Genomic DNA, 56140 nt, shown 5'->3' on the forward strand with positions numbered 1-56140 from the left:
GCGGCGGAGCGGCTCCGCGCGGTAGACGGCGACGAGCGGCTGGTCGCGGCCGTCGGGGTCGGTGCAGAGCGCGCCGTCCCGGCCGTCCTCATCTGCGGCGGCGAGGAGCGCGCCGACCGTGGCCGGGCCCAGGAACGGAAGGTCGGCGGAGAGGACGAGAACGCGCTCCGCCGCCGTCAGCCGCACCCCCGCTCCGAGGGCCGCCAACGGGCCGCCGCCCTCCGGTACTTCGCGCGTCCAGACGACCGGCCGGGAGGTGGGCCTGCGACCGCCCACCACGACGGTGGTGCCCGCGCCGGGGCAGGCCGCGAGGACCCGGTCGAGCAGCGTACGGCCGCCGACGCGCACGGCCGGCTTGTCGGCGCCGCCGAGCCGCTTGGCGGCTCCGCCGGCCAGAACGATCACGTCATGGGCGGTCATGCGTCGAGTATGGGCGGCGCCCCGGACCGACGCCCCCTCCGGGGTCGGCTCAAGAGGCTGGTCCGAAGGGGAGCGCCCGCTCCGGAGTGGGCCCGAGGGGCTGGTCCGGAGCGAGCGCCCCTCCGGATGGGCTCAAGGGCCGGGTCCGGATGGGAGCGTCCGCGCGGTGACGGGTCACCGGGCGGCGCGACGGCGGGCTCCCGGGTGAGCGGCGGGAGCCCGGGCCGCTTACAGGGTGCGCAGCAGCACCGCGGGCTGCTCGACGCAGTCGGCCACGTACCGGAGGAATCCCCCGGCCGTTCCGCCGTCGCACACCCGGTGGTCGAAGGTGAGCGAGAGCTGGACGACCTGACGTACGGCCAGCTCACCGTTGTGCACCCAGGGCTTGGGCATGATCCGGCCGACGCCGAGCATGGCCGCTTCGGGGTGGTTGATGATCGGCGTCGAGCCGTCGACCCCGAACACCCCGTAGTTGTTCAGCGTGAACGTGCCGCCGGTCAGCTGGGCCGGGCTGAGCTTCCCGGTCCGCGCCAGCTCGGTCAGCCGGGCGATCTCGGCCCCGATCGACTCGGCGTTGCGGGTGTGCGCGTCCCGGACGACCGGGACGACGAGGCCCCGCTCCGTCTGCGCCGCGAACCCGAGGTGCACGCCGGGCAGGCGCACGATCTCCCGCGCGGCCGTATCCACGGTGGAGTTGAGCTCCGGATACCGGGCCAGCGCCGCCGTGCAGATCCTCGCCAGCAGGGCCAGGACCGACACCTTGGGCCCGCCGGAGGGGCCCGAAGCGGCGTTCATCGCGGCCCTGGCGGCCATCAGCTCGGTGGCGTCCGCGTCGACCCAGCAGGTGGCGTCCGGGATCTCGGTCCGGCTGCGCGACAGCTTGTCGGCGACCGCCCCGCGCACCCCGCGCAACGGAATCCGCTCGGCGTCCTGAGCCGCCGCGCCCGCCCGGACCGCCGTCGCCTCCGCCGCGACGGACGCGGCAGCCGTACGGGGCTCCGCCTCAACGGCCTCGCCCGCCCGCCGGATCGCGGAATCGACGTCGGAGCGCAGGATCAGCCCGTCGGGCCCGGACCCCGTCAGCCGCCGCAGATCGATCTCGTGCTGCCGGGCCAGTCGGCGTACGAGCGGGGAGATCACGGCCACGGGCCCCGGCCGGCCGTTCGCCTCACCGTTCACCTCACCGGCTGCTTCACCGGCCCCGACCGGCGCGGAACCGGACACGAAGACCGAGGCCGCGGCGGGCGCGGGGGCCTGGGCAGCCGCAGGAACGGCGGGTGCGGGAGCGGCGGTGGCACCGACCCGCTCGGGCCGGATGCGCCGACGCCGGGCGGCCGGCGCGCCGGTCCCGTACCCCACGAGCACGTTCCCGGAACCGGCGGAAGGCTCGTCCACGGCGGACGACGCCCCGTCCTCCCCGGAGGAGGCGGGAGAGGAAGAGGCAGGGGCCTCCGTCGCGCCCACCGCGACCGTCAGCAGCGGTGCCCCGACCGGGAGTTCCGTCCCCTCCTCGCCGAAGCGCGCGGTCACCACGCCCCCGTAGGGGCAGGGGACCTCCACCATCGCCTTGGCCGTCTCGACCTCCACGACGGGCTGGTCGATGGCGACGACATCGCCGACCTCCACCAGCCAGCGCACGATCTCGGCCTCGGTCAGCCCCTCACCGAGGTCCGGCAGCTTGAATTCGAGCACCTGGGCCATCAGCTGTCCGCCTCCCACTGCAACCGCGCCACCGCGTCGAGCACCCGGTCCACTCCCGGCAGATGGTGCCGCTCCAGCATGGGCGGCGGATACGGGATGTCGAAGCCCGCCACCCGCAGCACCGGGGCCTCCAGGTGGTGGAAGCACCGCTCGGTGATCCGGGCCGCGATCTCGCCGCCGGGGCCCCCGAAGCCGGGGGACTCGTGGACGACGACCGCGCGTCCGGTGCGCCGCACCGAGGCGGCCACCGTCTCGTCGTCGAACGGCACCAGCGAGCGCAGGTCCACGACCTCGAGGTCCCAGCCCTCCGCGACGGCCGCCTCGGCGGCCTCCATACAGACCGGCAGGGAGGGCCCGTACGTGATCAGCGTGGCGCTGCGCCCGGTGCGGCGGACCACGGCCCGGCCGATCGGCTCAACCGCCGCCGGGGCCTCGGGGGACCAGTCGGCCTTGGACCAGTAGAGCCGCTTGGGCTCCAGGAAGACCACCGGGTCGTCCGAGGCGATGGAGGCCCGCAGCAGGCCGTACGCGTCGTCCACCGTGGCCGGGGTGACGACGTGCAGGCCCGGGGTGGCCATGTAGTACGCCTCGGAGGAGTCGCTGTGGTGCTCGACACCGCCGATCCCGCCGCCGTACGGAACGCGCACGGTGATGGGGAGCGGCATGGCTCCCCCGGTGCGGTTGCGCATCTTGGCGACATGGCTCATCAGCTGCTCGAACGCCGGGTAGGCGAACGCGTCGAACTGCATCTCCACCACGGGCCGCAGCCCGTACATCGCCATGCCGACCGCAGCCCCGAGGATGCCCGCCTCGGCCAGCGGGGTGTCGGTGCACCGGTCGTCACCGAACTCCTTGGCCAGCCCGTCGGTGATCCGGAAGACCCCGCCCAGGGTGCCGACGTCCTCGCCGAGCACATGCACGGTGGGGTCCTCGGCCATCGAGTCGCGCAGGGCGCGCCCGAGGGCCTGCGCCATGGTGGCCGGTTTCGCCTTCGCCGTACGGCTGCCGGCCTTCGTCGCCGCCGTGGTCATCGGCCCGCCTCCGCGCTGTGCTCGTGGTCCTGCTCGGCGTCCAGCTCGGCACGCAGGGCGGCGGCCTGCTCACGGAGCTGGCTGGTCTGCTCCGCGTACACATGGGTGAAGAGGTCCATCGGGGTCAGCTCCGGATCGGCGTTCATCCGGTCGCGGAGGGCGGCGGCCATGCGCTCGGCGGCCTCCTTCGCCTGCTCGATGCCCTCGTCGTCGAGGAGCCCGCGCCCGGTCAGCTCGCGCTCCAGGAGCTGGACCGGGTCGTGCGCCCGCCAGGTCTCGACCTCGCTGTCGACCCGGTAGCGGGTGGCGTCGTCGGCGTTGGTGTGGGCGTCCATGCGGTAGGTGACGGCCTCGATCAGCGTCGGGCCCCCGCCGCGCCGGGCCCGGGCCACGGCCTCGCTCAGCACCTGGTGCACGGCGGCGGCGTCGTTGCCGTCGACCAGGCGGCCGGGCATCCCGTACCCCACGGCCTTGTGGGCGAGGGAGGGCGCGGCGGTCTGCTTGGCCAGCGGTACGGAGATGGCGAAGCCGTTGTTCTGGACGAGGAAGACCACGGGGGCCTTCCAGACGGCCGCGAAGTTCAGCGCCTCGTGGAAGTCGCCCTCACTGGTGCCGCCGTCGCCGACCATGGCGAGCGCCACCACGTCGTCGCCCTTGAGCCGGGCCGCGTGCGCCAGGCCCACCGCATGCGGCAGCTGGGTGGCGAGCGGGGTGCAGAGCGGGGCGATGCGGTGCTCACGCGGGTCATAGCCGGTGTGCCGGTCGCCGCGCAGCAGGGTGAGCGCCTCGACCGGGTCGAGCCCGCGCGCCACGGCCGCCAGGGTGTCCCGGTAGCTGGGGAAGAGCCAGTCCCGCTCCTCCAGCACCAGCGCCGCGGCGATCTCGCACGCCTCCTGCCCGGTGCTCGACGGGTAGACCGCCAGGCGGCCCTGCTTGGTCAGGGCCGTGGCCTGCGTGTTGTACCGGCGGCCGCGCACCAGCTCCGCGTGGAGCCGGAGCAGCAGCTCGGGGTCCATGTCGGCGACCGCGTCCGTACCGAGCACCCGGTAGGGCTCCGGGTCCGGGAGCAGCGGGGCGGGGTCGGTGATCGGCTTCCAGGCCGGGGGCGGCGTGGGCCGGTAGGCGGCCGCGCCGGGCAGCTCTTGGACCGTCATGGAAAGCACCTCCAGGCATCGGTGGAGATCGAGAGATCGAGGGTGTCGATATGGGTGGTGATGGCAAGAGATGTCGCGAGGGTGTCGCGGGGCGTGCGAGGCACCGGTGTGGTGTGCCTCACCTACCGATTGTTCGGTCGCGGGCGCAATTTGGCTACAGGCACCTTCAGCCTGTGGACAAACGGTTCTCCACAGCCTGGGATAGAGGCAGGTCGTCCACAACAGGGAGGCGCGGGCAGATGGCAGCTGAACAAATGGCCGACCGGGGCGAGGCTCCCGGCCAGACCGCACCCCAGACCGCTCCCCAGGCCTCGCCCCCGGCACCGGCATCGCCGCCCGCGTCAGCGGGCCCGGAGTCCGCCGCGCTCCCGCCCGCGCGCCCCCTGGACTCCATCGACCGCGACATCCTGCGCATCCTCCAGACGGACGGCCGCGCCTCGATACGGTCGGTGGCCGAGCGGGTCCATGTCTCGCGCGCCAACGCGTACGCCCGGATCAACCGGCTCGTGGAGGACGGTGTGATCCGCGGCTTCGGCGCGCGGGTGGACCACGAGCGGGCCGGGCAGGGGGCGTCGGCGTACATCACGCTCAAGATCGTGCAGAACTCCTGGCGCACCGTGCGCGAGCAGCTCCAGGCGCTGCCCGGTGCCACGCACATCGCGCTGGTCAGCGGTGACTTCGACGTCCTGCTGCTGGTGCACACGCCGGACAACCGGGCGCTGCGCGAGCTGGTCCTCACCCGTATCCAGTCGATCCCCGAGGTGCTGTCGACGCGCACCCTGCTGGTGTTCGAGGAGACGGACCTCGGCCCCCGCCCGGACCGCCCGGCGGAGCTGGCCTGACCTGACCGGGGCGAACGGGACGGCGGGGCTCAGCGGCCCCCGGTCGCCCGCATCCCCTCGAAGGCGAGCTGGACGACCGTGTCGGCGAGCTGCTCCTCGCCCGGGAAGCCGCCCGGCTGCGGCCGGTACCACTCGACCAGCGAGTTCACCATGCCGAAGAGCAGCCGGGTGGCCAGGCGTATGTCCACATCGGCCCGCAGGTCCCCGTCGGCGACCGCGGCCTTCAGCAGCTCCGACACCCGCTGGTCGAACTCGCGCCGCCGCTCCAGCGCCCATCGCTCGGTCTTCGTGTTGCCGCGTACGCGCAGCAGCAGCGTGACGTAGGGAACCTCCGCCATCAGCACCTCGACGGTCCGGCGCGTGACGTACTCGACCCGCTCGATCGCGCGCCCGCGCACCGCCCCCGGCTCGTCGAGGATCGCGAAGAGGCCGTCGAGCGCCCGGCTCACGGCCCGGCGCAGCAGCTCCTCCTTGCCCGCCACATGGTGGTAGATGGAGGACTTCGAGATGCCTGCCGCCCTGGAGAGATGCTCCATGGAGGTGCCGTCGTAGCCGCGCTCGTTGAAGACACGAACAGCGACGGTGAGCAGAGTCTCCGGGGTGTACGTGTCCCGCTTGGCCGTGGTCATGTCCGCGATCCTCCCCCATGAGGCACGGTCCCCGCACAGGCGGGGACCACCGAAGTTGTCCACAGGTTCCCCGGGGCCCCTTGTCCCGACCGATCGTTCGGTTACGCTGACTCCGTCCGTACGTCCCCGCCCGGCTCGATGAGGAGTTGGTCCGCCATGGCCGCCGCGCTCACCCCCCAGCAGCTGTCCGAGACCCACCGGCCCACGCTCGACCAGGCCCTCGACGCGATCAGTACGCGCGCGTACTGGTCGCCGCACCCCGAGCACCCGAAGGCGTACGGCGAGGGCGGCGCCCCGGGCAGCCTGGGGGCGGCCGAGGGCAGGGCAGCGTTCGACGCGGTGCTGAACGCCCGGTTCGACCTGGACCAGCCGGGCACCGACGGCTGGACGGGCGGGGAGGTCTCGCCGTACGGGCCGGAGCTCGGCGTCGAGTATCCGCACGCCGACATCGACGTCCTGCTCCCGGCGATGCGGGCCGGTACGGGCGCCTGGCGGGCGGCGGGCCCCGAGACCCGGGCCCTGGTCTGTCTGGAGATCCTGTCGCGGATCAGCGCCCGCACCCACGAGCTGGCGCACGCCGTCATGCACACCAGCGGCCAAGCCTTCATGATGGCGTTCCAGGCGGGCGGCCCGCACGCGCAGGACCGTGGTCTGGAAGCCGTCGCGTACGCCTACCAGGAGCAGACCCGTACGCCGGGGACGGCCGACTGGTCCAAGCCGCAGGGCAAGCGCGATCCGCTGAAGCTGACCAAGTCGTTCACCACGTCCGGGCGCGGGATCGCGCTGGTCATCGGCTGCAACACCTTCCCCACGTGGAACGGCTACCCGGGCCTGTTCGCCTCGCTCGCCACCGGCAACCCGGTGCTGGTGAAGCCGCACCCCAGGGCCGTGCTGCCGCTCGCGCTCACCGTGCGCATCGCCCGTGAGGTGCTCGCCGAGGCGGGCTTCGACCCCAACCTGGTCGCGCTCGCCGCCGAGCGGCCCGGCGAGGGCATCGCCAAGACCCTCGCGGTCCGCCCCGAGATCCGGATCATCGACTACACGGGCTCCACCGCCTTCGGCGACTGGCTGGAGGCCAACGCACGCCAGGCGCAGGTCTACACGGAGAAGGCCGGGGTCAACACAATCGTCGTCGACTCCACCGACGACTACCGGGGCATGCTCGCCAACGTGGCGTTCTCCCTCTCGCTCTACAGCGGCCAGATGTGCACCACCCCGCAGAACCTGCTGATCCCCCGGGACGGCATCACCACGGAGGACGGCGCCAAGTCGTACGACGAGGTGGTCACCGACATCGCGGCGGCCGTCACCGGCCTCCTCGGCGACGACGCCCGCGCGGCGGCCCTGCTCGGCGCCCTGGTCAACCCGGACGTCAGGGCCCGTGTCGAGGCGGCCGGTGAGCTGGGCGAGGTGGCCCTCCCCTCCCGTACGGTCGCCAACGCCGAGTTCCCCGACGCGGTCGTCCGTACGCCGGTCGTCGTCAAGCTCGACGGGACGAAGACCGACGAGGACGCGGCGTACCTCTCGGAGTGCTTCGGCCCGGTCTCCTTCGCCGTGGCGGTCGAGTCGACGGACGCGGCTCTGGAGCTGCTGCGCCGCACGATCCGCGAGAAGGGCGCGATGACGGTCGGCGCCTACACCACCTCCCCCGAGGTGGAGAGGGCGATCGAGGACGTCTGCCTGGATGAGTCGGCCCAGCTCTCGCTGAACCTGACCGGCGGGGTCTACGTCAACCAGACGGCCGCCTTCTCCGACTTCCACGGCTCCGGCGGCAACCCGGCGGCCAACGCGGCCCTGTGCGACGCGGCCTTCGTCGCCAACCGCTTCCGGGTGGTGGAGGTGCGCCGCCAGGCGTAGCTAGTGGGCGTCCCGGGGGTCGGGGACATCGGCGTAGCGCTGCACCCACGCGTGCATCGCGATCGCCGCGGCGGCCCCCGCGTTGATGGACCGGGTCGAGCCGAACTGGGCGATCGAGCACACCATCGAGGCATACTCGCGCGCCTCCTCGGTGAGGCCCGGCCCCTCCTGGCCGAACAGCAGCACACAGCGGCGCGGCAGCTCGGTCCGCTCCAGGGGTACGGCGCCGGGGAGGTTGTCGATCCCGATGATCGGCAGCCCCTCGGCCGCCGCCCAGGCGGTCAGGTCCGCCGTGTCGGGGTGGTGGCGCACATGCTGGTAGCGGTCGGTGACCATGGCGCCGCGCCGGTTCCAGCGCCGTCGGCCCACGATGTGGATCTCCTTCGCCAGGAAGGCGTTGGCGGTCCGCACGACCGAGCCGATGTTGAAGTCGTGGCCCCAGTTCTCCACGGCCACATGGAAGTCGTGCCGCCGCAGGTCGAGGTCGGCGACGATCGCCTCCCGCGTCCAGTAGCGGTAGGCGTCCCCGACGTTGCGCCGGTCGCCATGGGCCAGCAGCTCGGGGTCGTAGCGCTCGTCCTCGGGCCACGGCAGCGGGTGCGGCCCGACGCCGATCCCCTGGCCGTAGCCGTCGTCGTACTGGAGGGGCTCTGGGGTGCCGCCGGTGCTGCCGGTCTCGCTGCTCACCCGACGAGCGTATGGCCCCCGCCACCGCCGTGCGGCGGGGCCTCCCCCGTACCGCCGCGTCCCTCCGGCACCGGGCGCGCGGTGGGCACCTCCGGCGGGCCGCCGCCCCCGGTGGGGCGCCACCGCCGCGGCAGCCGCCCCAGCAGCCGCTGCCGACCCAGCGCGGCCCGGCCGCCCAGCCAGACCAGGAAGGCCGTCGGCAGGAACACCGCGTCCGCCGCGATCATCGCCATCGAGAAGAACGGCAGCCCGAGCAGCAGGGCGATCCCGGCGTGCTCACCGATCATGATGACCAGCAGGACGTTCTTGATCCGCCGGTTGAACAGGGTGAACGGGAACGCGACCTGGACGATGACGGTCGCGTACGTCAGCACCATCACCATCAGCCCGCTGGAGGCGAGCACGTCCGACAGGGCGGGCCACGGGGTGAAGTAGTCGAGCTTGAGCGGGTAGTAGAGCGCGGTGCCGTCCTGCCAGCGCGAGCCCTGGATCTTGTACCAGCCGGCGGTCGCGTAGATCAGGCAGACCTCGACCATGATCACGACGAGCGTGGCGTTGTGCAGGAGGTTGGCCAGCACATCGAGCAGGGCGCGCGGCTGCCCGTACGGCGCGTGGCGGTTCACGGCCCACCAGGCGGCGGCGGAGAGCCAGAGCAGCCAGAGCAGCACCGGGAGCCACCAGGTCCCGCCGAGGCCGTCCATCAGGGTGGCCCCCAGCAGGACCGGGCCGAGGACAGCCCAGAGCACCGGGCCCGCGATGTCCCGCCGGGGCGGCAGGCCGAGCGCGCCGCGCTCCGCGTCCCGGGCCGCGCGCCGGGCGTCCAGCGACCAGACCTGGGCGCAGCGCGTCAGCACGAGGTAGATCGCCATCAGGTGGATGACGTTGTCGCCGCCGTCGCCCATGAAGACGCTGCGGTTCTGTACGGAGAGCACGCCGACCATGAAGAGGACCGACATGGTCCGGGTGCGCCACCCCAGGAGCAGGGCGGCGGCGGAGAGCAGGGTGAGCGCGTACACCGTCTCGAACCAGAGCGCGCTGTCCGACCAGAGGAGCACGGAGAACGCGTCGTTGCCCGCCGTGAGCTGCCGGGCCAGGTCCCAGTGCCACGGGCTGTCGGGGCCGTACAGCTCATGGCGGTGCGGCAGCTCGCGCAGCAGGAAGAAGAGGTAGGTGGCGGAGAAGCCGATCCGGATGACGGCGCTCTGGTACGGGCCGAGGGCGGACGCGGTGATGCGCTGGAGGCCGCGGGCCAGGGCCGTCCCGGCGTCGGCGATCCGGTCGGGGCGCGGGGCGGCGGTCACTGGGTCCCCTCCTCGCCGCGCGCCGTGTCACGCGGGGCGGGCAGATCGTCGGGGGTCACGTCCCACCAGGGGAGTACCCGGTAGTCGGTCCGGGGCTTGGCCTTCTCGGTGGACCACGAGGGCGGGGGGATGAGGCTGGTGGCCGACCTCATCTGGATGCGCTCGACCGTGCCGCCGAGGTCGCGCTCGCTCAGCCGGAGCATCGCGATGCGCCGGACGTAGCGTTCGGAGAGGTCGCCGCGCAGGCCGTTGGGGCGGTTGTCGCTGTCGTGCGAGTTCACGTAGAAGTCCCAGCCCCGGCGGAGCTCGTTCTGGTTCACATGGCTGGGCAGGAGGCTGCCGCGTATCGCGTCGCCGTCCTGGCGGGAGAGGCTCATCCAGCCGGTGGTGCGGCGCCCGTCGGGCCCGGCCACCTCGGCACGGACATGGACGGCGATGTTCTGCTGGAGCGGGTTGGGGGCGAAGAGCTTCCAGTTCTGCTCGAACTCCGGGTAGATCCAGTCGTCGACCGTCTTGCCGTGCTGCTTGGTCAGCGTGTTGGAGGGGGCCACGTGCAGGAAGACCATCGCCACCTGCGCGCAGGCCAGCAGCCCGATGAGGGAGAGGGCGAGGGCGGCGACGACCTGGTAGCCGAACGAGAGCCCGGCTATGCCCGGACCGGCGGGGCGCCCGCTGCCGGGGAGGGGCCCGCCGCCGGGGAGTACGTCGCCGGGGTGCCCGGCTCCCGGGGCCCTGCCGGTGTCCGTGCCGCCGGAATGCCCGGTGCCGGAAGCCCCGCCGGCCAAGCTCCCGTCGTGGTCCGAATCCATCCCGCCCCGTTCACCGTCGAGCACCACTCAGTTATCCACAGGGTTGACACCCTACGGGCCGTCGACCGACCATTGAAGTCAGTGAACCGAACGATCGGTCGGTAGGGAGCCCGGGATGGCGGCAGTGACTGCGGAGCAGAAGACGCAGAGCACCTCAGGCACGGCGAAGGGGACGGGAACGGCGGCGGGCGCGGCCGCGGACCCGGCGGACGCGGCACGCCTCGCCGCCTTCGACGCGGCCGTGGCGGCCGACGACCGCATCGAGCCGCGCGACTGGATGCCCGAGGCGTATCGGGCCACGCTGGTCCGCCAGATGGCCCAGCACGCCCACTCGGAAATCATCGGCATGCAGCCCGAGGCCAACTGGATCACCCGCGCGCCCTCGCTGCGCCGCAAGGCGATCCTGATGGCCAAGGTGCAGGACGAGGCCGGACACGGTCTGTATCTGTACAGCGCGGCCGAGACGCTCGGCACCAGCCGCGAGGAGCTGCTCGACAAGCTCCACGCCGGCCGCCAGCGCTATTCGTCGATCTTCAACTACCCCACCCTGACCTGGGCCGACGTCGGCGCGATCGGCTGGCTGGTGGACGGCGCGGCGATCACCAACCAGGTGCCGCTCTGCCGCTGCTCCTACGGCCCCTACGCCCGTGCGATGGTCCGTATCTGCAAGGAGGAGTCCTTCCACCAGCGCCAGGGGTACGAGCTGCTGCTCGCCCTGAGCCGGGGCACCGAGGCCCAGCACGCGATGGCCCAGGACGCGGTGGACCGCTGGTGGTGGCCGTCGCTGATGATGTTCGGCCCGCCCGACGACGCGTCGTCGCACTCCGAGCAGTCGATGGCCTGGAAGATCAAGCGGCACTCCAACGACGAGCTGCGGCAGCGCTTCGTGGACATCTGCGTGCCCCAGGCCGAGGCACTGGGCCTCACCCTGCCGGACCCCGACATCCGGTGGAACGAGGAGCGCGGACAGCACGACTTCGGCGCGATCGACTGGACGGAGTTCCAGCAGGTCCTCAAGGGCAACGGCCCGTGCAACGAGCAGCGGATCACGCAGCGGCGCAGGGCCCACGAAGAAGGCGCCTGGGTCCGGGACGCGGCCGCCGCGTACGCCGCCAAGCACACCGCCCCGTCCGCCCGGCAAACACCGGGCGCACCTCAGGCACCGCAGGCACCGCAGGCACCGCAGATGGAGGAGACGGTATGACCAGCTCGACCGACTGGCCGCTGTGGGAGGTGTTCGTGCGCTCGCGGCGCGGGCTGTCCCACACCCACGCGGGCAGCCTCCACGCCCCCGACGCCGAGATGGCCCTGCGCAACGCGCGCGACCTCTACACCCGCCGCTCGGAGGGCGTCTCGATCTGGGTGGTGCCCTCCACCGAGATCACCGCCTCCTCCCCCGACGAGAAGGACTCGTTCTTCGAGCCGGCCGCGGACAAGCCCTACCGCCACCCGACCTTCTACGAGATCCCGGACGGGGTGAAGCACCTGTGAGCGCCGCACTCGCCCTCGGCGACGACGCGCTGGTGCTCTCGCACCGGCTGGGGGAGTGGGCGGGCCACGCCCCCGTCCTGGAGGAGGAGGTGGCGCTCGCCAACATCGCCCTGGACCTGCTGGGCCAGGCGCGGGTGCTGCTCTCGCTCGTCGGTGACGAGGACGAGCTGGCCTACCTCCGCGAGGAGCGGGCCTTCCGCAACCTCCAGCTGGTCGAGCAGCCCAACGGGGACTTCGCCCACACCATCGCCCGCCAGCTCTACTTCTCCGTCCACCAGCACCTGCTGTACGAGCGGCTGGCGGCCGGGGGCGGCGAGTTCGCGGACCTGGCGGCGAAGGCCGTGAAGGAGGTCGCCTACCACCGGGACCACGCCGAGCAGTGGGTTCTGCGGCTCGGCGACGGCACCGCCGAGAGCCATGAGCGGATGCAGGCGGGGCTGGAGGCGCTCTGGCGCTTCACCGGCGAGATGTTCCAGCCGGTCGAAGGGCTGGACGCCGGGTCCGGTGTCGACTGGGAGGAGCTGGGGGCCGCCTGGCTCTCCGCCGTCACCGCCACCGTGGAGCGGGCCACGCTGACGCTCCCCACCGGCCCCCGCACCGGGGCCTGGGCGGCGGGCGCGGGCAGGCAGGGGCTGCACACCGAGCCGTTCGGGCGGATGCTCGCCGAGATGCAGCATCTGCACCGGAGCCACCCGGGGGCGTCATGGTGACCGACACCCCGCTGGAGGCGGAGCTGCGCACCCTCGCCGGGTCCGTCCCGGACCCCGAGCTCCCGGTGCTGACCCTGGCCGAGCTGGGCGTGCTGCGGGGCGTGGACGTGGAGGGCCCGGGCCGGGTGACGGTCCGGCTCACCCCGACGTACACCGGCTGCCCGGCGATCGAGGCCATGTCCGCCGACATCGAGCGCGTGCTCCACGAGAACGGGGTGCCCGAGGTCTCCGTGGTCACGGTGCTCGCACCGGCCTGGTCGACCGACGACATCAGCGCGGAGGGACGCCGGAAGCTGGCCGAGTTCGGCATAGCGCCCCCGCGCGCCCACAGCGCCGACGGCGGCCCCGTGCCGCTGACGCTCTCGGTGCGCTGCCCGCACTGCGGCTCCACGGAGACGGAGCTGCTCAGCCGGTTCTCCTCCACGGCGTGCAAGGCCCTGCGCCGCTGCGTCGCCTGCCGCGAACCGTTCGACCACTTCAAGGAGTTGTAGATGTTCCATCCGCTCCGGGTCAGCGCGATCGAACGGATCACGGACGACGCGGTGGCCGTCACCTTCGCCGTGCCCGCCGAACTGCGCGAGACCTTCCGCCACAAGCCGGGCCAGCATCTGAACGTGCGCTTCACCGTGGACGGCAAGGAGATCCGCCGTTCGTACTCGATCTGCGCACCGGCCACCGAGCAGCCCGCCGAGCCGGTGGTGCGGGTCGGCATCCGGGGGGTGGAGGGCGGGGCGTTCTCCACCTACGCCCTGAAGGAGCTGGCCGTCGGGGACCGGGTGGAGGCCATGCCTCCGATGGGCCGCTTCGTGCTGGAGCCGCGTCCGGGGCTGTTCGCGGCGGTGGTCGGCGGCAGCGGGATCACGCCCGTGCTGTCGATGGCGGCCACGCTCCTGGCGCGGGAGGAGAAGGCGCGGTTCTGCCTGATCCGCAGCGACCGCACGGCGGCCTCCACGATGTTCCTGGACGAGGTGGCCGACCTCAAGGACCGCCATCCGGACCGCTTCCAGCTGATCACCGCGCTCTCCCGGGAGGAGCAGTCGGCCGGGCTCCCCTCCGGCCGCCTGGACACCGAGCGGCTCACCGCCCTGCTGCCGGCGGTGCTTCCGGTGGCGGAGGTGGACGGCTGGTTCCTGTGCGGGCCGCTCGGTCTCGTACGGGGCACGGAGAAGGCCCTGCGCACGCTCGGCGTCGACCGGTCCCGGGTCCACCAGGAGATCTTCCACGTCGACGACGGCCCGTCCGACGTCACGGTGGTCAAGGTCGCCGCGCCCTCCGACGCCACGCTGACGGCCACCCTGCACGGCCGCTCGGGCAGCTGGCCCGTGAAGGACGCGGAATCGCTGCTGGAGACGGTGCTGCGGAGCCGCTCGGACGCCCCGTACGCCTGCAAGGGCGGGGTGTGCGGGACCTGCCGGGCATTCCTCGTCTCGGGAGAGGTCCGGATGGAGCGGAACTTCGCGCTGGAGCCGGAGGAGACGGACGCCGGTTTCGTGCTGGCCTGCCAGGCACATCCGCTCACCCCGGAGGTGGAGCTGGACTTCGACCGCTGACGCGGTTCCCGCCTCTTCCCTTCTCCTGGAACCTGTTCTACCTTGACGGCCCGTCAGGGGCGGGGCAGGACAGGTTTCGGGGCGCCAACGGGAGGCCGGGACAGTGGACTTCACCTTCACCGAGGAACAGCGGGCAGCCGTGGAGGCGGCCCGGGCCGTCTTCTCCGGCACCGCGCCCGACGGTGTGCCCAGCCCCGCCCTGACCCCGGGGGCCGTGGCCGAGGACATCGACCGGAGGCTCTGGGGCGAGCTGGCCGCCTCGGACCTGCTCGGCCTCACGCTCTCCGAGGAGTACGGGGGCGCGGGACTCGACCCGGTCGCGCTCTGCCTGGTCCTGCGCGAGTCGGCCAAGGTCCTGGCCAGGGTCCCGCTGCTGGAGAGCTGCGCGGTCGCGATGGCGGTCGAGCGGTACGGGGAGAGCGGCCTCGCGGCGGAGCTGCTGCCCCGGGCCGCCAGGGGCGAGCTGGTCCTGACCGCCGGGGCCAACGGGCGCACCGGCCACGATCCGGCCGAACTCGCCGTCACCGTACGGCCGGAGGGGGAGGGTGACGGACCCGCCGCACGGCCGGGGAAAGAGACGGACAGCCCCGGCGACAGCCCCGCCGCGCCTTCGGGCTGGGTGCTCGACGGTGTGCAGTCCGCCGTGCCCTGGGCCCAGGCGGCCGATCTGATCGCCGTGCCCGCCCGTACCGGTGACGGCCGGTCCGTCCTGGCCCTCGTGGACCGCACCCGCGAGGGCGTCACCCTCGCCGACCAGGTCTCCACCAGCGGCGAACGCCTGGCGGAGGTCCGGCTCGACGCCGTACGCATCGACGCCCGCGAGCTGATCGACGCGGCCGGGGCCTGGGAGTGGCTGCGGTCCCTGCTCACCACGGGGACCTGCGCGCTGGCCCTCGGCGTGGGTGAGCGGGTGCTCGCGATGACCGCCGAATACACCGGAAAGCGCGAGCAGTTCGGGTTCCCCGTCGCCACGTTCCAGGCAGTGGCGGTGCAGGCGGCCGACCGGTACATCGACCTGCGGGCGATGGAGGTGACGCTCTGGCAGGCCGCCTGGCGGATCTCCAGCGGCGCGGACGGCCCGCTGCCCCCGGCGGGCGATATCGCCGTGGCAAAGATCTGGGCCTCCGAGGGGGTCCGCCGCATCGTGCAGACCGCCCAGCACCTGCACGGCGGCTTCGGCGCGGACACCGACTACCCGCTGCACCGCTTCCACGCCTGGGCGAAGCAGATCGAACTCTCCCTGGGCCCGGCGGCGGCCCATGAGGAGGCGCTGGGCGACCTGCTGGCCGCCCACCCGCTGTCCTGACGCCCCCGAAGACCGGGGCCGACGTCAGAGGACGAAGGCCGAGGCCCCGTTGTCCGTGACCATCGGGCGCCCGGCACCGTCCCAGGCGAGCATGCCGCCGTCGATGTTCACGGCGTCGATCCCCTGCTGCACCAGGTACTGCGTGACCTGGGCGGACCGGCCGCCGACCCGGCACATCACATGGACGCGACGGCCGTCCTCGGCGGCCTCGGTCAGCTCACCGAACCGGGCCACGAAGTCGCTCATCGGAATGTGCAGCGCGCCCTCGACATGACCGGCCGCCCACTCGTCGTTCTCGCGCACGTCCAGGACGAAGCCGTCCGACGGCACCTCCGCGACGTCCACCGAGGGCAGCGGGGCGAAATTCATGGGTCATGCCTTCTCTCGTACGTACGCGGCCACGTCACCGGGAACGCTACTGCACCAGCTCCGCGAGCTCGGCCTCCCGCCGGGACACCTCGCCCAGCAGCTGGTCCCCGATGTCCTCCAGGAGCTGGTCCGGGTCGTCCGGAGCCATCCGGAGCATCGAGCCGATCGCGCTGTCCTCCAGCTCCTTGGCGAGCACCGTGAGCAGCTCCTTGCGCCTGCTGAGCCACTCCAGACGGGCGTAGAGCTCCTCGCTCTCGCTCAGCGCGGCCCGCTGCTGGACCGGGCCCGCCGCCCACTCCGCCGCCAGCTCCTTGAGCAGCTCGACATCACCGCGTCCGTAGGCGCCGTTCACCCGGGTGATGAACTCGTCCCGGCGCTCCCGCTCCGGCTCGTCCTGGGCCAGGTCCGGGTGGGCCTTGCGGGCCAGCTCTCGGTAGAGCTTGCGGGCCTCCTCGCTGGGCCTGACCCGCTTCGGCGGGCGCACCGGCTGCTCGGTGAGCATGGCGGACGCCTCGGGGGAGAGCCCGTCGGAGTCCATCCAGTCGTGGAAGAGCTCGTCGACGCCGGGCATCGGCATGACGATGTCCCGCGCCTCCTTGGCCTTGCGCACGTCCTCGGGGTCACCGGTCCTGGCGGCCCGCGCCTCGGCGATCTGCGCGTCCAGCTCGTCGAGGCGCGCGTACATCGGGCCGAGCTTCTGGTGGTGCAGCCGGGAGAAGTTCTCGACCTCCACCCGGAAGGTCTCCACCGCGATCTCGAACTCGATCAGCGCCTGCTCGGCCACCTGCACGGCCCTGGCCAGCCGCGCCTCGGGGCGCTGCGGGGCGTCCTGCGGGTCACCGGCTTGCCCTGTCTCCCCGGCCGGGGCGTCCTGTGCCGGTGGCACGGCGTCCTGCTGCTCGGCGGGCCGGTCGTCATCGTTCCGGGTGGGAGGCACCCCGGCGGCTTCGTGGGTCACCCGTCCAGCGTATGGCCACGACCGCCCGCCCCGTACCGCACGGCCCCCGGCCCCGGAGGAGCGGCTGCCTGCCCCGGACCCGGCCCGGAGGAAGCAGCCCCGGCCCGGGCCCGGCGGAGGCCATCGCCCGCCCCGGGCCGGGCAGAGACGGACGACCGGGCCCGCGCCCCCTCGTGTGCCGCGCTATATACCGCGCTCCGCCGCCACCCGCCCCGCCTTGATCGCCCGCTCCAGCTCCGCGTGGTCGGCCTCCGTACGGTCGGCGTAGGCCACCGCGAAGTCGGCCACCGCCGCGTCGAGCTCGTCGTTCTTGCCGCAGTAGCCCGCGAGCAGGCGGGGGTCCGCGCTGTGGGAGTGCGCGCGGGCCAGCAGGGCGCCGGTCATCCGGCCGTAGTCGTCGACCTGTTCGACGGTGAGCGCGGCGGGGTCCACGCTGCCCTTGCGGTTCCGGAACTGGCGTACCTGGTACGGCCTGCCGTCCACGTCCGTCCAGCCGAGCAGGATGTCGCTGACCACCTGCATCCGCTTCTGCCCGAGCACCACCCGGCGCCCCTCGTGGCCCGCCGGAGGCGCGTCGAAGCCGACGGCCGGCAAATGGGGCGCCAGCGCCGACGGCCGCGCCTCCTTCACCTGGAGGACCAGCGGCTCCCCTCGGTGGTCGAGCAGCAGCACCACGTACGACCGGGTCCCGACGCTGCCGGTGCCGACCACCCGGAACGCCACGTCGTGGATCGCGTACCGGGCCAGCAGCGGCAGCCGGTCCTCGGCGACCGTCGCGAGATAGCCGCCGAGCCCGGCCGCCACCGCGGCGGCCTCCGCGTCCGGCACCCGGCGCAGCACGGGCAGGGCGTCGACGAAGCGCCGGCCGCCGTCCGGGCAGTCCTCCGTGGACCGGGCGGCGAACCGGGCGCTGGTGTTCCTGCGGGCCTTCTCCGAGACCTTCTCCAGGGTGCCGACCAGATCGCGCGCGTCCGTGTGCGAGACGAGCTCCTCGTCCGCGATGGCGTTCCAGGCGTCGAGCGCGGGCAGCCGCGCCAGCAGCCGCATCGTGCGCCGGTAGGCGCCGACGGTGTCGAAGGCGGCCTTGCGGCAGGTGTCCTCGTCGGCCCCGGCGACCCGGCCCGCCAGCACGAGCGAGGTGGCGAGCCGCTTGAGGTCCCACTCCCAGGGGCCGAAGACGGTCTCGTCGAAGTCGTTGAGGTCGATGACCAGGTTGCCCCGGGCATCGCCGTAGAGCCCGAAGTTGGCCGCGTGGGCGTCACCGCAGAGCTGCGCGCCCACCCCGGTGACCGGGGTGCCCGTCAGGTCGTGGGCCATCAGCCCGGCCGAGCCGCGCAGGAAGGCGAAGGGCGACGCGGCCATCCGCCCCACCCGGATCGGAGCCAGGCCCGGCACCCGGCCCCGGTTGGACTCCTCGACGGACCGCACCGCGTCCGGGCGGCCCGGCGGCAGGACCAGCGAACCGTGCGAGGAGCGCGGCACCCGGTCGCGCAGCGCCTTGCCCGCCGTCCTCGGTGACCCGGCCCCGCCGCGCCGGGCGAACCCGGGGACGACCGGGATACGGGCGTCCGCCTCCGCGCCCCGCTGCCCCGGCGCCCCGGCGGAGCCCGTACTCCCGGCAACGACCCCGTCCATACCCGCGCCCCCGCCCCCGGCGCCTTCGACACCCGTACGGCCGTCGGAGCCCGTACCCGTACGGCCCTCGATGCTCGTGCTGCCCTCGATGACGCCCATGGAGCGTCCCTCCCCCACCTTCGTCAGCTCTCCGGCCGAAGCGGTCGTCCGCCCCGGTCAGCGGTGCTGTCTGCCTGCAACCGAGCACGACCGTACCGCCGTTCGCCCGCCGCCGTCCGCCCCTGTGGACAACTCCGGAGCAGCACCCGGCAACCGTCGGCGGCGCCCGGCAGCCGGTGCCGCGTGAGCTTCGAGTTTGTCCAGAATTACTTGGAGAACCTGCTCACGAGCATGTTCTCCACCGAAGTGGCCTTCACTTTCCGGAACTGGCAGCGCGGACAAACGCAGAACAGGGCCACGGAGCTCCATCGAGCTCCACAGCCCTGCCACGTCATCTTCAACCGGACGTTTCACGTGAAACGAAGCCCCGCGAACGAAACCACGTGAAACGGAACACAGCCTCCGCTCAGAACCGCCCGCCGGCCCCGGCCGCCGTCCCGAACCCGGCCGCCGCACCCGCCCCGGCCCCGGCAGGTTCGTCGGCGCCCTCGCCGTCGGGCCGTCCCCGCGTACTGCGACCGGCTCCGCCGCCGCGCGGGCCGCTCCCCCCGTTCCGTGGTCCGGCCGCCGATCCACGAGCCGCCTCCGCCGCCGCGGCGATCTCCCTGGCCTCGCGCTCCGCCTGTTCGGCCTTCTCCCGCGCCTGGGCCGCGAGGTCCACCCGGCCCTCCGGTTTGATGTGGGCGATGACCCCGGGGTGGGCGATCGACGGAAGGATGTGGCGCCACATCTCGGCCACCTGCTCCCTCAGGTCGGCCCGCCCGGTGTCGGCCTCGGATATCAGCTGGATACCGGTGAACGAAGCAACGATGATCTTGGCGGACACCATCGGATCGACATGGGGCAGCACCTCGCCGCGCTCCTTGCCCAGCTCCAGCATCCCGGCCGTGGCGTCGATCCAGTCGCCCCACGGGTGCGGCCCTCCCAGGAAGACGCCTTCGATGGAGAGGCGGGTCCCGGCGCGTGCCATCGCGTTGTGGCGCAGGGCGAAGGCGAACTGCTGGCCGCCGTCGACCAGGGACTGGAGAGGCGACCCCTCCTGCTCGAACTCGACCGTGGACGTCTGCTCGTCCATGATCGCCTGGGCGATGGCCTCCTTGGACGCGAAGTGGAAGTACAGCGCCCCCTTGGTCACCTTGGCGCGGCGGAGAATCTCCGAGATGGCGGCACGCTCGTAGCCGTAGTCGTCGAAGACACTCGCCGCGGCATCCACGATCGACCGCCACGTCTGCACCGCGCGAGCCTGCTTCGCCATTTCCTGCCTCCGGGACGTTCTGTGCGCTCAGCCCTTCACTGCCGAGCAGCCGTCGATCCAGCATCTGCGGTCAGCGTATGCATGTACGCCGTCCCACCGACCATCGGTCTGTCCGGAAAACGCTCCGGCAACCGCCCCCGGAGCGTTTTCCACCACCCGCCCCGGCCCGCGCCGGGCCACTCCGTCCGCGCTGCCTGTTTACCCCGCGCGCCCTCCGGCAACACGAGGGCGATCACCGAACGGAACAGGACGGAACGAGACAGAACAAGAACAAGAGGAAGCGCGACGGAACGACGAACGAGACGAACGGACCGGGACGGGCGAACGGACCCGGACGGACGTGCGGCCCAGGCCGGTCGAACGGACCGGGACAGGCCAGCGGGCCAGCAGGCCAGGACAGAAGACGGCAGAACCGATGCCGACCGCCCGGGAAATCAGGCGCAACAACGAAGAACCCCCGCTCCGGATCTCTCCGAAGCGGGGGTCCTGTCGAACCAACCCGACAGTCACGATCAACTGTCCGTTGTGCGCGAGGGGGGATTTGAACCCCCACGTCCCTAAGGACACTGGCACCTGAAGCCAGCGCGTCTGCCGTTCCGCCACTCGCGCAAGAGTGGTGTTTTCAGACTCTCTCACCGTGTGGTGCGAGCGCCTGGCGACATCCGGAAGATTAGCACGCTGGACAGGGTGGATTCACATCCGTTGTTTTGCCGGACCCTGGAGGGGAAACGGGAACGCGGAGCCGTCGCCCCCACTCCTTCAGAGAGCACCGCGGGTGCGGGACACTGTGAGGAGGCCACCTCTACGATCCGTGTGAGAGGTGACACTCATCCACAGGCCAGAGAAGGGGAACCAGCCGATTTCCCGACGCGTGGATACGATCAGTAAGCAGTACAGGGACGATGACACCGGAGGAGGTGCCCCATGGGGGTCATGAAGCGTTTCGAGCAGCGCCTCGAAGGGCTGGTCAACGGCACCTTCGCCAAGGTCTTCAAGTCCGAGGTGCAGCCGGTCGAGATCGCGGGCGCCCTCCAGCGGGAGTGCGACAACAACGCGACGATCTGGAACCGCGAGCGGACCGTCGTCCCCAACGACTTCATCGTCGAGCTCAGCACCCCCGACTACGAGCGCCTCAGCCCGTACTCCGGCCAGCTGGGCGACGAGCTGTCCGGCCTGGTGCGCGACTACGCCAAGCAGCAGCGCTACACCTTCATGGGGCCGATCAAGGTCCACCTGGAGAAGGCCGACGACCTCGACACCGGTCTCTACCGGGTGCGCAGCCGCACCCTGGCGTCGAGTTCGTCACAGCCGGACCAGCCGGGGCAGCCCGGCCAGCCCCCGCGGCCGGCCCCCGGGCGCACCGCGGCCCCGGGCGGCTACGGCTACCCCCCGGCCGCCGCTCCGCCGATGCCCTCGGCCCCGCCGCCCGGCGGCAGGCCCGGCCCCACGAGCGACCGGCGTCCGCCCGCCGGGCCCGGCGCCCTGCCGGACGCCCAGGTGCGGCGCTGGATCGAGATCAACGGCACCCGCCATCAGATTTCCCGCCCGACGTTGGTGATGGGACGATCCACCGACGCCGACGTGCGGATCGACGACCCCGGCGTATCGCGCCGGCACTGTGAGATCCGGACCGGAACGCCCTCGACGATCCAGGATCTCGGGTCCACCAACGGCATCGTGGTGGACGGGCAGCACACCACCCGCGCTACGCTCCGCGACGGCTCGCGGATCGTCGTGGGCAGCACCACCATCGTTTACCGGCAAGCCGAAGGGTGAAGCGGGGGCAATGTCAGAGCTGACCCTGACGGTCATGCGGCTGGGTTTCCTGGCCGTTCTGTGGCTGTTCGTCATCGTGGCCGTCCAGGTCATCCGCAGCGACCTGTTCGGAACGCGCGTCACACAGCGCGGCTCACGCCGCACTGCCGCCGACGCGCGCCCGCAGCAGGGCCGCCAACAACAAGCGGCGCCGCCCCAGCAGCGCCAGCAGCCCGGGCGCCAGCGCCGCGGGGCACCCACGAAGCTGGTCGTGTCCGAAGGCACCCTCACGGGCACGACGGTCGCGCTCCAGGGCCAGACGATCACCCTGGGCCGGGCCCACGATTCGACGATCGTGCTGGACGACGACTACGCGTCCAGCAGGCATGCCAGGATCTACCCGGACCGGGACGGACAGTGGATCGTCGAGGATCTCGGCTCCACCAACGGCACCTATCTGGAACGGACCCGGCTCACCACCCCGACGCCCGTTCCGCTGGGCGCGCCGATCCGTATCGGCAAGACCGTCATCGAGCTGCGGAAGTAGTACGACAATGAGCGAGCGGAGCGAGCGAGCCGCGGCGGCCCGGACGACGGACGCTGCCCGGTTCCCGACCGGAGGGTGGGCAGTGTGGCTCGGGACAGGCTGTACCCCGACGGGGCGTCGAGCGGGCAGGTGCGCATGAGTCTGTCCCTGCGCTTCGCCGCCGGATCGCACAAGGGCATGATCCGGGAGGGGAACGAGGACTCCGGCTACGCCGGTCCGCGTCTCCTCGCCATCGCCGACGGCATGGGCGGCCAGGCGGCCGGTGAGGTCGCCAGCTCCGAGGTGATCTCCACGCTCGTCCAGCTCGACGACGACGTGCCCGGCTCGGACATCCTCACCTCGCTCGGTACGGCGGTGCAGCGGGCCAACGACCAGCTGCGCGTCATGGTCGAGGAGGACCCCCAGCTGGAGGGCATGGGCACCACGCTCACCGCCCTGCTCTGGACCGGCCGCAGGCTCGGCCTGGTGCACGTCGGCGACTCCCGCGCGTACCTGCTGCGCGACGGCGTCCTGACCCAGATCACCCAGGACCACACCTGGGTGCAGCGCCTGGTCGACGAGGGCCGCATCACCGAGGAAGAGGCCACCACCCACCCGCAGCGCTCCCTGCTGATGCGGGCGCTGGGCAGCGGCGACCATGTCGAGCCGGACCTCTCCATCCGCGAGGTCCGCGCCGGCGACCGCTATCTGATCTGCTCCGACGGCCTCTCCGGCGTGGTCTCGCACCAGACGATGGAAGAGACCCTGGCCAGCTACCAGGGCCCGCAGGAGACCATCCAGGAGCTGATCCAGCTCGCCCTGCGCGGCGGCGGCCCCGACAACATCACCTGCATCGTGGCCGACGTCCTGGACGTCGACAACAACGACACCCTGGCCGGACGGCTCAGCGACACCCCGGTCGTCGTCGGCGCGGTCGCGGAGAACCAGGCGGCCCAGCCCGCCGACGGCGGGGCCATGCAGACCCCCGCCGGACGCGCGGCCGGTCTCGGCCGCCCCGTCCCGCCCCCCTCCGGCGGCTTCGGCCCGCCCGGCAGCGGCGACACCGGTTACGGCTCCATGCCGGAGGACCCGTACGACTCCTACACCGACGACGAGCTCGCGAGGCCGCGCGGCGGCCGCAGATGGCTCAAGCGCTCCGTCTTCATCGTGCTGGCGCTGGCCGTGATCGGCGGCGGCCTCTACGGCGGCTACCGCTGGACGCAGACCCAGTTCTACGTCGGCGCGCAGAACGAGAACGTGGCGCTGTTCCGCGGCATCAGCCAGGACCTCGCCTGGATCTCCCTCTCGAAGGTCGAGAAGGACCACCCCGAGATCGAGCTCAAGTACCTGCCGCCCTACCAGCGCAAGCAGGTCGAGGCGACGATCGCCGAGGGCAACATCACCGACGCCCGCAAGAAGGTCGACGAGCTCGCCGCCCAGGCGTCGGCCTGCAAGAAGGACGCGCAGCGCCGCGCGGCCGAGGCCGAGACCAGGGCCCGTACGGGCGAGGGCGAGGCCGGCGGCACCGCCGGGGCCCCCGTCACCAGGACTTCCGCCACGTCCTCCACCGCGGGGACCAAGCCGACCAACGCGACTCCCACTCCCGGCCCCAGCCTCTCGGAGGAAGAGAAGAAGCTGGTCCCGCAGTGCGGTAAGCAGTAAAGCCGTAGGGGGCCTTCAGCACCATGAGCGTTGTCACCAACACGACCACCATCGGCGCGATCGACGCACCGAGCCGCCGCAACACCGAGCTGGCACTGATCGTCTTCGCCGTCGCCATCTCGGTGTTCGCCTACGCCAACGTGGGCCTCGCCCTCAACGGCGAGCTGCCCTCCGGCATGCTCGGTTACGGAGCGGGGCTCGCCCTGCTCGGCGGCGTCGCCCACCTCGTGGTGCGCAGGTTCGCCAAGTACGCCGACCCGCTGCTGCTGCCGCTGGCCACCCTGCTCAACGGCCTGGGCCTGGCCCTCATCTGGCGCCTCGACCAGTCCGAACGGCTTGCCCGGCTGCCCAGCTTCGCCCCCGCCGCCTCCAAGCAGCTGGTCTTCTCGGCACTGGGTGTCGCGCTCTTCATCGGGGTGCTGATCCTGCTCAAGGACCACCGCATCCTCCAGCGCTACACCTACATCTCCATGGTGGTGGCGCTGATCCTGCTGATCCTGCCGATGTTCTTCCCGCCCCAGTTCGGCGCGCGGATCTGGATCACCATCCCGGGTCTCGGCTCCCTCCAGCCCGGCGAGTTCGCGAAGATCATCATCGCGGTCTTCTTCTCCGGCTATCTGATGGTGAAGCGCGACGCCCTGGCCCTCGCCAGCCGCCGCTTCATGGGCATGTACCTGCCCCGCGGCCGGGACCTCGGACCGATCCTCGCCATCTGGGCGATGTCGATCCTGATCCTCGTCTTCGAGACCGACCTCGGCACCTCGCTCCTCTTCTTCGGCATGTTCGTCGTCATGCTCTACGTGGCCACCGAACGCACCAGCTGGATCGTCTTCGGCCTGGCCATGTCGGCGGCCGGTGCCGTCGGGGTGGCGTCCTTCGAGCCGCACGTGCAGGACCGTGTCACCGCCTGGCTCGACCCCTTCGCCGGCTGGGGCACCCATGAGGCCAGTGAGCAGATGGCCCAGGTGCTGATGTCCTTCGGCTCCGGCGGCACGCTGGGCACCGGGCTCGGCCAGGGCCACTCCGACCTCATCCTCTTCGCCGCCAACACCGACTTCATCCTCGCCACCGTCGGCGAGGAGCTCGGCCTGGCCGGGGTGATGGCCTTCCTCCTGCTGTACGGGCTGATCGTCGAGCGCGGTGTGCGCACCGCGCTGGCCGCCCGCGACCCGTTCGGCAAGCTGCTGGCCATCGGCCTCTCCGGCGCCTTCGCCATCCAGGTCTTCGTCGTCGCCGGCGGGGTCATGGGCCTCATCCCGCTCACCGGTATGACGATGCCGTTCCTCGCGGCCGGTGGTTCGTCCGTGATCGCCAACTGGGCGCTGATCGGCATCCTGATCCGGATCAGCGACACCGCCCGCCGCCCCGCCCCGGCGCCCGCGCCCTCGACCGACGCCGAGATGACGCAGGTGGTCCGTCCGTGAACAAGCCCCTGCGCCGCGTCGCGATCTTCTGCGGCATCCTCATGCTCTCCCTGCTCCTGCGGGACAACTGGATTCAGTACGCCCGCGCCGACGAGCTCACCAACCGCTCCGAGAACCGCCGCATCCGCATCGAGCGGTACGCCCACGAGCGCGGCAACATCATCGTGGACGGCAAGGCCGTCACCGGGTCCGTCGAGACCAACGGCAGCGACTTCCGGTACAAGCGGGTCTGGAAGGACGGCCCCCTCTGGGCCCCCGTGACCGGCTACTCCTCGCAGGCGTTCGACTCCTCGCAGCTGGAGAACATCGAGGACGGCATCCTCACCGGCAACGACGACCAGCTCTTCTTCAACCGCACCCTGTCGATGTTCACCGGGCAGAAGAAGCAGGGCGGCAACATCGTCACCACGCTCAACGGTGCCGCGCAGAAGGCCGCGTTCAAGGGGCTCGGGCAGAAGAAGGGCGCCGTCGTCGCCCTCGACCCGCAGACCGGCGCGATCCTGGCGCTGGCGAGCACCCCCTCGTACGACCCCTCGGTGTTCGCGGGCAACTCCACCAAGGACTCCGAGGCCCGGCAGAAGCTGCTGGACGACAAGGACAAGCCGATGCTCAACCGGGCATTGCGCGAGACCTACCCGCCCGGCTCCACCTTCAAGGTCGTCACCGCGGCCGCCGCCCTGGAGAACGGGCTCTACGACGACATCGACGCCAAGACGGAGTCGCCGCTGCCCTGGACGCTGCCGCAGACCAAGGTGGCGCTCCAGAACCAGGGCAACCTGCCCTGCGAGGACGCCTCGCTGCGCGAAGCCCTGCGCGTCTCGTGCAACACGGTCTTCGGCAAGGTGAGCGACGACCTCGGCAACAAGAAGATGATCGAGCAGACGGACAAGTTCGGCTTCAACAAGGAAGTCTTCACCCCCGTCCGCGCCGACGCGAGCATCTACCCCGAGGACAACCGCCCGCAGAACGCGATGGCCGGTATCGGCCAGGCGTCGAACCGAACCACTCCGCTCCAGATGGCCATGGTGACCGCCGCCATCGCCAATGACGGCAAGCTGATGAAGCCGTACATGGTCGCCAAGCGCCAGACGCCCGACCTGGACGACGTCTACACCCACCAGCCCGAGGAGCTCGGCCGGTCCCTCTCCGGGGAGAACGCCCAGAAGCTCCAGCAGATGATGGAGACCGTCGTCAACGACGGCACGGGAACCAGGGCCCAGCTCCCCGGCGTCACAGTGGGCGGCAAGACCGGTACCGCCCAGCACGGCCTGAACAACAGCGAGAAGCCCTACGCCTGGTTCATCTCGTACGCGAAGACCGACAACGGCTCCCCGGTCGCCGTCGCCGTCGTGGTCGAGGACGGCAACGCCAACCGGGGCGACATCTCCGGTGGCGGTCTGGCCGCCCCGATCGCGCGCGACGTGATGAAGGCGGTCATCGACAGCAAGCAGTGAGACCCGTCACGGCCGCCGCCCGTTCATCCCGGTCATCGGTACCGGTCGGATATCGGCTGACGGGTGCGGGCTGATCACGAACCGCGTGCCCGGTAGCGTATGCGCGAACAGCGCACCGCCGGACCACACACACGGGTGCGGTCAGGACTGACGGAGAGGGCTGGAACAGTGATGGAAGAGCCGCGTCGCCTCGGCGGCCGGTACGAGCTGGGCTCGGTGCTCGGCCGTGGTGGCATGGCCGAGGTCTACCTCGCGCACGACACCCGGCTCGGCCGCACCGTAGCGGTGAAGACGCTCCGGGCCGACCTGGCCCGCGACCCGTCCTTCCAGGCCCGGTTCCGCCGTGAGGCCCAGTCGGCCGCCTCGCTCAACCACCCCGCGATCGTCGCCGTCTACGACACCGGCGAGGACTACGTCGACGGGGTCTCCATCCCGTACATCGTGATGGAGTACGTCGACGGGTCGACCCTGCGGGAGCTCCTGCACTCAGGCCGCCGGCTGCTGCCCGAACGCACGCTGGAGATGACGGTCGGCATCCTCCAGGCGCTGGAGTACTCGCACCGCGCCCAGATCGTCCACCGCGACATCAAGCCGGCCAACGTCATGCTGACGCGCACCGGCCAGGTCAAGGTCATGGACTTCGGCATCGCCCGCGCCATGGGCGACTCCGGCATGACCATGACGCAGACCGCCGCGGTCATCGGCACCGCCCAGTACCTCTCCCCGGAGCAGGCCAAGGGCGAGCAGGTCGACGCGCGCTCCGACCTGTACTCCACCGGCTGCCTCCTCTACGAGCTGCTCGCGGTCCGCCCGCCGTTCGTCGGGGACTCCCCCGTCGCCGTGGCCTACCAGCATGTGCGCGAGGAGCCGCAGCCGCCGAGCACCTTCGACCCCGAGATCACGCCCGAGATGGACGCGATCGTGCTGAAGGCGCTCACCAAGGACCCGGACTACCGCTACCAGTCCGCCGACGAGATGCGGGCCGACATCGAGGCATGCCTCGACGGCCGCCCGGTCGCGGCCACGGCCGCCATGGGAGCGGCGGGGTACGGGGGCTACGACGGCTACAACCCCGACCAGCCCACCACCGCCCTGCACCCGGCCGACCCGAACAACGCGCAGACCTCGATGCTGCCCCCGGTCAACCCGGACGACGGCGGCTACGGCTACGACGACCGCGCGGGCCGCCGCCGCCAGCAGAAGAAGAGCAACCTCTCGACGATCCTGCTCGTCCTCGGGGCGATCGCGGTGCTCGTCGGCGCGATCCTGATCGGCAAGGTCGTGTTCAGCGACACCGGCGACACCGGCGGGGTCCCCGTGCCGAACCTGATCGGCTCCACGGTCAAGGAGGCGGAGAAACTCGCCGACACCGCGGGGGTCGTCGTCAAGGTCGGCGGCGAGGAGCCGTGCGAGCAGCAGGCGAAGGGCAAGATCTGCTCCCAGACCCCGGACCCCAAGGACGAGACGATGGAGGAGAACGGGACCGTCACGGTCATGGTCTCCTCCGGCGCGCCGAAGATCGAGGTGCCCAACGTCCTGGAGAAGTCCGAGGACGGGGCCCGCGAGGTCCTGGAGGAGAAGGGCTTCACGGTCAACGTCACCGCGGTCGAGTCCGACAAGGCCGAGGGTTCGGTGATCAAGCAGGACCCGAGCGGCGGCTCCGAGGCGGAGGACGGCTCCGAGGTGACCATCACGGTCGCCAAGAAGGAGACGCTGGCCCTGCCCGACATGCGCAACCGCACCTACGAGGCGGCGGAGCAGCAGCTGCGGTCCATCGGGTTCACCGAGATCTCGCGGACCGACGTCGAGTCGGACCAGACGGCGGGCACGGTCGTCGAGCAGAGCCCGCAGCCCGGGCAGCACGCCAAGGACGCGCAGATCGTCCTCAAGGTCTCCAAGGGACCGGCCGAACCGCCGGAGCCGGAGAAGACCGAGGTGCCCAACCTCCAGGGCCAGACCCTCGCCGTGGCCAAGGCGAAGCTCCAGGAGGCGGGGCTGACGGTCGGCAGCATCCAGGGTTCGCAGGACGACAACGCCCTCGTGGTCGGCTCCCAGCCGAGGGCCGGTGAGAGCGTCGACAAGAACTCGGCGGTCAACATCTTCGCCACCCCGGGCGGCGGAGGCGACCAGGGCGGCGGGGACGGCGGCGGCTTCTTCGGAGGCGGGCTGGGCCGGTAGTACCCGCGTCCGGCACTACGGCGAAGGGCCCCGGTCACCGTGGAGGGTGACCGGGGCCCTTCGCCGTGAGCGGGAGGCGGAGCCAGGACTAGAGCAGCTCCACCGGCTTCGTACGGTCCTTGTCGACCTTCTCCGTACGCTCCAGCTCGCCCCAGACGATGTACCGGTACTTCGACGTGTAGACCGGGGTGCAGGTCGTCAGCGTGATGTACCGGCCGGGCTCCTTCACGCCCGACTCCTCCGGGACCGGCTGGATGACGTCCACGTTGAACTTCGAGGTCTCCGGGAGCGTCTTGTAGACCTTGTAGACGTACCAGGTGTCCTTGGTCTCGAAGACGACCGCGTCACCGTTCTTCAGCTTGTGGATGTTGTGGAACTTGGCGCCGTGCCCGTCCCGGTGGGCGGCCAGCGTGAAGTTGCCCTCGTCGTCCCAGGGGAGGGCGGAGGGGACCGGGTCCGTGTAGTAGCCCGCGATGCCGTTGTTGAGGGTCTTGGGGTCGGTGCCCTTCTTGACCAGCACCTCGCCGTTCTCCATGGCGGGGACGTGCAGGAAGCCGATGCCGTCCTTGGTGTCCAGCGCACCGGGCCCGGCGTCCGCCCAGTTCTCGCGTACGGTGTCACCCTGCCGTCCGGCCTCGCGGTCGGCGAGCACGTTGGTCCACCACAGGGAGTACGCGACGAAGAGCGCGAGCACCAGGCCCGCCGTGATCAGCAGCTCCCCGAAGACGCTGACGGCCGTGGCGACGGGGTGCCTGCCCGGCCGCCGGGGCGCGGGGGGTGCGGACGCGCCGGTCCGCCCGTCGTGCTCGGTCCTCGCTGCCACCGCACCGCCCCTGTCGTGATGATGTTCAGCCCACGAGCGTCTTGGGCTTTCCCTCGCTGCGCGGCCGTTCGTCGACCATCTTGCCCCAGACGATCAGGCGGTAGGTACTCGTGAACTCCGGTGTGCAGGTCGTCAGCGTGATGTACCGGCCGGGCTTCGTGAACCCGGAACCGACCGGGATCGGCTCGATCACCGAGATGTTGGAGGGGGAGGTCTGCGGCAGGATGGCGGTCATCTCGTAGGTGTAGTACGCCTCCCGCGTCTCGACCACGATCGGGTCGCCGGGGCTGAGCTTGTTGATGTAGCGGAACGGCTCCCCGTGGGTGTTCCGGTGGCCGGCCACCGCGAAGTTGCCCTGCTTGTCCTCGGGCATCGCCGTCTTCAGCTTGCCCTCGCCGTAGTGGCCGAGCAGACCCCGGTCGAGGACCTTCTCCTTGTTGATGCCCTCGGCGATCGGGACGACGACGTCCAGCTTGGGGATGTGCATGATCGCGAAGCCCTGGCCGGGCGCGAAGACCCCGGGTTTGCCCGCCCCCTTGGCCCATTCCTCCTGGATCTTGTTCGTCTCCTTGCCCGCGATCTGCTCGGCCCGGACGTTGGTCCACCAGAGCTGGTAGGTGACGAACAGCAGCATCAGGACGCCCAGCGAGATGAAGATCTCGCCGACGGCCCGGCTGGCGACGACGGCCGGACTGTCCTTGGCCGCCTTCGCCGCGCGCCGCGCCTCCACCCGGGAGAGCGGGGCGGCGGGTGTGCCGGGGGCCGGTCCGGTCGTCCCGGTGGGCGGGCCGGGACGGCGGCCACGCCCCTTGGCCGCCCTGCGCCGCTCGGCCCGGCCCCCGGTGACCGGATCGGTCACCGCGGACGTCCCGGAAGGCCCGGACGGCCCGGCGGATACGGACGAGGCGAAGGGTGGGGCCGGGTGGTCGGCCACTATTCGCCGGGTGTCCGCGGTCCGCAGCCCCAGGGTCTCGTCGGGGACGGGGGCTGCCGCCGTTACGGGCGCCACGGGAGTCACCGGAGCTGCGGGAGTCTCAGGAGTTACGGAGGCGGCGCCGGGAACAGGCGCGGGCGCGGGCGCGGGCCCAGGGGGCTGCTGGGGGCCGTACCAGTCCCGTTGGTACCCCTCGGGGTCGTACCACTCGCCGGGGGCCTCCTGAGGCCGCTCAGAAGCCGGGGACCGCCCGGCCCCGCCCGCCGGAGCCGCGCCCCGCGGCGCCCCTGCGTCCCCCTGGGGGCCCTCACTCCGGAACCACGGTGAAGCGTGCTCCCCCGGCAGCGGGTCGTTGAGCGGGTCCGCGAGGCTCTCGACCGCCGCCGCGAACGCCCCGTCGGCCCCGTACGCTCCCTGCGCGTACGGGCCCTGAAGTCCGGGGTCGTCCTCGGGGCGGGGTGCGCTCACGCCGCGGCCTTGCCCACCACCGGCGCGAGACCCGCCGACCGCGCCACGGCCCCCCGGTCGCCGCACTGCTCCAGCCAGTTGGCGAGCATCAGGTGACCGTGCTCGGTGAGCACCGACTCGGGGTGGAACTGCACGCCCTCCACCGCCCGGTCGCGGTGGCGCAGCCCCATGATGATGCCGTCCGCCGTGCGGGCCGTGACCTCCAGCTCCGGCGGCAGCGCGGCCGGTTCGGCGGCGAGCGAGTGGTAGCGGGTGGCGGTGAAGGGGGAGGGCAGCCCGGCGAAGACGCCCTTGCCCTCGTGGTCCACGGGGGAGGTCTTGCCGTGCAGCAGCTCGGGGGCCCGGTCGACAACACCGCCGTACGCGACGGCCATGGACTGCATCCCCAGGCAGACGCCGAAGACCGGGACGCCGGTGTCCGCGCAGTGGCGCACCATCTCGACGCAGACCCCGGCCTGCTCGGGGGTGCCGGGGCCGGGCGAGAGCAGGACGCCGTCGAAGCCGTCCTGGGCGTGGGCCGTGGTGACCTCGTCGTTGCGCAGCACCTCGCACTCGGCGCCGAGCTGGTAGAGGTACTGGACGAGGTTGAAGACGAAGCTGTCGTAGTTGTCCACGACGAGGATGCGTGCGCTCACTGCCCGGCTCCTGCTCCACCGGCGCTGTCGCCGTCGACGGTCACGTCACCGAACGGGAGCAGCGGCTCCGCCCAGGGGAAGACGTACTGGAACAGCGCGTAGACGACCGCGAGAACCAGCACGAGCGCGATGATGCTCCGCACCCATGCGTTGCCCGGCAGATGCCGCCAGATCCAGCCGTACATGCTGTCCCCTCCGTTCGGTACTCGCACCAGATTAGAGGGCCGGGGCCGGAGAGTGGGTCAGCCTGTGGAAAACCCCGGCCGGACCCGGGTCAGCCGGGCAGCTCCGGCGGCTTCCCCTCGCTCACCGGCCGGGTCGCGTCCAGGTGCGCCCAGGCGATCAGCCGGTGGCTGCTGCCCCACTCGGGCTCGCAGGTGGTGAGCGTCAGATAGCGGCCGGGCCCCTCGAAGCCGGAGCGGCGGGGGACGGGGTCGACGACGCCCGTGTCGGTGGGCACGGTCCGGTAGGGCTCCCGCGCGACGCGGTACGTGAACCAGGTCGTCCCGTCGTTGACGATCACCGCGTCCCCGGGGCGCAGCCGGGGGAAGTCCTTGAAGGGGTCTCCGTACGTCCGGCGGTGCCCGGCGACCGCGAAGTTCCCGCTCTCCCCCGGGCGGGCGGTGCCGCTGTAGTGCCCGAGGCCCTTCTGCAGGGTCCGGGGCTCGGTGTTCTCCAGGACGGGCCACTTCCAGCCGCTGCCGAAGCGGGGGACGTACATCGTCGCGAACGGCTTTCCGTCCTCGTACGGGGGCGGGGAGGCGGCGGCGGAGGCTGATGGGGCCGCGGGCTGCCGGGCCCAGCGGCTGTGGAGCGTCGCGATCTCGGCGTCGGCCGCTTCGGTGGCCTTGACGCCCGTCCAGAACAGGACGTAGGCCACGAACAGGACGATCAGGGTGCCCACGGTGATGCAGAGTTCGCTGAAGGTCCTGACGACGAGGCGTACCGATCGCACCGACGGTCGTGACGACACCGGACGGCCTCCCCGGGGGGTCAGCCCGGGCTCACTCCACGGGCTTCGCGTGGTGGAGGTCCACTGTGCCCGAGTAGCCGGGAAGAGTCACCGCGTCGTCCTGCTCGACTTTCCAGCCCAGCCCGTACGCCTTCACGTACAGCTGGTAGTTCTGGATCGCCGTGGAGTCGTTGAGCGCCCGCTTGAGCCTGCCGGGGTCACCCACGGCGGTGACCTTGTACGGCGGGGAGTAGACCCGGCCCTGGAGGATCAGGGTGTTGCCGACGCAGCGGACCGCGCTGGTGGAGATGAGCCGCTGGTCCATCACCTGGATTCCGCGCGCCCCGCCCTGCCACAGGGCGTTCACCACGGCCTGGAGGTCCTGCTGGTGGATGACCAGGTCGTTGGGCTGGGGGTCGGGGTAGCCGGGGTTGGCGGTGGCGTCGGGGGGCGCGTCGTTGAGGGTGACGCTGACGGCGTCGCCGGTGATCTTCGTGGTGCCGGCCGCCTTCTCCAGGGCCTTGAGCTTGGCGTCCTCCGCCTTGGTGGAGCCGTCGTCGCGCTGGGCGAGCGCGTCGATGTCCGCGCGGGCGGCGGCGACCGACTCCGTCAGCCCGGCGTTGTTCTCGCTGCGCTCCCGGATCAGGTCGGAGAGCTTGAGCAGGGAGGAGTCGCTGCGCAGATTGGTGCCCTTGGCCGTGTTGGCGCTGGTGACGAAGATGAGTCCGGCCAGGGCGAAAACGGCAGCGGTGAGCACCCGGGCCGCCCACGCGGAGGTGTGCCGGGCCGGGCCTTCGGGGGAGTCGGCAGAATTGCTCAACGTACCCTTATCTCATCGGGCGCCATGGAAGCACTACGCTAACGGACGCCCGGGGGCGGCAGCATTCCCCCTGGCACCCCCGCCCCGGCGCCCGCCACAGATCCCTGCGCGGTCACGCAGCGCATCGACAGGAGAGTCCCTCGTGCCGAAGTCACGTATCCGCAAGAAGGCCGACTTCACGCCCCCCTCGGCGAAGCAGGCAACGTCCATCAAGCTGACCAACCGCAGTTGGGTGGCGCCGGTGATGCTGGCCCTGTTCCTCCTGGGGCTGGCCTGGATCGTGGTGTTCTACGTGACCGACGGCTCCCTGCCGATCGACGCCCTGGGCAACTGGAACATCGTCGTGGGCTTCGGCTTCATCGCCGGTGGCTTCGCCGTGTCCACGCAGTGGAAGTAGCCCGGAAGCAGCTCCGGCCCGGCCCGGAGACCGTTCCGCCCTGCTCGGAGCGGTTCTCGGCGCAAGCCTTGCCCTGAGTTACCCACAGAGTTATCCACAGGCAGGGGAAAAGGTCAGACGATCTGTGGATAACCTCCACTCCCGTTGACGCCGGTGTGACTGCAGCCTCCCTCTTCGAGGGGGGCTGCACCCCTTGTACCACCAGGAAAAACCCGGATCGGCGACAAGGGGCACACTCGTTCCCCTTGCCATGCACAAGATCCTGGGTCCACTGTGGACAACTGTGCTCTGCCCTGGGGAGGACAGCGGCCGGACCCTGTACCGGGCCGGGCGGACAGGGCTCAGGTCAGGGACATCGTGCGGGCGATGATGATCACGACGGAGACCAGCAGCACCAGCGCACAGGTCCCGGCCTGCACCGCCGTACGCCGCTCGCGCGGGGCGTGCACCATGCCGACCGCGATCAGGGCGCCCGCGACGAGACCACCGACGTGCGCCTCCCAGGCGATACCGCCCATGGTGAAGGTGAAGACCAAGTTCAGCGCCAGCAGGATCAGCACCGGGCGCATGTCGTAGTTCATCCGGCGCATCAGCACGGCGGTGGCGCCCAGCAGCCCGAAGATCGCGCCGGAGGCACCGAGCGACGGCTGGTTCGGAGCGGCGATGAGGTAGGTCAGGGCGCTGCCCGCGAGGCCGGAGAGCAGATAGAGCGCGAGATAGCGGATGCGGCCGAGCGCGGCCTCCAGCGGTCCGCCGAGCCACCACAGACCCAGCATGTTGAACCCGATGTGCCACACCTCCTGGTGCAGGAACATCGAGGTCACCAGGCGATACCACTGGCCCTCGGCGACGCCCTCGATCGAGCCGGGCGGCGGGGTCGGGTCCCAGGCCCGGCCGAGCAGCATCAGATCGTCGAGCAGCGATTCGGGGGCCGCCGCGACCACGACGAAGACCACGAGGTTGATCCCGAGCAGGATCTTGGTGATCAGCCGGGGATCGGCGGCCACGGTGCCGCCCGCCAGGGTGCGGGGCGTGCTCGCGGCCGGGTGGTGGCCGGTGCCGGAGCCCGTACGCACACAGTCCGGGCACTGGAAGCCGACGGAGGCGCTGACCATGCACTCGGGGCAGATCGGCCGCTCGCAGCGCGTGCAGCTGATCCCGGTCTCCCGGTCGGGGTGCCGGTAGCAGGCCGGGACGGCCTCCCCGCTCACCGGTCCGCCCCGGCCCGCCGGCGGCTGCTGGTCCATCGGTCCTGGCCTGCCTCTCGCTCTCGCCCCGGGGCGCCGCACACACGGCCGCCCCGCTGGTCCGCTATGTAACAGTACGGACGGGCGGGGCGGTTGGTTCCCGGCAGGGTGCCGGGGCGGCCGGTCGCCGGGGCAGCGGGGTCAGCGGGTCTCGACGACGACCGACTCGATGACCACGTCCTGGACGGGGCGGTCGGTGCGCGGGTTGGTCTCGGTGGCGGCGATGGCGTCGACGACCTTGCGGCTCGCGTCGTCGGCGACCTCTCCGAAGATGGTGTGCTTGCCCGTCAGCCAGGAGGTGGGCGACACCGTCAGGAAGAACTGCGAACCATTGGTCCCCGGGCCCGCGTTGGCCATGGCCAGCAGATAGGGCTGGGTGAAAGCCAGATCCGGGTGGAACTCGTCGGCGAACTTGTAGCCCGGGCCGCCCGTGCCGTTGCCCAGCGGGTCGCCGCCCTGGATCATGAACCCGCTGATGACCCGGTGGAAGACGGTGCCGTCGTACAGCCGGTCCGTGGACTTCTGGCCGGTCTGCGGGTTGGTCCACTCGCGCTGTCCGGTGGCGAGTTCGACGAAGTTCTTCACCGTCTTGGGGGCGTGGTTCGGCAGGAGCCGGATCACGATGTCGCCCTGGTTGGTCTTCAAGGTGGCGTAAAGCTGCTCGGCCACGATCTGCCTTCCGTAAGCCTTCACTGACGTCCGCCGATCCTCCCACGTACCGGGAAATGTACGGCCGGATGCCTGGTGGAACGGCGCGTTCGGCACCGAACCATGGCATTGTCGTCGGCAGACTTCACTTGCACCGTTTTACCGACGTGAACCGTTTTGACGGAAATAGCGATCATGACCCGGATGCCCGTCCCGAGTGCCGGTCATGGCCGTGACAGGCATGATTTCGAATTGGGCGGAAAGGCGGAGTACCTACCCGCCACCAAGGAGGAGGATCACGTGACCCGCATCGACAGCGTGCGCGCCGCAACCGACTCGGCCAGGGACAGCGCGCAGCACGCCGCGGAAGTGGTGGCGCCGTACGCCGACACGGCCAGGAAGCAGGCCGCGCACTACGCGCACGAGGCCCGTGTCCAGCTCGCGCCCAAGGTGACGAAGGCCGCCAAGCAGGCCCGCGTCCAGTACGAGTCCCATCTCGCGCCCCGTCTCGAACAGGCCCTGACCCATGTGCCGCCGAAGGTCGACGAGGCCGCGCAGCGTGCGGCGCACTCGACGCGGAAGGCCGCCCGGACCGCCGCCGACTACACCGCGCCGCGCGTGGAGCAGGCCAAGGCGGTGGCCGTGCCGGTCGCCGAGCAGGCGACCGCCCGCAGCGCCGCCGCCCTGGCCGCGCTCCGGAGCAACGTCACGGCCAAGGAGATCCAGAAGCTGGCCCGTAAGCACGAGCGGCGGGCCAGGGCGGGCCGCGCGACCAAGGGGCTCCTGGTGCTGGGTGTCCTCGCGGGCGGCGCCTACGCCGCCTGGCGCTGGTGGGACAAGCAGGCCAACCCGGACTGGCTGGTCGAGCCGCCCGTCGCCACCGAGGTGGGCGACGAGCGTTCGCCGCTGAGCTCGGTCGACGGCAGCGGCCAGGCCCTGCTCGACCCGGAGGTCAAGGCCAAGCAGGCCGAGGCCGAGGCGGGCGACGAGGAGACCCCGGGCCTGGACGACCGCCCCTGACCTCAGCGGAAGAAGCCGGTCCGCCGCAGCCCCTTCACCGGGCTGCGGCGGACCGGCTTCTTCCGTTTTCCCCCGGCGGTTACGGGGGCCGCGGTTCGCTCCGGCCGTGACGGCGGCTGCCGTCCCTTGCCCGCTGCCGCCGTCACGGCCGGTCCGGCAGCGGCGGCCCGGCCCGCGCGCCAGACGTGTCAGCCCCAGACGCCGGAGATGTGCCCGTCCCCGGCCTCGGGGCCCCCGCACCTCGGCGGGACGGACGCGGGTGTTAGCTTCCGAACAGTCCCTGCGTCCCCGTGTCCCCGGCCGCGGCCGGGGCCGTACCGGCACCGAGCAGCGCGGTGGCCGATGCGGCCGGGGCGGACGGACGAGCCGCCTCCTTCGTGAAAGGTCCTTTCTGTGGTGCGAGTCTCCCGGGCACGGACGGCCGTCGTCGTGGTGGCCGCTGCCCTGACCGCCGGTCTCCTGGTGTCGTGCGGCGCGGACTCCCCGGGGGAGGGCGTCACATCCGCACCGCACGCGAAGGACGCGGCCTGCGAGCGGATGGCCGACCGCTATCCGGACCGCCTCGGCGGCCAGGAGCTGACGTTCACCGACCGTCCCGGGGTCGCGGTCTGGGGCGACAACGCGATCGTGCTGCGCTGCGGGGTCGAGCTGCCCGTACCGACCATCGACCCCTGCGCGACCGTGGAGGGCGTGGACTGGGTCTTCCGCGAGGACCGCTCGAAGGACGGCGGGAAGGTGGTCGTCACCTACGGCCGCGACCCGGCCGTGGAGGCCGTGGTCTCCGACGGGGTCGCCGCCGTCGACGACGTACTGGTCGATCTGTCGGCACTGGTCGAGCCCGTGAAGACGTACACGAAGTGCGTCAACGACGAGGACGTGCCGCCCCCGCCGTCCCCGTCGCCTTCCGAGTGACCTCCGCGTCCCGCTGACCGGCCGCCACCGCCCGGGACAGCCGGACGTCCCCGGCCGGGACAACCGCGCACCCCCGCGCCGTGACCGCGCAGGACGGCTCAGGCGCCCCCCACGTCCCGGAGCGCGGCCCCCAGCCGACGGACGCCCTCGTCCAGTTCGGCGAGGTCGGCGGTGGCGGCGAAGCCGAGGCGGAGGTGGGCCTCCGTCGGCGGCTCCGTGGCGAAGTAGCGGCTGCCCGCGCTGACCGCCACGCCCCGCCGCCGGGCGGCGGCGGTGAGCTCCGTGTCGTCCACGCCGGGCGGCAGCCGGAGCCACAGGTGCAGCCCTCCGGCGGGAACGTTCCGGACGGCCGCCGTGGGCAGCCCGGCCGTGAGCGCGGCGGCCAGCCGTGCGCACCGCTCCCGCAGCCGGTCCCCGAGCGCCCGGACGTGCCGGTCCCAGGCCGGGGAGCTGAGCAGCTCCAGCGCCGCTTCCTGGAGCGGGCGGGTCACGAAGAAGTCGTCGACCAGCCGGACCGCCCGCATCCGCTCCATCACCGGGCCGCGGGCGACCAGCGCCCCGATCCGCATGCTCGGCGCCACAGGCTTGGTCAGGGACGTCACATGGACGACCGTGCCGTCGCCGTCGTCCACCGACAGCGGCCGGGGGACCGGGCCGCCGTGCCCCAGATGCCGGGCGAAGTCGTCCTCGACCACGAAGGCGCCACTGGCCCGTGCCACGTCCAGGACCTGCCGTCGCCGCTCGGGGGCCAGGACCGCGCCGGTCGGGTTGTGGAACGTCGGCTGGCAGTAGAACAGCCGCGCCCCGGTCATCGCAAAGGCGTCGGCCAGCAGATCGGGCCGTACGCCGTCGGCGTCGACCGGCACGGGCACCAGGCGCAGCCCGGCGGCGCGGGCCGCGGCCAGGGCGCCCGGATAGCCGGGCGACTCCACCAGGACCGGGCTGCCGGGCCCGGCGATCGCCCGGAAGGCGATCGACAGGGCGCTCTGCCCGCCCGCGGTGACCAGCACGTCCTCGGGGGTCACCCCGCCCCCGGCGATCCGGGCGAAGACCGCGCGCAGTTCGGGGAGTCCGCTCGCCGTGGCCCGGTCCCAGGCGTCCGGCCGCCGCGCCGCCCGCGCCAGCGCGGCGCTCAGGGCCCGGGTGGGCTGGAGGGACCGGTGGATGTAACCGCCGCCCATCGTGATCGTGCCGGCCGGTTCCGGTCCCGGCGGTTCGGCGATCAGACGGGTGTCGACGGCGCGGTCGGTGAGCGCGACCGTCTGCCACGCCGTGTCGACGGCCCCCTTCTCCTGACGGGCGCGCGTCGCCACGTACGTACCGCTGCCCGGCCGGGTCACCACGGTGCCCTCCGCCGCCAGCAGGGCGATGGCCCGCGCGACGGTCGCCGGTCCGACCCGGTACTGCTGGATCAGCTCCCGGCTGCTCGGCAACCGGTCCCCCGGCGCGAGCCGGTCCGCCAGCGCGCGGAGTCTGGTGGCCAGTTCATCAGAAGTGCTACCGTCGGACATGAGAGATCACAATAGCGCTACCATCCTAAATCCGGAAGCACTTCAGCTGGACATCGCCGCCCTGCGGGCCGAGACCCCCGGGTGCCGCCAGGTCGTCCACTTCAACAACGCGGGGTGCGGGCTGCTCGCCACCCCCGTACTGACCGCGATGGTCGGCCACCTCAACCTGGAGGCGCGGATCGGGGGTTACGAGGCATCGGCCGCGCGGGCCGACGGGGTCCGCGGGTTCTACACGGAGCTCGCCGCCCTGATCAACACGGCTCCCGAGAACATCGCCTTCGCCGGGAGCGCCACCCACGCGTACGCCAACGCCCTGTCCTCGATCCCCTTCGAGCCCGGCGACACGATCCTCACCACCCGCGACGACTTCGTCTCCAACCAGATCGCCTTCCTGTCCCTGCGCAAGCGGTTCGGCGTGCAGATCGTGCACGCGCCCAACACCCCGGAGGGCGGGGTGGACGTGGAGGCGATGGCGCGTCTGATGCGGGCCCACCGCCCCCGCCTGGTCTCCGTCACCCACATCCCCACCAACTCCGGCCTGGTCTCCCCGATCGCCGAGATCGGCCGGCACTGCCGCGAACTGGACCTGCTCTACCTGGTCGACGCCTGCCAGTCCGTGGGCCAGTACCCGCTGGACGTCGAGGAGATCGGCTGCGACCTGCTCACCGCCACCTGCCGCAAGTTCCTGCGCGGCCCGCGCGGCAGCGGATTCCTGTACGTCTCCGACCGCGTCCTGCGCATCGGGTACGAGCCCCTGTTCATCGACATGCACGGCGCCCGCTGGACCGCCCCCGGCGAGTACCGCCCCGTCGGCACGGCGGCCCGGTTCGAGGAGTGGGAGTTCCCGTACGCCACCGTCCTCGGCAGCGCCGCCGCGACCCGCTACGCCCGCGAGGTCGGCCTCGAAGCCATCGCCCACCGCACCCCGGCCCTGGCGGCGCGGCTGCGCGACCGGCTGGAGACCGTCCCCGGAGTGCGCCTCCTCGACCGCGGCCCGCAGCTGGCCGCCCTCGTCACCTTCGCCGTCGACGGCGCCTGGCAGCCGCAGCCGTTCAAGGAGGCCCTGGACGCCCGGAAGATCAACTCGGCGCTCAGCTTCCGCGAGTTCGCCCAGTTCGACTTCGGGGACAAGGACGTCGACTGGTGCCTGCGCCTGTCGCCGCACTACTACAACACCGAGGAGGAGGTGGCGCACGTGGCCGACGCGGTGGCGGAGATCGTCGGCGGGGGAGGCCGCTGATCCGGAGCGGGCACGGGAAACCGCACACCACCCTGCGTACCGGCACGAAAAAACACCCCTCTGATCCTGTTCACACAGGTCAGAGGGGTGTTTTGTGCTGTGGAGCCTAGGAGATTCGAACCCGAAATTGTTACCTTCCTGACCTGCGGAAACGCCTGAGAATCGGACATTAGACCCTCTTTCCATCCCTCTGCGTCCTGCTCCATCCCCCTTGATCAGGCTCCCGTGCTGACGTGTCAGCACGGGCCCGGCACACGTTGCTGAAGGGAATATTCGGCCCCGATCAAGCTTCTCCTTACCTTGTCAGATAGGCGATGTGGGCTCTACACCTCTCCCCTTGCGCCAGCAAAGAGCCGACGATGGCTCGCAGGCGGCCCAGTTGCCGTCAGCACGGGCCCGTGCCCACCCCGCAGTCCATCGGCACCTGTTCCCTCGCCGGACTCGGGACACCGAGATTCATCAGAGCCTGCGTGTTGGTTACCGCGTCAACGCGATGCGATCTCGTGTACGCGGCCAAGGCCAGGGAGGTCTTCCGCTTGACGGAGATGAGGACGACTACCCGCCCGGGGTCCGGGGCCAGCGTGCGCCCGTACCGCTCTCCGTATCGGGCAACGGCATCCTGCACGGTCGCCTCGTCGGTGCACACCTCCGCCACGCTTTCGAGCGTGACCCAGCAGCCACCGTCAACCTGGCACACGGCCACGCGAGCTTCCCCGCCCCGCGCAAGAACGTTGGCCACTTTGCGGCTGCATTTGCGGGTAATAACCCTGGCCACGCCAGCGGGAGCGTCTACGGTCACGCCGACGGGCACGACATGGGGCCGACCGTCCGGGCGCACCGTAGCGAGGGCGCACAGGTGGTACTCGTTCTGGAACTCCAGGTAGTCGTCCGGCTGGACGGATATTGCGTTCGGCATGACTGAAAGCATCAACGCACCACTTGCCCGAACTGCCCCGAAGTGACCGGCACCACAGCACGCCCGAGCTGCCCTTTTGCGCAATTCGCGCCTTTTTGCAGGCGAGATCCCTCCCGCAATAATCACGGATTTATAACGGAGTCACCGTTCGTCTGACGACGGTTGATCCGTTCACGTCAGAAAGTAAACAAGCAGGTCAGCGAGTCGCACAACGTTGAGCATGGTCGCTTTCGGCGCGTTTCTACCCTGGCGATTACCTGCGGTCTACACGAATCGATCATGATTTTTAGGCCATGTCTTGTCGGAAGCCTCACGTACTGTCCGAAGAGGTTCCCGGAGCTTCACGGGGCGGCCTCACTCGGAGGCTCGGCGTGCATTTGCGTAAGCGATATCCGAGCAGGTAAGTAGCCCTTGGATGCCACCGGCGTCCCATCCCTCCACGAGGTGGTGGGCGAGGGGCGCAGGCTCATCCGGCTGTGGTCGTCCAGCGCCGGGGGTCGGACGTCATCGACTTGGGCGCGGTGTCGCCCGGCTCGGGGGAGCCATCACCTGCCGGTTGGAGGGATTACTTAATGTGGTCGGATAAAAGTGGTCGAGACGCGGCGGAGTCCGAGATACCCGCTCAGGGTGGAGGCAGTCGCCGACGCCTCGGGCGCTGGCGCTCAGCCGCGACCCGCACGGTGGAGAAGGACCTGCATCGCCTGATTCGCCGCGAGCTGCAAGACCTCGGGGTCACTCCCCCGCTCAACGTTCACGATCTTTGCGAGAGGCTGAGCCGACGGCGCGGGCGCCCGCTGTTCCTCCGTGCAGCTCCGCTGCCCAAGCCCGGCCCCTCGGGCATGTGGGCGGAGTACGACACCTACGACGTGATCCTGTATCAGCAGGAGACGACCGAGCTGCACCAGGATGGGATCATCCTGCACGAAGTCGGTCACATCCTCGTGGCGGAGAAAGAGAGGGCGGCTGAGGACTCCGCCCGTGAGGCGGAGACGCCGGACAGCACCCCCGATGGGGACGCAGGGTCCGTCGACGTCGAGGGGTGGGCCGCTCTGATGCCGGTCTTCGGCACCGAGGCGGTCAAGCGCATCGCTCAGCGCTGCTCGTACGACGACGGCGGCGAGGAGTGCGCCGTCGAACTCGTGGCCACCATCATCCTGGAGTGGTCGGCCCTGCTCGCGTCCTCCACTCCTCCGGCCGATGATCCCGCTCTGCGACGGGTCGAGGCAGCTCTCGGCGACCGGCGAGGATGGCTGTAGCTCGTGGAACTCCTGCTCCTGGGGCTCTTGGCCGCGCTGGTCTGGAAGCTCTACCAGTGGAAGCGAAGCCCGCATGACGCACCTCTTCGCTCCGTCACCCTGTGCCTGCTCTGCGCTGCGCTCTCGTACCCCGTAGCGATGCCCGGGGGCGCGTCGGGCGTTGACACCGTCGCCGGTCACGGGACGGCGAAGCTGATCCAGAACGTGCTGCTGCTGCTCGCGGTGTACTTCCTGATGTGCTTCTACCTCTTCTCCGCCGCGGACGAGGAAGCCGGTCGGCGCAGGGCTCGCAAGGAGGGCGTCCTTGTCGCGGTCGTCGCGGTGGCAATCACCGTGGCGGCCGAATCGGTGCCTCACGAGACGGTCGCCGGCTCCTTCAGCACGGCCGACATGACCACGCCGCAGATCGCGTTCTTCTACGGTGGCGCGGGCCTCTACCTCATGTACGCGCTCGGCATGGCGTGCCGGTGGACTCGCCGCTATGCGCGCATGTCCCGGCGTCCGCACTCCACCGGGCTCTGGATGGCCGCCGTGGGTCTGGGGGTGATGGCGGTGGCGTGCGCGATCCGTGCTGTGATCGTCGCCCTTCGCGCGGCCGACGTGGAGGTGTCCGAGCCGCTGATGGCCGCCGTCGCCTTCCTCCTGGTGGCGTCCATCCTGCTCTTCGCTGCGGGCATCACGTACTCCGGAGCCCGAGCCCGTATCTCCTCCCTTCGCCTCTGGCTCCAGCACCGGCGTGATCACCGTCGCCTCGCGCCGTTGTGGGAGCTGCTGGCGGAGACCTACCCGGACAACGTGCTGCGGCCGGCGTCTGCGGCAGCCCTGGACCGATGGCGGGCCCGTGGCGTGCACCGGCGCTACCACCGTCGCATTGTGGAATGCCGCGACGGCTTGGTGGACATCAGCCCGCACCTGCTGGATGAGGGCGACGACGGCACGGTCCTCAACATCGACTCCGCTGAGCTTGCCGCTCGGCTCCGCCGGGCCTCCGCCCGGATCGAGAAGGGCGTCCCCGCGCCCCGCCGTGCGGTTCCACTCGCGATGGCGCTGGGCAGCGACCGCGAGTCCGACGTGAAACAACTGATTGCGGTATCCGACGAACTACGCGCAGCCGCATGACCTCGCACGATCAAGGAGTCACGATGCTAATTACCGGTGGACGAGTGCTCGTCGACTCGGGGACCTACCTGGAAGACGGCGCCATCCTCATCGAGGGCGAGTCGATCGCCGCCGTCGGGCCGCGCAAGGAGGTCGAGGAACGGGCCGGAGCCGACGTGCCCCGCTACGAGTTCGGCGGAACCGTTCTGCCCGGCCTCATCGACGCCCACGTGCATTTGGCCTTCGACGGCGGGGCCGACCCCGTCGCGACCCTCCAGGGCTCCACGGACGACGTCCTGTTCGAGGACATGCGTCGCCGCGCCGAACAGCTTCTTCGCAGCGGCGTCACCACGGCCCGAGACCTCGGGGACCGGGGCGGACTCGCCCTTCGTCTGGCGGCCGAGATCAACGACCGCCGGACGGCCGGACCGCGGATCGTGTCCGCGGGCACCCCGGCCACCACCCTCGGCGGCCACTGCCACTTCCTGGGCGGCGAAGTCTCCGGGGAAGCCGAGATCCGCGACCTCGTCCGGCGCAACCTCGCGGCCGGAGCCGGGGTCATCAAGGCGATGGTCACCGGCGGGGGCCTGACGAAGGACGGCCCCAAGAGCCACCAGAGCCAGTTCTCGGCCGAGGAACTTGCCGCCCTGGTGGAGGAGGCTCACGCCGCAGGCGTACCCGTCGCGGCCCATGCACACGGCGCCGACGGCATCGCCGCCGCCGTTGAAGCGGGCGTCGACACCATCGAGCACTGCACCTGGATGTCGAGCGATGGCCTCGACTTCCGGCCCGACGTGGTCCAGCAGATCATCGCGAAGAACATCACCGTGTGCCCGGCCGTGAGCCCGCACTGGCAGATGCTCCCGCGCTTCTTCGGTGAGGAGCGCGCCGCCGCCACGTTCGATCTGGTGCGGCAGATGGCCGACTCCGGTGTCCGCCTGATCGTCGGAACCGACGCTGGTGTTCAGCGGGCCGACTTCGGCGGGTTGGTTCCGGCGCTCGGGTTCTACTCGCACCTGGGCCTGCCGAACGCCTCGATCATCGACATGGCGACGTCACAGGCGGCCGAGGCCCTGGGCCTGGGGGGCGTGACCGGCAAGGTCGCTCCCGGCTTCCGCGCGGATCTCCTCCTGGTCGACGGTGACCCGCTCGCGGATCTCTCTGCGCTGAGCAGGGTGCGGGCCGTGTTCGCTTCGGGCCTGCGCTACGAGCCGACAGGCGCGGACCAGTAGGCGATGAACCTGGTGCCCTGCTTCCCGACCCCTCTGGGCACGGGAAGCAGGGCACTAGCCTTTGCTGCCTGGATCGGTCCGTTCAACGACTTCACCAGCAATGTCGTTCAGGATCGACAGAACATCGGCCGGCAACCCCTCGCTGCCCATCCCGCGAGCCCGTACCCGGCCCACCTTCCCCTGCTTGGCCGCGTACATGAAGCGCAGGGCCTCATAAGCCTGCGCCGCGACGGCATCGTTCTCCTCGAAGTACAGCTTTGAGACGTCGAAGAACTTGGCCAGACCTTCGAGGACCACGGGCAGCGGGTCGGCCTTCGCTCCCGTTCGCAGACCCTCGATGTCCGCCGCCGAGACGACCGCGGCGCCCGCGTACGCATTGACCGCGTCCGCGATCTCCTGGTCCTCCGGTGACGGGCGGCCGGGGTAGGAGTGCTCCAGGAGCATGGTGATCTTCTCGGCCAGCGTCTCAGGGGCCTTCTCGGGCTGGGCCTCTCCGAAGGATCGCGCCTGCGCGCGCTTCAGCTCGTCCTCCGTCACGCCGTACGCCACCGCCAGGGCAGGGATGTACTTGTCCTTCAGAGGGCGGACGCCCTGCTCAGCACCCGCCAAGGGGCCGTCGCTCTTCGTCCCGATGATCGCCCGGGTCTCGTACCGGTAGAGGCCGGCGTCGCATCGCAGGTCCATCAGATCGGGCAAGCCGTCGCGCGGGAACAGATCGTCCAGGTCCCGGTTCAGCGCCCTCGCGAGAGCAGGCAACTTCTCCTGGTCGGGCGTCGTCGCCCCCGACTCCCACCCCGCCACGGTCGAGTCCGCCGCACCGATGGCAGACGCCACATCGGCCTGCGGTACGTCGGCGGCTCGACGTACCGCGCGCACACGTTCTCTGTCGAAACGGCGAGCTGGCATCGGACCTCGTTTTTGGGGTGAACCGAGGAAACCTCGGGCTGTTGACTTTTGATGTGAACCGAGATAGCTTCATCTTAGCGAAAAAGGAGGGGGTTCGCACCCCTCTCAGCTTTCGCCCACCTGCGGTTCCCATCGTGGACCGGTCCGGTGGAGAGGGGTTGCCGCGCATCACTCGGGCGCGGCCCTTCCCCTCAAAACGCCATCGGCGTCCGAGAGTTCGCACCTCTCGGACGCCAGACAGCTCGTGATCCGCGGCCCCGACAAGGGCGCTGGTCACTCGCACGGCCGCTCCGTGTCCTTTCGCACGGCACGACGGAGCGGCGTACCACATAGAGGAGTGTCGCATGTCCCCTACAACGGGCTGCAACCCGAAGGTGGAGATCCCTTCGGGCCGGGCTGAACGGCTGGCTGCGCAACTGGCGTCCATGCTGCCTGAGGCCGCCGTCGTGCAGGTGCGCCTTCAGGGGCCCCGGACCCTGTGGCCCCACCTTGGCCTGACGGCCCTGACCGACCGAGGTCGTCACCTTCGCGTCCCTCGGGCGAAGGCGCTCACCATCGCCCGGTGGATCATCCGCTCGTTCCCCCACGCGGGATGGGCGGCCTCTGGCCACGCCTTCGACCTGCGGACGGCTGAGCTGCGCGGGCTGGAAGCGTGATGGCGGCCGTGGCACCGGCGAATACCGGACCGGCCCTGGACGTGCAGGGACTCGTGGCCGTGGTCGACCTCTTGGCTCAGACCGGCGGCCTGGATGCCCTGCTGGGTAATCGGGCGACGGATTCCCGCGACAAGCGTCTGCACATCGGATACAGCGAAGCTGCCGAACGGCTGAACATTCCGGAGAAGTGGCTGCGTGAGCGCATATCGACGCTCCCGCACCGGAAGTTCGGGAAGTTCGTTCAGTTCACGGAGGATGACCTCCACGCGATTTCCGATATGCACTTCGTCAGCCCCGGCGCAAGGTCCCAAAGGGACGATGAGTCGGCGCTGCTGGCACTTCAGCCATCAAAGCGCTCTCGTAAGCGTTCCTGATCTCCTCTCGCGCCCGACTGTCAACATTCGCGGCGCTGCGAACATCGCGAGATACCAATGAGCACTGACATATCCAGCCTCATCGAGGCTGCGCACCAGGGAAATTGGCTGCCCCTCATAGAGGAGTCAAAGAAGGCTCCGGGAAAGCACTGGGCCGAATCCGCTCGATGTATGAACCAGGACATCAACATGTTCGTGCCTCTCGTAGACGGACCACGAGAAGACCCCGATTTGGTGAAAACCAAATTGGGAATATCCCTCAACCGTCCTCGTAATCTCTGCGGGTCATGCCCGGTGGCCGTCGCCGCCCGATGCCTGGTGGAATCCCTCAAGGACGATGACGAGTACGGAATCCGGGGCGGGCTTTTGGCCTCGGAGCGGTCAGAATTGCGGCGCGCATGGCAGGACCGGGACACCGAGCAAGCCGTAGAAAGCGCGCTCCGAGGATGCACTGCACCCTTGACCAAGCCCGCTAGGGACGCCGTGATCGCCCGCTTCGCCACCGATCCCTCTTTGGACGCCGCCGCCGTCGCCCGCGGGCTCGGAGTGACGCACCAGTACCTGCTGAAGCTCGCACGTCGCTACCGAAAGTCGCAGGCCGGACAGGGTGCTCCCTCGCTCCGGGTCGTAGCCGCCTGAGTCCGCCCCCGAAGAAACGATCCTTCCGCACGGCGGACCCTGCGTCCACGGGAGTTCTCCCCATGCCTCAGAACAACCCCTCCGGACTTCGGCCCACAAATATGTGTGCCGCGATCCGCGAGATTGCACCTACGGCCGCACTCGTGCGGGTTTACCCCCAGCGTCGGTCTGTTACCCACCTCTTCGAATCGGACTTCTACCGCATGCTCATCGACCGCAGGACCGAGGAAGAAGTGGCCCGCGTGATCCGACGCGGATTCGGAAAGATGGCAGACTGGCGCCTTGCCCACGATTTCTACCTCCCGACGGCAACGCTGTACCTCACTCCGGAACCGCACCAGAATGGCTACATCCCGGAGGACGACAATTCCTTCGGCCTTGCCCTCCACCGTCGAATAGCGATAGCTGGCGGTGAGCGCTGATGAGCGACGTAGTCACCGAACTGATCTGGTCGCAATCAAAGTCGCGTAGGGGCTCACGCCTCGTCATGCTGGCACTGGCCCGTGAGGCGGACGACAACGGCAAAGCCACGCTGACCCTGGACGACATAGCCGGAATCACTCGCCTGACGCCTCGTTCAATAACGAAGTGCCTGGGGGAGCTGGCGACGCTCGGGGAACTCAGCCACGAACGAGGAGGCGGAGCCTCCAACCCCAACACCTACTCGATACTGCTGTGCCAGGCGAGCGACCGTACCGGTTCAGAGAAGGAACTTCCCACTCTCCACCCTAAAGACCCGGAAGAGGGTACTAAGTTCCAGGAAGTTACCTCCCAGAACTCAGCTCCAGAGGCCGGAAGTGGGAAGTTTCAGCGCACAGATTCGGAAGTTTCTTCCTCGCGCACACGTGGTGGTAATACTCCCGTAGGGAGTATTACCACCACCAAAGAGCAAGCTAGCTTGCTGGGACCGCGTCGAGAGAACTCAACCAGCAAGCAGGACTCGGTGAAGGTTCCCGACGGAGCGAAGGACCTGGTAACAGCCATAACCGGAGCTGGAATGCTCGTCGGCTGGCGGCTGACCGAATCCGAATGGGATCGGGTAACAGCTCTCGCAGCGCGCTGGGGGAATGACCGTCTGGTCGAGATGGTGGCGCGCCGGTGGAACGCCGACCGGCCGCCACAGTCCGCCCGCTATCTGCTGCGCATCTGGGCGGATCTCCCGTCGCACGCTTCCGCAGCAGCCTCCCAAGGAAATGTCGTGCCGCTGCGCCGACAGTCCCCAGGCTGGATTCCCTTTCAGAACACCGCCGCCCCCAGCGCCTACCAGAACGGATTTTGATCATGGCTGAGCCGGAACGCGCGGGCAGCGCCAGGTCAATGCGCGCCATTGAACGAATACTCGCCGCGAAGGGACTTCAGGTCGTGCCGGACTCCGACCCCGCCGACGAGGTACTGGAAGAAAGCCCCGGAGACCTCGAATGGCACAGTCGGGCTCGGGCCGACTACGCCCTGACCCGCTGGCGGCGCGCGACCCCTCCCCGGTTCCGTGACGCGGAGGCCACGCTGCCGGAGGTCGTCCAGTGGGCCGACCGCGCCCTTGCGGACAACGCCGCCGCTGGTGCTCTGCTCCTCACCGGCCTCACGGGGACGGGCAAGACGCACCAGGCATACGGGGCCTTGAAAAGGGTCGCGGCCGGCGCACCGGACCGCTTCGAGCTGATCGCCGTGAACTCGGCGGACATGTACGGCAACCTGCGGCCTTCACAGGTCATGGGCGCTTCGGAACACGAGCTGCAACGGCTCAGCCGTGTCCAGTACCTGTTCCTCGATGACCTCGGTACGGCGAAAACGTCGGAATGGACCGAAGAGGTCACGTACCGGCTGATCAACTTCAGGTACAACCACTGCCTGCCGACGATCATCACGTCCAACCTTCCGGCCCGCGACGAGAACGGGCCGGACCTGAGCGACTTCGTCGGGGCGCGCGTGGCGAGCCGCCTGGCAGAGATGGTCACGACCCTCGTGCCGATGATCGGCGCCGACCGGCGTCGTGGCGGGAGGGCGGCCTGATGCCCGTCCGCCTTCGCGGAGCCTCCCGCGATGCCGCCGCACTGTCCACAGCCTGTGCATACGTCGGCCCGCTCAGCCGGTACGCGACCCCCTTCACGGCCGGGATGCGCTCCCCGCTCGGTCCTCCGATGGACCGTGCGGAAGCAGTAGATCTCTTCGCCGCCACGCTCCGGGGCCCTGTTGGCCGCCACTACGCCGCTCGATTCGCCCGAGCGCTGCACGGGCTCGACCTGATGTGCACATGCCCCCTTGATGCTCCGTGCCACGCGGACGTCCTTCTCCGTCTCGCCAACGAGTCCGGCGAAGGAACCGCACTCCGCACCACCCGATCTTCTGGAAGGCCCCGATGAGTCACCCGATCATGTTCGCTGCGGCCAAGCACCTCACCACCGCAGAGGAACAGCGCAGGACCGCTCGGGAGACGGCTTTCCGCACCTGGGGTCCACGGTCGATCACGGCGGCGTCGTCGTACGCCCGCACCCTCCTGGGGGACGCCGCAGTCACGCTCGAATGGGAGGTGCTGGGCCTGCTGAGCTTTGAAGAGCACCTGCAAGCCGTCGCCTCGCTCGACACGGCGGGCGGCCAGCACCTGGAGCTCTACTACACCGACCAAGGCGGCACGGAACGGATCTCGCTGCGGGTCTCGTGCGTGAGCTGCCCGAGTCAGCACGTGCACCAGGTGACGTCTCTGGAGCAGTTCGGACAGCTCCTCTCGCAGACCCCGGCCTGGTCGGATATCGCGCCCCGCGAAGGGGGCAACCTCTGATGTCGCACACGCGCATAGACACGGCGGCGGGAACCGAACCGCGGGGCTACAACCTGCGCGGCATGACGGCCTGGGACCGCAGCGCGATCATCCTGCTCGGCGCGGCCGGCTTCGCGTTCTCGTACGACGCGCTGCGTCAGATCGCCCTCGCGATCCACGCCAGGGAGGCGCTGAGCTACCTCTTCCCCGTCTTCGTCGATGGGTTCATTGCGTACGGCGTGCGGGCGATCGTTGTCCTGCGTCACGAGCGGTTCGCCGCGCGGTTCTACGCGTGGGTCCTGTTCCTCTCGGCGACCGGGGCGAGCCTCGGCGCAAACGCTCTGCACGCGATCACGCTGAACGATTCTCCGGAGGCCGGACGGTCCGCGCTGCATCTGGCGGACAGCGTCGTGGGGGTACTTTCGATGCTCGCGCCGCTCGCGCTGGCGGGGTCGGTCCACCTCTACATCCTGATGGCGCGGACGGCTGAGCGGGCGGTCCCGGACGGGACGGGGACCGGTCCTGGACCGGTCCGGGAGGAGACTCCGACGCTCGAACGCTTCGCGGTCGAGCCGGGTCCTCGTCCGCTGGAGTCACCCGTACAGACGGCCCCTCGACCGTTGCCGGGCGGTCCGTCCGCACCAGTGCAGTCCACCGCAGCCGCCGTTGACCTGCGCAAAGTCACAGCTCAGCCCGAGGACCATGCGCACGCCGCCGGTACGGCGGTCTCCCCGTCCGCGGATGTGGACGGGGAGGAGACGGACGGCGGGACTGCGGACGGACCGGTTCCTGGCTCGCCGGGCCACGGGCCGACCACCGCGCCTTCGTCGGCAGCCGATCCGTCCGCTCCGGCGGCGGTCCGCGACGCTGCGGACGGGGGAAAGCCGTCCGTCCCGGACGGCCCGGAGGGCTCGCAGGACCGGGAGGCGGACAACGAGTGGCTGACGGAGCTGCTGCCGATCGCACGGGCCGCTACCGAGCAGGCCGGACGGATCAGCCGTGAGGTTGTCGGTGACGCCGTCCGCAAGCGACAGGCGATCAGCAACGACCGCCTTGGTGTGCTGCTGGCCCGGCTGAAGGAAGAGGACGACCAGGTGGCCAAGACGCCCGCCGCTGCCTCCAGCGCCCTCTGGTGATTGCATCTCATGACGGGCCGGGGCCTGTGCGGCTCGCGCCGTGCAGGCCCCGGCCGGCCCGCTTGATCAGGAAGGAACGACGATGTGGTCTCGCCGACGCGACCGGGCGGAGGACGCCGTCCGCACCGATGCCGCACAGGCAGCGTCCGCGCTCACGCTGCACCTCCAGGACGGAGGCGGTCTTGTGCCATTCCAGGTGAAGGGCCTCGCCCTTGCGGCCGGTGAAGTCGCCCTCGCGGACGTGTCGTGTTCCGCCGCCCGCTTCTATGGGACGGATGTCGACTATCCGACCTCAACCGGGTACTTCGAGCACCACCCGACCTTCGGCCGGCGGTGGGTGACCAACCGGCGCCTCGACGCCCGTCGGCGGCAGGAAGCGGAGGACGCCGCCCTTCCCCAGTGGCGCGATCACACCGCAGCCCGAGTGGTGCTCACCTCGGCCGGGGTGCGGCTCCTGCCGCGAGGCGCCCGTGAGTGGATGCCGTTCGACCACGCCCTCCTGACCGACGTCACCGCTGAACTGCCCGCCGTCGTGCTCTCCTACAGCACATGCGCGCCCCTGCTCCTGTCCGGCCCCGCCGCGCCGTGGCTCGGCGTAGCGATCGAGCACCTTCGCCACGGGTCCGCATAGGGCCGAAACCCCCCTCCGAATGAAAGCCGGAACTTAATTCCTGGAATTAAGTTCCGGCCTTTTTATGTGATTCGAGTTGTCCGCGAACCCCTGCAAGGATTCAGGCACGGCCAACGCCACAAGGCACTTCCGGCCGTAGAGATCACTCGCGATCTTGCCTGAATCGCGGAAGGGGCTGATGGCCTTGATATGAGTAACGCGCCCGACAGCTCAACCGTCTCGCAGATGCGAAACACGATCGAACCCTTCCGCAGATGAGACAGGCAGATAGAGCTACACGCTCCGGCCTGCTCTGCGATTTCCCCGGCATTCGCCAGTAAAGCCCGCAGGAGAATCCCCCTTCTTCCTGCGAAGGAGCGGTGTGGCCCTCCGCCCCGCAGGGCCACACCGCTCGCTCTTCCGAAATCCCATGCACCAAGGTTGTGGTCCCCGCATGCCTCGATACACCCGTTTCATACCTATATCAGCCGCAATAGGAGTGGCTGGTTCTCTGGCCCTCCTGTCGACCGGCTGCTCCAGCTCGGCCAACGACACCTCCGCAGCCCCGACCGCGTCGGCACAGCCACACTCCGTCTCGGCGGGCATCCCCGACACGGCGACGCCGCACAGCGGCGCTACCGCATTCGCCTCAACTATCCGACTCCCGAACGGCGTTGCGCGGACCGCGCGGGCCTTCACTGTGGCCTACGCCGAACACGACGCACGCGACGGAGCCGACAGCTCGTACGCGGACGCCGGCGCCCGTGCGGCCCGGCTCGCGTCGGGAGAACTCGCGGGCGTGCTGGCACAGAAGCGTCCGAGCCAGGACACCGCATGGGCTGCCCTGCGAGCCGACAAGGCACACCAGACGGTCAAGATCACGTCAGTCGTCGTACCCGATGGTGCACCGGCGGCGACCGCCTCCTCCGCTCTCGTCCGCGTGAGCTACGTGCTGACGACCACGCCGAAGGCCGGGCACTCAAGCAGCAGCAGTGAACAGCTCGCGCTCCGCCTGGAGCACACCTCCGAAAGCTCCCAGGGCTGGCGCGTCACCGCCTTGCCCTGGGCGTGATGGGGCCGCGATGAACAACAGCACGAAACTTGGGCTGGGCCTCGTCACGGCCGGGCTCGTCTCTGGCGTCGCTCTCCTCACCACGTTCGGCGGCGCCGACGGTGCCGTCGCACAGGAAGCCGGTCCCGGCGGCGGCATCACGACGGACGCGCCGGTACCGGGCTGGGTCCGTGAGCTGATCAACACGCACGCGGGCCAGTGCCCGCAGGTCACAGCTTCGCTTCTGGCTGCTCAGCTGTACGTCGAGAGCAACTTCAACTCCGGCGCGACGTCGCCCGTTGGCGCCAGCGGAATCGCGCAGTTCATGCCGGGGACCTGGGCTCAGCATGGCAAGGACGGCGACGGGGACGGGGTCAAGGACGTCCGGAACCCGACCGACGCCATCGCCGCGCAGGCCGCGTACGACTGCCTCTTGGCCAAAGAGGTCAAGAAGGTGCCGGGCGACTCGACGGACAACATGCTGGCCGCGTACAACGCGGGTGGGGGCGCGGTGATCAAGTACGGCGGCATCCCGCCGTACCCGGAGACCCGTGACTACGTACGCAACATCCGTGCGCTGGCCTCGAAATGGGCGGACGCAGTCCGGCCGGACGCTCCGGCCGGCAAAGGTGCTGCGCGCGCGATCGCGGCCGCGAAGACCGCGGTGGGCAGCTGGTACCGGTGGGGCGGCAGCTGTGTCATGCCGTACGAGGGCGTTGGCGGCTGCGACTGCTCCTCACTCACCAAGATGGCCTGGGCCTCGGCGGGAGTGAACTTGCCGCGCACCACGTACGACCAGGTCCACGCAGGAACCGCTGTCAAGGCCGTGTCCCAACTCACCCCGGGGGACCTGCTGTTCAGCGTCCCCGGCAGTGCCGGACCCGAACACGTCGCCATGTACATCGGCGACGGCCAGGTGATCGATGCCCCGCGCACCGGGGCTCAGGTGCGGATCAAGCCGCTCTCGTACTGGAAGCCGCAGATCATCGCGATGCGGCACGTCGGCTGATCAAGCAAAAACATCCTAAATAATCACTAGTAACGTATAAGGGCTAAAAATGCATAACTTCCTTTCTGTCGCAGCCGACCCATCCCTGCATACGACCCTCGCCGCCGGTGCCGATGTCGTCAGCGGGGTTAAGCCCGACTGGGGGCCCTTCGGAAAGCTCGGCGGCACGGCGAAGGTGATCCTCGGCGTCATCGCGGCCGTCGTCCTCGTCGTCGGTGCCGGTGCCTTCCTGGCTGGTGTCGGAAAGTCAAAGGGGTGGTTCGGTGAGGGCCACTCCACGATGGACAGCTCACGCGGCAAGGGGATGATGGTCGGTGGCCTGACCTGCGTCTTCCTCGTGGCCAGTTTCGGCACCATCTTTGCCATCACGTACGGCATGGGCGTGTGACCTATGGCTTCCCGATCCCGGAGGAACGTTTCCTCCCCGAAGGTCAGTGGAGCGCGCCGGCCGTCGGCAAAGCTCTGGAGCATCGCCGTCGGCGGTGCGGCGGTGGTCACCGCGGCCGGGGTGGTCGTCAGCATGGCGACAGGCAGCCCTCCGGCCACGACTCCCTCAACATCGGCACCCGCTCACCCGGCTCCGCAGACGAGCGGCGGAAGCGTGCGCGAGTTGCACGGCGTTCCTGTCGGCTACCCGCACACTCGCTCCGGCGCCAAGGCGGCGGCGGCCAACTACACCACAGTCAGCGGCAGTTCCCGGTTCCTCACGGACAAGGACGCTCGGCACCGAGCGGTGGCCGTGATGGCAGCCAAGGACACGGCCGGATTGGCGGTGAAGAAGGCTGACCTCGCGGCCAAGAACGCGGCCGCCTCTCTGCGGGGTGATGCCTCCAAGTTCTCCGCCAAGGAGACCGTCGCGCGTACCGGTGTCCTCTCGGCTCGTGTCCTGGGCTTCGATGCCCACGACGCGATGGTGCGGCTGTGGACGACGACGGTTCGCGGCAGCGCGGCCGGGCACGCGACGCCGCAGACGGGTTTCCGGTCGGTGACGGTCACGCTCACGTGGGAGTCCAACGACTGGAAGATGAAGGACAGTTCAACCTCGAACGGGCTGGTCGCACCGATCGATGTGCGGCAGGCGTCCAACGTGCCGGGTGCCTTCTCCGACTACGTTTCGGCTGCCGCAGAAGACCCCGTGCTCAGCGGTGCCGTCAACCAGAGCGGATTTCCAGCCCGGTACGGACACAACGAGCGGGGCGCGCGCGCCGCCGCTGTCAGCGCCACCATGCTCTACGGCGACGCCCGGTTCTTCACCGATGAGAACTGGCGGCACCGGATGCTGGCGGCCACCACCGCGTCGAGCGTGCTGCACTCGGTCACCGAGGAGACCGACTCGACGGCTCGTCTGGTCGTGGAGAACCGGGGGGTCGGCGCAGACGGAACAACTGCCGACGGCAGCGAACTGATCACGCGGACTGCGGCGCTCGCCACCCGTGCAATCTCATACTCCGACCAGGCCGCGAGCATCGAGCTGTGGACGGCGTCGGTGGGCGGCGTCGCCGGGAAGGACGAGACTCAGCGCCCGCAGGTCGCCTTTCTGCGGATGACCGTGGATCTGGTCTGGGAGGGCGGCACCTGGAGGACGACGGCCGTCACGCCGTCCGATCCGCTCGTGCCGTCGCCGCCGGCCATGCAGGAGGCGGCCCCGGCCGACAGCTTCGCGGTCGTGGGAGGTGCCAGCAATGCGCCTGCGACTGCGTGAGGATGCCCCCGGCCTGTTGACCATCGAACGTGGGGCTCCGAGCCGTTGGCGCCGCCGCCTCCAGACGGTGGCAATGATCAACGCGGCCATCGGGTTTGTGTTCGTGCCCTGGGCGGTGGCCAACCCCTTCTGCTACATCCCGATGGTTTGCGAGGCAAAAGAGGCCATTGATTTCGTCAAGGACCCGTTGGGTTTCTTGTTGCAGAAATTGACGGAGTCAAATATTTGGTTCTTGCGCAAGATGCTGGAACTAATGCAGAACACCACGAAGATCGACCTCACGAGCCCCGGCTTCCTGAAGCAGTACGCGATCATTTTCGCTGCCTCCAGCCTGCTCACCGTGGCCCTGTGGTTGGTCGCAGTAGCCAAGCGAGCAGTCCGCGGAGTTGC

59 protein-coding genes and 1 tRNA gene (2 of these 60 running past the window's edge) are annotated in these 56140 nt (G+C 70.5%); 36 read left to right on the plus strand and 24 right to left on the minus strand.

Annotated features, from left to right (window positions below; all coding sequences use genetic code 11):
• The 4 genes from B7C62_16650 to B7C62_16665 form a co-directional block, all read right to left on the minus strand.
• A protein-coding gene (locus tag B7C62_16650; GenBank protein ARF73712.1) for a molybdenum cofactor guanylyltransferase crosses the window boundary here: on the minus strand, positions 1 to 420 show its beginning. Its footprint begins 480 nt before the window's first position; the window shows 420 of its 900 coding nt (coding positions 1–420); its start codon is at positions 418 to 420; its stop codon lies beyond the left edge, outside the window.
• Positions 421 to 648: 228 nt separating this feature from the next.
• Positions 649 to 2121 carry a branched-chain alpha-keto acid dehydrogenase subunit E2 gene (locus B7C62_16655; protein ARF77207.1) on the minus strand — a complete coding sequence of 491 codons (1473 nt, stop codon included), beginning with the start codon at positions 2119 to 2121 and terminating at the stop codon, positions 649 to 651.
• A complete protein-coding gene (locus B7C62_16660; GenBank protein ARF73713.1) occupies positions 2121 to 3152 on the minus strand; it encodes an alpha-ketoacid dehydrogenase subunit beta in 1032 nt (343 codons plus the stop codon). Before B7C62_16660 ends, B7C62_16655 begins: the two co-directional genes overlap by 1 nt.
• Complete coding sequence (locus B7C62_16665) at positions 3149 to 4306, minus strand: pyruvate dehydrogenase (acetyl-transferring) E1 component subunit alpha (protein ID ARF73714.1); 1158 nt, start codon at positions 4304 to 4306, stop codon at positions 3149 to 3151. The genes B7C62_16660 and B7C62_16665 overlap by 4 nt, the downstream gene beginning before the upstream one ends.
• Before the next feature lie 254 nt (positions 4307 to 4560).
• Between B7C62_16665 and B7C62_16670 the strand changes: the two genes are divergently transcribed.
• Entirely contained in the window at positions 4561 to 5148 is a 588-nt protein-coding gene (locus tag B7C62_16670) for an AsnC family transcriptional regulator (protein ID ARF73715.1), read from the plus strand.
• 29 nt (positions 5149 to 5177) lie between these two features.
• On the opposite strand, the gene B7C62_16675 is transcribed toward B7C62_16670, so the two are convergent.
• Positions 5178 to 5777, minus strand: a complete 600-nt coding sequence (locus B7C62_16675; GenBank protein ID ARF73716.1) for a TetR family transcriptional regulator — start codon at positions 5775 to 5777, stop codon at positions 5178 to 5180.
• Positions 5778 to 5933: 156 nt separating this feature from the next.
• Here B7C62_16675 and B7C62_16680 point away from each other — a divergent pair, with 156 nt between their 5' ends.
• Positions 5934 to 7634, plus strand: a complete 1701-nt coding sequence (locus tag B7C62_16680; GenBank protein ID ARF73717.1) for a phenylacetic acid degradation protein PaaN — start codon at positions 5934 to 5936, stop codon at positions 7632 to 7634.
• Here the strand turns inward: B7C62_16680 and B7C62_16685 are convergent, their stop codons facing one another.
• From B7C62_16685 to B7C62_16695, 3 genes are read right to left on the minus strand one after another with little or no spacing between them, the layout of a single operon-like run.
• Positions 7635 to 8321: an rRNA methyltransferase gene (locus tag B7C62_16685; protein ID ARF73718.1), complete on the minus strand. Its 687-nt coding sequence runs from the start codon at positions 8319 to 8321 to the stop codon at positions 7635 to 7637.
• Positions 8318 to 9622 (minus strand): hypothetical protein, encoded by a 1305-nt coding sequence (locus B7C62_16690; protein ID ARF73719.1) that lies wholly within the window; start codon positions 9620 to 9622, stop codon positions 8318 to 8320. Before B7C62_16690 ends, B7C62_16685 begins: the two co-directional genes overlap by 4 nt.
• Positions 9619 to 10188, minus strand: coding sequence for a hypothetical protein (locus B7C62_16695; protein ID ARF77208.1), 570 nt, complete (start codon positions 10186 to 10188; stop codon positions 9619 to 9621). The genes B7C62_16690 and B7C62_16695 overlap by 4 nt, the downstream gene beginning before the upstream one ends.
• 358 nt (positions 10189 to 10546) lie before the next feature.
• Between B7C62_16695 and B7C62_16700 the strand changes: the two genes are divergently transcribed.
• The 6 genes from B7C62_16700 (at position 10547) to B7C62_16725 (ending at position 15488) form a co-directional block, all read left to right on the plus strand.
• The gene (locus B7C62_16700) at positions 10547 to 11635 is read left to right on the plus strand and encodes a 1,2-phenylacetyl-CoA epoxidase subunit A (GenBank protein ARF73720.1); all 1089 of its coding nucleotides are present in this window, start codon (positions 10547 to 10549) and stop codon (positions 11633 to 11635) included.
• Positions 11632 to 11922, plus strand: coding sequence for a 1,2-phenylacetyl-CoA epoxidase subunit B (locus B7C62_16705; protein ID ARF73721.1), 291 nt, complete (start codon positions 11632 to 11634; stop codon positions 11920 to 11922). Before B7C62_16700 ends, B7C62_16705 begins: the two co-directional genes overlap by 4 nt.
• On the plus strand, positions 11919 to 12632 hold the full coding sequence (locus tag B7C62_16710) for a phenylacetate-CoA oxygenase subunit PaaI (GenBank protein ARF73722.1): 714 nt from the start codon (positions 11919 to 11921) through the stop codon (positions 12630 to 12632). Before B7C62_16705 ends, B7C62_16710 begins: the two co-directional genes overlap by 4 nt.
• Positions 12626 to 13123, plus strand: a complete 498-nt coding sequence (locus tag B7C62_16715) for a phenylacetate-CoA oxygenase subunit PaaJ (GenBank protein ARF73723.1) — start codon at positions 12626 to 12628, stop codon at positions 13121 to 13123. The genes B7C62_16710 and B7C62_16715 overlap by 7 nt, the downstream gene beginning before the upstream one ends.
• On the plus strand, positions 13124 to 14182 hold the full coding sequence (locus B7C62_16720; protein ID ARF73724.1) for a phenylacetic acid degradation protein: 1059 nt from the start codon (positions 13124 to 13126) through the stop codon (positions 14180 to 14182). It abuts the gene before it with no gap.
• Positions 14183 to 14285: 103 nt separating this feature from the next.
• Complete coding sequence (locus tag B7C62_16725) at positions 14286 to 15488, plus strand: acyl-CoA dehydrogenase (protein ID ARF73725.1); 1203 nt, start codon at positions 14286 to 14288, stop codon at positions 15486 to 15488.
• A 24-nt stretch (positions 15489 to 15512) separates the two neighbouring features.
• Here B7C62_16725 and B7C62_16730 read toward each other — a convergent pair whose 3' ends face one another.
• The 3 genes from B7C62_16730 to B7C62_16740 form a co-directional block, all read right to left on the minus strand.
• On the minus strand, positions 15513 to 15857 hold the full coding sequence (locus B7C62_16730) for a sulfurtransferase (protein ID ARF73726.1): 345 nt from the start codon (positions 15855 to 15857) through the stop codon (positions 15513 to 15515).
• A 46-nt stretch (positions 15858 to 15903) separates the two neighbouring features.
• Positions 15904 to 16815 carry a hypothetical protein gene (locus B7C62_16735; GenBank protein ARF73727.1) on the minus strand — a complete coding sequence of 304 codons (912 nt, stop codon included), beginning with the start codon at positions 16813 to 16815 and terminating at the stop codon, positions 15904 to 15906.
• 183 nt (positions 16816 to 16998) lie between these two features.
• Positions 16999 to 18450, minus strand: coding sequence for a hypothetical protein (locus tag B7C62_16740; protein ID ARF77209.1), 1452 nt, complete (start codon positions 18448 to 18450; stop codon positions 16999 to 17001).
• A 282-nt stretch (positions 18451 to 18732) separates the two neighbouring features.
• Between B7C62_16740 and B7C62_16745 the strand changes: the two genes are divergently transcribed.
• A complete protein-coding gene (locus tag B7C62_16745; protein ID ARF73728.1) occupies positions 18733 to 18936 on the plus strand; it encodes a hypothetical protein in 204 nt (67 codons plus the stop codon).
• A 19-nt stretch (positions 18937 to 18955) separates the two neighbouring features.
• On the opposite strand, the gene B7C62_16750 is transcribed toward B7C62_16745, so the two are convergent.
• On the minus strand, positions 18956 to 19804 hold the full coding sequence (locus B7C62_16750; GenBank protein ID ARF73729.1) for a TetR family transcriptional regulator: 849 nt from the start codon (positions 19802 to 19804) through the stop codon (positions 18956 to 18958).
• A 523-nt stretch (positions 19805 to 20327) separates the two neighbouring features.
• Positions 20328 to 20413, minus strand: a tRNA-Leu gene (locus B7C62_16755).
• Positions 20414 to 20728: 315 nt separating this feature from the next.
• On the opposite strand from B7C62_16755, the gene B7C62_16760 reads away from it, so the two are divergent.
• The 6 genes from B7C62_16760 to B7C62_16785 all read left to right on the plus strand — a co-directional run bounded on the left by B7C62_16760 (position 20729) and on the right by B7C62_16785 (position 28803).
• Positions 20729 to 21580, plus strand: a complete 852-nt coding sequence (locus B7C62_16760; protein ID ARF73730.1) for a phosphopeptide-binding protein — start codon at positions 20729 to 20731, stop codon at positions 21578 to 21580.
• Positions 21581 to 21590: 10 nt separating this feature from the next.
• A complete protein-coding gene (locus B7C62_16765) occupies positions 21591 to 22106 on the plus strand; it encodes an FHA domain-containing protein (GenBank protein ARF73731.1) in 516 nt (171 codons plus the stop codon).
• A 135-nt stretch (positions 22107 to 22241) separates the two neighbouring features.
• Complete coding sequence (locus tag B7C62_16770; protein ARF73732.1) at positions 22242 to 23747, plus strand: protein phosphatase; 1506 nt, start codon at positions 22242 to 22244, stop codon at positions 23745 to 23747.
• 23 nt (positions 23748 to 23770) lie between these two features.
• Positions 23771 to 25171 carry a cell division protein FtsW gene (locus tag B7C62_16775; GenBank protein ARF73733.1) on the plus strand — a complete coding sequence of 467 codons (1401 nt, stop codon included), beginning with the start codon at positions 23771 to 23773 and terminating at the stop codon, positions 25169 to 25171.
• Positions 25168 to 26625 carry a penicillin-binding protein gene (locus B7C62_16780; GenBank protein ARF73734.1) on the plus strand — a complete coding sequence of 486 codons (1458 nt, stop codon included), beginning with the start codon at positions 25168 to 25170 and terminating at the stop codon, positions 26623 to 26625. The genes B7C62_16775 and B7C62_16780 overlap by 4 nt, the downstream gene beginning before the upstream one ends.
• A gap of 171 nt (positions 26626 to 26796) precedes the next feature.
• Positions 26797 to 28803 (plus strand): serine/threonine protein kinase, encoded by a 2007-nt coding sequence (locus tag B7C62_16785; GenBank protein ID ARF73735.1) that lies wholly within the window; start codon positions 26797 to 26799, stop codon positions 28801 to 28803.
• Between the two features lie 88 nt (positions 28804 to 28891).
• Here the strand turns inward: B7C62_16785 and B7C62_16790 are convergent, their stop codons facing one another.
• From B7C62_16790 to B7C62_16815, 6 genes are all read right to left on the minus strand, one after another.
• On the minus strand, positions 28892 to 29626 hold the full coding sequence (locus B7C62_16790) for a class E sortase (GenBank protein ARF73736.1): 735 nt from the start codon (positions 29624 to 29626) through the stop codon (positions 28892 to 28894).
• A gap of 25 nt (positions 29627 to 29651) precedes the next feature.
• Positions 29652 to 31028, minus strand: coding sequence for a class E sortase (locus B7C62_16795; protein ARF73737.1), 1377 nt, complete (start codon positions 31026 to 31028; stop codon positions 29652 to 29654).
• On the minus strand, positions 31025 to 31663 hold the full coding sequence (locus B7C62_16800) for an aminodeoxychorismate/anthranilate synthase component II (protein ARF73738.1): 639 nt from the start codon (positions 31661 to 31663) through the stop codon (positions 31025 to 31027). Before B7C62_16800 ends, B7C62_16795 begins: the two co-directional genes overlap by 4 nt.
• Positions 31660 to 31848 carry a hypothetical protein gene (locus tag B7C62_16805; protein ID ARF73739.1) on the minus strand — a complete coding sequence of 63 codons (189 nt, stop codon included), beginning with the start codon at positions 31846 to 31848 and terminating at the stop codon, positions 31660 to 31662. Before B7C62_16805 ends, B7C62_16800 begins: the two co-directional genes overlap by 4 nt.
• 89 nt (positions 31849 to 31937) lie before the next feature.
• The gene (locus tag B7C62_16810; protein ARF73740.1) at positions 31938 to 32636 is read right to left on the minus strand and encodes a class E sortase; all 699 of its coding nucleotides are present in this window, start codon (positions 32634 to 32636) and stop codon (positions 31938 to 31940) included.
• Positions 32637 to 32667: 31 nt separating this feature from the next.
• Entirely contained in the window at positions 32668 to 33435 is a 768-nt protein-coding gene (locus tag B7C62_16815) for a hypothetical protein (GenBank protein ID ARF73741.1), read from the minus strand.
• 142 nt (positions 33436 to 33577) lie between these two features.
• Here B7C62_16815 and B7C62_16820 point away from each other — a divergent pair, with 142 nt between their 5' ends.
• Complete coding sequence (locus B7C62_16820; protein ID ARF73742.1) at positions 33578 to 33832, plus strand: hypothetical protein; 255 nt, start codon at positions 33578 to 33580, stop codon at positions 33830 to 33832.
• A gap of 341 nt (positions 33833 to 34173) precedes the next feature.
• Here B7C62_16820 and B7C62_16825 read toward each other — a convergent pair whose 3' ends face one another.
• Complete coding sequence (locus tag B7C62_16825) at positions 34174 to 35079, minus strand: rhomboid family intramembrane serine protease (GenBank protein ID ARF73743.1); 906 nt, start codon at positions 35077 to 35079, stop codon at positions 34174 to 34176.
• A 141-nt stretch (positions 35080 to 35220) separates the two neighbouring features.
• Positions 35221 to 35748, minus strand: a complete 528-nt coding sequence (locus B7C62_16830; protein ID ARF73744.1) for a peptidyl-prolyl cis-trans isomerase — start codon at positions 35746 to 35748, stop codon at positions 35221 to 35223.
• 279 nt (positions 35749 to 36027) lie between these two features.
• Between B7C62_16830 and B7C62_16835 the strand changes: the two genes are divergently transcribed.
• Together B7C62_16835 and B7C62_16840 are read left to right on the plus strand one after the other, a co-directional pair.
• Positions 36028 to 36747 (plus strand): transcriptional regulator, encoded by a 720-nt coding sequence (locus B7C62_16835; protein ARF73745.1) that lies wholly within the window; start codon positions 36028 to 36030, stop codon positions 36745 to 36747.
• Between the two features lie 393 nt (positions 36748 to 37140).
• Positions 37141 to 37659: a hypothetical protein gene (locus B7C62_16840; protein ID ARF73746.1), complete on the plus strand. Its 519-nt coding sequence runs from the start codon at positions 37141 to 37143 to the stop codon at positions 37657 to 37659.
• Positions 37660 to 37757: 98 nt separating this feature from the next.
• On the opposite strand, the gene B7C62_16845 is transcribed toward B7C62_16840, so the two are convergent.
• Positions 37758 to 39170: a GntR family transcriptional regulator gene (locus B7C62_16845; protein ARF73747.1), complete on the minus strand. Its 1413-nt coding sequence runs from the start codon at positions 39168 to 39170 to the stop codon at positions 37758 to 37760.
• Between B7C62_16845 and B7C62_16850 the strand changes: the two genes are divergently transcribed.
• Positions 39169 to 40410 carry an aminotransferase gene (locus B7C62_16850; GenBank protein ARF73748.1) on the plus strand — a complete coding sequence of 414 codons (1242 nt, stop codon included), beginning with the start codon at positions 39169 to 39171 and terminating at the stop codon, positions 40408 to 40410. The two genes, B7C62_16845 and B7C62_16850, sit on opposite strands and share 2 nt — an antisense overlap.
• A gap of 385 nt (positions 40411 to 40795) precedes the next feature.
• Here B7C62_16850 and B7C62_16855 read toward each other — a convergent pair whose 3' ends face one another.
• Entirely contained in the window at positions 40796 to 41326 is a 531-nt protein-coding gene (locus B7C62_16855; protein ID ARF77210.1) for a hypothetical protein, read from the minus strand.
• Positions 41327 to 42006: 680 nt separating this feature from the next.
• Between B7C62_16855 and B7C62_16860 the strand changes: the two genes are divergently transcribed.
• Genes B7C62_16860 through B7C62_16870 form a run of 3 tightly spaced genes read left to right on the plus strand, consistent with a single transcriptional unit; the run spans position 42007 to position 44912 of the window.
• Positions 42007 to 42582 (plus strand): hypothetical protein, encoded by a 576-nt coding sequence (locus B7C62_16860; protein ARF73749.1) that lies wholly within the window; start codon positions 42007 to 42009, stop codon positions 42580 to 42582.
• Between the two features lie 3 nt (positions 42583 to 42585).
• Positions 42586 to 43701, plus strand: a complete 1116-nt coding sequence (locus tag B7C62_16865; GenBank protein ID ARF73750.1) for a hypothetical protein — start codon at positions 42586 to 42588, stop codon at positions 43699 to 43701.
• A gap of 23 nt (positions 43702 to 43724) precedes the next feature.
• Positions 43725 to 44912 (plus strand): amidohydrolase, encoded by a 1188-nt coding sequence (locus B7C62_16870; protein ID ARF73751.1) that lies wholly within the window; start codon positions 43725 to 43727, stop codon positions 44910 to 44912.
• 54 nt (positions 44913 to 44966) lie between these two features.
• On the opposite strand, the gene B7C62_16875 is transcribed toward B7C62_16870, so the two are convergent.
• On the minus strand, positions 44967 to 45818 hold the full coding sequence (locus B7C62_16875) for a DNA-binding protein (protein ARF73752.1): 852 nt from the start codon (positions 45816 to 45818) through the stop codon (positions 44967 to 44969).
• 374 nt (positions 45819 to 46192) lie between these two features.
• On the opposite strand from B7C62_16875, the gene B7C62_16880 reads away from it, so the two are divergent.
• The 14 genes from B7C62_16880 to B7C62_16945 form a co-directional block, all read left to right on the plus strand.
• Positions 46193 to 46474, plus strand: a complete 282-nt coding sequence (locus B7C62_16880) for a transcriptional regulator (protein ARF77211.1) — start codon at positions 46193 to 46195, stop codon at positions 46472 to 46474.
• 35 nt (positions 46475 to 46509) lie between these two features.
• Positions 46510 to 46848 carry a hypothetical protein gene (locus tag B7C62_16885; GenBank protein ARF77212.1) on the plus strand — a complete coding sequence of 113 codons (339 nt, stop codon included), beginning with the start codon at positions 46510 to 46512 and terminating at the stop codon, positions 46846 to 46848.
• Between the two features lie 57 nt (positions 46849 to 46905).
• The gene (locus B7C62_16890) at positions 46906 to 47487 is read left to right on the plus strand and encodes a hypothetical protein (protein ID ARF73753.1); all 582 of its coding nucleotides are present in this window, start codon (positions 46906 to 46908) and stop codon (positions 47485 to 47487) included.
• A gap of 101 nt (positions 47488 to 47588) precedes the next feature.
• Positions 47589 to 47909, plus strand: a complete 321-nt coding sequence (locus B7C62_16895; protein ARF73754.1) for a hypothetical protein — start codon at positions 47589 to 47591, stop codon at positions 47907 to 47909.
• 940 nt (positions 47910 to 48849) lie between these two features.
• Positions 48850 to 49497 (plus strand): ATP-binding protein, encoded by a 648-nt coding sequence (locus B7C62_16900; GenBank protein ID ARF73755.1) that lies wholly within the window; start codon positions 48850 to 48852, stop codon positions 49495 to 49497.
• A complete protein-coding gene (locus tag B7C62_16905; GenBank protein ID ARF73756.1) occupies positions 49497 to 49847 on the plus strand; it encodes a hypothetical protein in 351 nt (116 codons plus the stop codon). The genes B7C62_16900 and B7C62_16905 overlap by 1 nt, the downstream gene beginning before the upstream one ends.
• Entirely contained in the window at positions 49844 to 50263 is a 420-nt protein-coding gene (locus B7C62_16910) for a hypothetical protein (protein ARF73757.1), read from the plus strand. Before B7C62_16905 ends, B7C62_16910 begins: the two co-directional genes overlap by 4 nt.
• A complete protein-coding gene (locus B7C62_16915) occupies positions 50263 to 51378 on the plus strand; it encodes a hypothetical protein (protein ID ARF73758.1) in 1116 nt (371 codons plus the stop codon). Before B7C62_16910 ends, B7C62_16915 begins: the two co-directional genes overlap by 1 nt.
• An 82-nt stretch (positions 51379 to 51460) precedes the next feature.
• The gene (locus tag B7C62_16920; protein ARF73759.1) at positions 51461 to 52009 is read left to right on the plus strand and encodes a hypothetical protein; all 549 of its coding nucleotides are present in this window, start codon (positions 51461 to 51463) and stop codon (positions 52007 to 52009) included.
• 478 nt (positions 52010 to 52487) lie between these two features.
• Positions 52488 to 53060, plus strand: coding sequence for a hypothetical protein (locus B7C62_16925; protein ID ARF73760.1), 573 nt, complete (start codon positions 52488 to 52490; stop codon positions 53058 to 53060).
• 10 nt (positions 53061 to 53070) lie between these two features.
• Positions 53071 to 54048 carry a glycoside hydrolase gene (locus B7C62_16930; GenBank protein ID ARF73761.1) on the plus strand — a complete coding sequence of 326 codons (978 nt, stop codon included), beginning with the start codon at positions 53071 to 53073 and terminating at the stop codon, positions 54046 to 54048.
• A gap of 49 nt (positions 54049 to 54097) precedes the next feature.
• Complete coding sequence (locus B7C62_16935) at positions 54098 to 54436, plus strand: hypothetical protein (protein ARF73762.1); 339 nt, start codon at positions 54098 to 54100, stop codon at positions 54434 to 54436.
• 213 nt (positions 54437 to 54649) lie between these two features.
• On the plus strand, positions 54650 to 55750 hold the full coding sequence (locus B7C62_16940) for a hypothetical protein (protein ID ARF73763.1): 1101 nt from the start codon (positions 54650 to 54652) through the stop codon (positions 55748 to 55750).
• A 67-nt stretch (positions 55751 to 55817) separates the two neighbouring features.
• Positions 55818 to 56140 carry the beginning of a hypothetical protein gene (locus B7C62_16945; protein ID ARF77213.1) on the plus strand. 1213 nt of this gene lie beyond the right edge of the window, so 323 of the gene's 1536 nt are visible here — the first part of the coding sequence; its start codon is at positions 55818 to 55820; its stop codon lies beyond the right edge, outside the window.

This window comes from Kitasatospora albolonga (genome assembly GCA_002082585.1).
Classification (GTDB): Bacteria; Actinomycetota; Actinomycetes; order Streptomycetales; family Streptomycetaceae; genus Streptomyces; species Streptomyces stephensoniae.

Bases quoted from the DNA above. Each gene is read 5' to 3' on its own strand.
- B7C62_16740 (ARF77209.1), bottom strand. From the start codon at position 18,450: ATGGACGGGGTCGTTGCCGGGAGTACGGGCTCCGCCGGGGCGCCGGGG.
- B7C62_16855 (ARF77210.1), bottom strand. From the start codon at position 41,326: ATGCCGAACGCAATATCCGTCCAGCCGGACGACTACCTGGAGTTCCAG.
- B7C62_16785 (ARF73735.1), top strand. From the start codon at position 26,797: ATGGAAGAGCCGCGTCGCCTCGGCGGCCGGTACGAGCTGGGCTCGGTG.
- B7C62_16935 (ARF73762.1), top strand. From the start codon at position 54,098: ATGCATAACTTCCTTTCTGTCGCAGCCGACCCATCCCTGCATACGACC.
- B7C62_16730 (ARF73726.1), bottom strand. From the start codon at position 15,857: ATGAATTTCGCCCCGCTGCCCTCGGTGGACGTCGCGGAGGTGCCGTCG.
- B7C62_16915 (ARF73758.1), top strand. From the start codon at position 50,263: ATGTCGCACACGCGCATAGACACGGCGGCGGGAACCGAACCGCGGGGC.
- B7C62_16760 (ARF73730.1), top strand. From the start codon at position 20,729: ATGGGGGTCATGAAGCGTTTCGAGCAGCGCCTCGAAGGGCTGGTCAAC.
- B7C62_16750 (ARF73729.1), bottom strand. From the start codon at position 19,804: ATGGCGAAGCAGGCTCGCGCGGTGCAGACGTGGCGGTCGATCGTGGAT.
- B7C62_16705 (ARF73721.1), top strand. From the start codon at position 11,632: ATGACCAGCTCGACCGACTGGCCGCTGTGGGAGGTGTTCGTGCGCTCG.
- B7C62_16890 (ARF73753.1), top strand. From the start codon at position 46,906: ATGAGCACTGACATATCCAGCCTCATCGAGGCTGCGCACCAGGGAAAT.
- B7C62_16805 (ARF73739.1), bottom strand. From the start codon at position 31,848: ATGTACGGCTGGATCTGGCGGCATCTGCCGGGCAACGCATGGGTGCGG.
- B7C62_16770 (ARF73732.1), top strand. From the start codon at position 22,242: ATGAGTCTGTCCCTGCGCTTCGCCGCCGGATCGCACAAGGGCATGATC.
- B7C62_16930 (ARF73761.1), top strand. From the start codon at position 53,071: ATGAACAACAGCACGAAACTTGGGCTGGGCCTCGTCACGGCCGGGCTC.
- B7C62_16895 (ARF73754.1), top strand. From the start codon at position 47,589: ATGTGTGCCGCGATCCGCGAGATTGCACCTACGGCCGCACTCGTGCGG.
- B7C62_16700 (ARF73720.1), top strand. From the start codon at position 10,547: ATGGCGGCAGTGACTGCGGAGCAGAAGACGCAGAGCACCTCAGGCACG.
- B7C62_16920 (ARF73759.1), top strand. From the start codon at position 51,461: ATGTGGTCTCGCCGACGCGACCGGGCGGAGGACGCCGTCCGCACCGAT.
- B7C62_16695 (ARF77208.1), bottom strand. From the start codon at position 10,188: ATGGTCTTCCTGCACGTGGCCCCCTCCAACACGCTGACCAAGCAGCAC.
- B7C62_16845 (ARF73747.1), bottom strand. From the start codon at position 39,170: ATGTCCGACGGTAGCACTTCTGATGAACTGGCCACCAGACTCCGCGCG.
- B7C62_16910 (ARF73757.1), top strand. From the start codon at position 49,844: ATGAGTCACCCGATCATGTTCGCTGCGGCCAAGCACCTCACCACCGCA.
- B7C62_16660 (ARF73713.1), bottom strand. From the start codon at position 3,152: ATGACCACGGCGGCGACGAAGGCCGGCAGCCGTACGGCGAAGGCGAAA.
- B7C62_16655 (ARF77207.1), bottom strand. From the start codon at position 2,121: ATGGCCCAGGTGCTCGAATTCAAGCTGCCGGACCTCGGTGAGGGGCTG.
- B7C62_16870 (ARF73751.1), top strand. From the start codon at position 43,725: ATGCTAATTACCGGTGGACGAGTGCTCGTCGACTCGGGGACCTACCTG.
- B7C62_16905 (ARF73756.1), top strand. From the start codon at position 49,497: ATGCCCGTCCGCCTTCGCGGAGCCTCCCGCGATGCCGCCGCACTGTCC.
- B7C62_16825 (ARF73743.1), bottom strand. From the start codon at position 35,079: ATGGACCAGCAGCCGCCGGCGGGCCGGGGCGGACCGGTGAGCGGGGAG.
- B7C62_16720 (ARF73724.1), top strand. From the start codon at position 13,124: ATGTTCCATCCGCTCCGGGTCAGCGCGATCGAACGGATCACGGACGAC.
- B7C62_16675 (ARF73716.1), bottom strand. From the start codon at position 5,777: ATGACCACGGCCAAGCGGGACACGTACACCCCGGAGACTCTGCTCACC.
- B7C62_16715 (ARF73723.1), top strand. From the start codon at position 12,626: ATGGTGACCGACACCCCGCTGGAGGCGGAGCTGCGCACCCTCGCCGGG.
- B7C62_16775 (ARF73733.1), top strand. From the start codon at position 23,771: ATGAGCGTTGTCACCAACACGACCACCATCGGCGCGATCGACGCACCG.
- B7C62_16680 (ARF73717.1), top strand. From the start codon at position 5,934: ATGGCCGCCGCGCTCACCCCCCAGCAGCTGTCCGAGACCCACCGGCCC.
- B7C62_16765 (ARF73731.1), top strand. From the start codon at position 21,591: ATGTCAGAGCTGACCCTGACGGTCATGCGGCTGGGTTTCCTGGCCGTT.
- B7C62_16670 (ARF73715.1), top strand. From the start codon at position 4,561: ATGGCCGACCGGGGCGAGGCTCCCGGCCAGACCGCACCCCAGACCGCT.
- B7C62_16875 (ARF73752.1), bottom strand. From the start codon at position 45,818: ATGCCAGCTCGCCGTTTCGACAGAGAACGTGTGCGCGCGGTACGTCGA.
- B7C62_16850 (ARF73748.1), top strand. From the start codon at position 39,169: ATGAGAGATCACAATAGCGCTACCATCCTAAATCCGGAAGCACTTCAG.
- B7C62_16665 (ARF73714.1), bottom strand. From the start codon at position 4,306: ATGACGGTCCAAGAGCTGCCCGGCGCGGCCGCCTACCGGCCCACGCCG.